A 56,959-nucleotide genomic window follows, 5' to 3' on the forward strand; every position below is an offset into this window, starting at 1 on the left:
AACTCATGGGGCCGAACAATGGGTAGTTCATGGGCCTGTTAAAGGATCTTCAAGACCATGCGACGCAGACGTTCCGTGAGCAATGGTCAACGCGTGACGGCCAGGTTGTGCCCTCTCCGACTGACCTGAAGCTATCCAATGACGCCGTGCAATTCGATCGCGCCACGGTGCTCTACGCGGATCTGACCGGCTCCACCAATATGGTCGATACGCTAGGTTGGCAAAAAGCCGCCGAGATCTATAAGTCCTTCCTTTTTTGCGCCGGCAAGATCATTCGCGAGGGGAACGGGGTAATCACCTCATATGACGGGGATCGCGTCATGGGCGTGTTTATCGGAAACAGGCAGACCACCAATGCGGCGATCTGCGGCCTAAAAATTAACTGGGCAGTCCAGAGCATCATTAACCCAGCACTCACTAAGCAATATTCCGGGAATACCTTCGCGGTCAGCCAAGTGGTGGGTATCGACACAAGCACAGTGTGCGCAGCGCGCACTGGTGTCCGCGGTGACAACGATATCGTTTGGGTCGGCCGCGCGGCAAACTATGCTGCAAAACTGACGGAAATTAAGTTGGCCGAGAGGACATGGCTCACAGAATACGCATACACGAATCTCGCTGATGAGGCGAAATTCGGAGGCAATCCCAAACAGGATATGTGGAAGCGTTTCACTTGGACGCAGCACGGCAATATCCCTGTCTACGGCTCGACCTATTGGTGGCCCATTTCCAACTAACTCTGCAAACACTGGCGCACGAAGCCCCGTGTTTGTGCTGCCAATTTTTGAACCCGGTCTTTAGGCGATAGTCTCGGCAGGCACGCGAAACAGCCGGTAGATCGCCGCTCTCAAATTATCATCGCAGGCTGAAAACTCATCGGCGGCCCTAACGATGAAGTCTACCTGTTCGCGTGAACTTTGCGGCAACAGTCGGACCGCTTCAAGCTCATGGGGCGTAAGATAACGTTCAAGATACGCGTATGGATCGATGTTCCGCTTAAGGAACTCGTTAATTAGTAAGTTCCAGGTCATCCTGGCGCTGCGTTGTCGATGAAAGGTCCAGCAATGGCGATAGTCGGCGACTGCCGGTGGCGGGTCTGTATCCGCTTCACCGAGCAGGTGGTCGTAAAAGTCATGCACCCGCCTATGGTAGAGGGACGCCACCGTGCCGACATCGATCACATCGCCGGCGCTTGCAAGGTACCGCCGTGCTGAGCTGTTCCAGTCAGCATCGGTGTCCATTAGTTCGCTGCGTTTAAATAGGTAGTGCGAGGTCGCCTCCGGGCCAGAACCTCGGATTTCCCAGTCTGCGTCAACCATCAGCTTGTGATGAAGGGCTGTGCGCAGGCCGCATATGAAGTCATGCAGTCCATCCTCCCGGAAGCACAACGGAATGCGCTGTGCGATCGACGGGTTTTCCCACCGTGATCTGATGCGGCGGCAATGATCCTGCAAACTATGGGCAAGTTCGGAAAACGCGAAGACCTCTTTCCTGATCCGCCTCTCAATCGCCTCATGCTCCGCGCGGTGGGAACGGTACGAAAATTCAGGCCGTCGGCTGAATGTGTCAAACGCAGCAAGAGCCTCAGTCAGATCCGCGGCTGCCTGATCAAAAAGCTGCAACGTCGTACGGATTGAGCGGATCTTGTCTTCGAGATCAAACCCCGGATGGAAGCGCAGTACCTCAAGCGCGTCGGTGATAAACAGGTTCGCAATGGCGTCACGGATCTCACCAGAAACAGGAATGGCGCCGGCGGCCAACGCGTCCAGGATCGCTTGTTTTCGCTCTTGCTTTCGCTGTGCATCGCGGCCGAGCAGCCTGCTTACGTCTTGATCGCGCACGTCTCACTCCGTTGACGAATGTAGTTGAAAGGCAGTCCGAAACCCAAGCAAATGGGCAACGTGGCGACCGCATCCATCGTCAACCTCGCGGGCCAGAAAAAATTCGACTATAAAGTGCAAATGAAACCGATCACAGGATTATTTCTTGGCGCTGGTGCTTCATACGAAGCCGGGATGCCGCTTGTTTGGGAACTTACGAACGAACTAAAGATCTGGCTTACCCCCGAAAAGCTGCGGGAATTTGCCATGGGTTGGCGTTCCCAGGGCGCCGCATTTTCCGATGCCGTGATTGAAGACTTCATCTCGGTGCTGGTGCGGCCGGATATGCACTACGAGGCGCTGCTCGGCCATCTGGAAACGCAGTTCATGCGCCATAATCACGTAGGTGCGCGAGGCAACGAGTATCATGGTCTCTATTCGTGGCTAATCGAGATGGTCTACTATCTGCTGTATTATCGGCAGATCAACAACCGTGCCTTTCTCGATACGCATCTTCCCCTCTTCGACGGCATCGGCGCGCTGATGAATGACTCGACGCCGCTATGGGTGTTCTCCCTAAACCACGACGTTATGATCGAAACGATTGCTGCTCGACTCTCGATTCCCCTCCACACTGGTTTTGGTTCTTCCACTATACGTCTGCCGAGACGCGACCAAACAGGACGAGCGATTGGAGAGCTGAGGGCAGAAACGCTGACCTGGGACCAGCTCGACAACAAAGCCATGTCTTATCCAAATCCATTGCAGCCGGGCATCTATTTGATGAAGATTCATGGCGCGCTTGATGTTTTCACCTTCAATGATGGTAAAGACCTGTTGAAATTTCTGCCGGAAGGCTCAAGCACCTACGGCTATATCGATGCGCTGCGTGCTGCAAATGAGGAGCTATTCTACCTACTCCCGGGCGCTCCCAATGGCAGGGTCAAGGCTACAAACGAAATCGCCTATACCGACAGTATGGGAGAAATGCAGTTTCTCCGACGGAGTCTCCTGTCGGGCGCGTTCAAATTTGGCGCGCGGAGCCAGCAGGTTCTGCCCAAAAGCATGCTGAAGCATTTTCGGGCGCATCTCAATTTTGTGACGAACCTTATCTGCATCGGGTATGGGCTCGGCGATCTTCATATCAACACTGTCATCCGGGAATGGCTGGAATTCACACCCGACCGTCAACTCGAAATCGTCGACCCGTTCATTGACAACGTTCCCGCGTTCCTACTGCATCTCAGCCCGCAGGTAACGCTTACGAAGAGCGACACGACTGATTTCCTGGACCAGAGAGCTGGCATAGCGCGATCACGGTTCGAAAGGCTCGAAAAGCGTTTGGCGGCGACGTTGCGCCGAAGGGGAAAGCAGCGAGCTGCGAAGGACCTTGAGGCATTTGCAAGGAAAAATCAGGATAGGGTGACTGAGCTTCTCGTTAAGAAACTCAGCGAGCTGCCACATATCAATGGTCAGCCTGATCTAAGCAGCCTCGGCAATCCCGCCGAAGCCGCAATGCGTTGGGCGTCGGAAGCGAAACTGAGTGAAGAAGAACTCCTGACGGCGCTGCTTGAGCATCTTTCAGCGGTGGAATAAAGCTCTGAAAAAGTTGGGCCCACTCGACGCGATTCGAACGCACACCCTTTTTTGGAGCCGAAATAGTTCCGTTACATCAAATTTACATAAGATAGTTTTTTCCAGCAGATATACTGTAAGTATTTGAAACTAATGGTGGGTCGGGAGGGATTCGAACCCACGACCAATTGATTAAGAGCCGCAAAATGGCATTATTTCGAATGTGTCGAAATAATGTAAGATGATATAAAATAATCATTTTTCGATGTTGATCATCATCATTACTTCACTCGTCATGTAACATTTGATATAAATTCGTTACATGAAATTTACATGGAATGCCGAAGTTATATTTGACTGATACTTTTGTTTTTAGCACGAGGTGCCCCGGAGAAAAAGACCAGGAAATCTATTGGGACTACCCGAGGGGAGAGGACGGTCATATTCGCAATGGCTCGGTGTCGGGGCTAGGCCTGCGGGTGACAGCGCTGGGGAATAAGTCGTTTGTCCATTCCTACCAATTTAACGGCAAGCGCTATCGCAAGGCACTCGGGTCCACCATCGTCCTCAACGTGGCATCGGCGCGACTGGTGGTCGGCCAACGTGAACGGCAACTTGAGGCAGGAGAGAACCCGGATTTTGACCAGGCCGATTCCCGCCGCACGCATCTCCTGACGGTCCGTGAGGCCATAGATCGCTATTGGGAAAGCCATATGAGCGAACTTAGCGAAGGCCACAGAAAATCCTTTGCGCTGTTCGTGGCGAAATGGCTGAGACGTACCCCGCAGCGTACCACTCGGCGCGGCCACAATACTCGAAAGGGATATGCCGATTTCGGGACGATGTTTAGCGATCGGCCCCTGTCGTCCATCAAGCCGTTGGATATCGAGCGGTATCAAAAGCAGTTCGTCTCACCCTACATGTATAACAGCGGCTTGCGTCATATTTTGGCCTTGTTCAACTGGGCGATACGCATGCAGCTCGTGGATATGCGCAATCCTTGCGATCCGATCCGCCTCCGGAAGGTCGTCCGGAAACGCCGCGACTATTCCACCGAGCAGATACGCCAAATTGCGTCCTACATCTTCTATCCGGTCTTGGAAGCGGTGCCGGAGATCGAGGACCTGACTGGTTTTCAGAAGCGGAACGCCGCGCTTGCCAAGGCGGCGGCGCAGACTGCCAACGACCAGATGCTGGAATTGTGCAACCTGATGGGCATCTTGTTCCTGACGATGGCGCGGCCGAGCGACTTAGCTACGGCCAAGTTCAAGCACTTCGACCTCGAGAAACTGGTTTGGCACAAACACAATACCAAGGGGATCAAGCTTTCGCGCGCCGCCTATGAGTATGCCTATCGCACGGTGCCGATTCATAGCCGCGTGGCCGACATGGTAAGGGCGCAGCAGTCGCGTTGGCCAGAAAGCGAACTGGTGTTCCCATCGCACGCTGACCCGGCGCAGCCGCGCGATAACTTCCGCAAGGGGCTGGCACGCTTCAAGGCGTTACCAGACGTGCCGGATTATTTTCAACTGTATGATCTCAAGCGGATCGCGATTTCACTGATGCTGGCGGGGCAGGGCGTCTCCCACGAAGCCATATCCCACTATGTCGATCACAAGGGGAATCTTGAAACGACAATGATCTATGACCTAGGGCTCGTTGATCCCCTGCGCCCGGTTACGGAAAAGCTTGGAGACCTGCTGGGCGTATAGTTTCACGCCGCAGGTATCTCACCCGCAGTCGTATCCCCAATGCCCTCGCTGAGGGCGAAGATGGCGCCCAGGACCGCGCAGACGCTAAGAACATAGAGAAAATAGAGCGAGACGACGGCAAGCCAGTGCGACGCAGGCGGCCAAACCTGCAGCAGCGAAGAAGGCCCGAATAGGCCGAGAATATCGGCCGGATCGGTCACCTGCTGCTTCTGTGCGGCGGCTATCGCATCGGCGGAGAGCCAGAAACCACCAATGAATTCCTGGCCAGATGATGGCATAGTGAATGCCAGTGCGTCTTTCATCGGCAGATAGATTAGTAGGAGAACGAAAGCGGCAACACCGCAGGAGACCGCCACCTGCAGCCATCGCCTGCGCACGCCGTCCGTGAGCTTCTGGCCGGCGCGGGTGAAGACGATGAGTAGGAACAGGATGAGTGCGATGATGCTCGCAAAGCCGGTCGATACCGAGTGTTCCGGGGGAGAGATGTTGGTGATGAAGCCGCCGAACAGGGCAAAGATTGCCAAGATGACTTCGACACCTCTCGTAATTATTTTTCGCATCTTGAATTACTCGCGGGTTTGGTCGTGAAGGTCAGATCGACCTTGTGCTCGGGATCGAGGGCAAGGCTTTCCATGCTGCCAAAGAATGTATCGCTGACATTGCGTCCGGTCTTTGGGTCCACGGCGACGATGCACAGGGAGGCCTCAGGGACAAACGCGGTGGCGGGCGTCGTGAACGTTGGAAAATCGTCAAAGATGGTTCTAGCGACGGGGTGATAGCGAACGCGGTATCCGTCCTTTTGCGTTTTCTTTCCCTTGTCGTATGACCATAGCGACACCTCCATCCTGAAAGAGCCGTTGTTGCCCTTCGCCTGGTCGCGATCCGCGCCCAGGGGCTCGGCCAGAACGCCGAGCCGGGCGACGTTGTCCGAGGCGATCGTCTTGATGGCCGAAAGCTGCAGGTCGTCGAGCTTGTCGCCGGCCTGCAGTTTGGAGAGCGCCCCGTCGAGGAAGGTTGTTTCAGAGTCGAGCTGCTGCAGGAGAAGGATCGAGAGTGGCTTAGTTGCCTGTGAAATGACGTCCATGTAGGCACCATAAGTGGCGGCGATTTGGGGCAATTGATCCGCCAGTTCCGGTGGGGAGTTGCCGATCTCTGAAAAAGCCTTGACCCCGCTTCGAACCTCAGCGAGGCCCTTCATGACCGTTCTCTTGAGCTCGGTGTCGAGCAATATGCTCAGCTTGCCGGATAGATCGCCGTCGCGTTTGACAACCAGGCTAACCGGCTTCTCAATTCCGGCGAGACCCTGGAACGACGTCACGCTGTTGAGGCGGAACGCAAGTTCAACAGAATCTCCGTCGAACACGATGTCCTGCTGGTCCATAAGCTGCTTTAGTCCATCTCGCCACGCTTTCGGCGTTCGTTCTCCGTTTGCGGGCAACAGCGTAACCAGCGATAGGCTGACCTCCTTGGCTGTTGCTAAGACCTCGTTACCTGCCTGCAGGTTGAAGGGCACGCCTGAGAGTTCGAGCTCCTCCGCTTGAACTGCGGTGGCGCAAAGCACGGTTGAAAAGAGCAAAAGGCTGACCCGGTGCAAGGCGTTCTCCTACTGGTTGGTGATCAGGATTTTTGTCGCTTCAAGCATGATCGAGCGCGAGAGCCGTAAGAAGGCGGGGGCGCTGACCACACTGCCCGTCTTCCCGCTTCGCGCGGTCGCAATTATTGCTCCCCGATCCTCGACGTAGTTGAAGAAATCATTGAGCGTGGTCTGCTCACCATCGGCGTTTGCAGGCATCCTGCTTTTCATGGCCGCCGTCAGCGGCGTTTCGCCGATGCTCTGTGCCTCGTCCTGGGCCGCGGCCGCGGCGACCACGAGAATCGATTTATCGAACAGGACCTGCGACAAGCCGGGGCTCGAAAAAGGGCCGGGCTTAAACCCTGGATTCTTACCGACGCTCGACGAATAGCAGGTATCCAGGATGAGGATCTGCGCGCGCGCCTGTATCAGCTCGAGGGCGTCGGCGATTTCGGCTTCGGAAATCAAAGTCGCCGCCGGGCCATTAGAATAGGGAGTGATAGAAAAACGGCCATCGGTATTTTGACCATGGCCCATATAGTAGATTACGATGATATCGTCGGGATCCGCAGACAGGGCACGACCGGTCTCGTCGTGCGGCCAGGCAACGAGAGTCGGGGGCGGGGTGGCCGCGCCGGCAAGACCTGCAAGAACGGCCAAGATGTTATCGCGCGTTGGAAGTGTCGAGGAAGGCGAAAGACCGATCAGCCCGTATTTGTCGTGGGCAGAGATCAGCGGCAGTAACACAGTCTGAAGCGACCCGCTCTGGCGGAAGAGATCCTGCAGAGTCTCTTGCATGTCGAGCGCCTGGCGCGGCGGATAGGAGAGCTCGAAGCCGATGGCGCCATTGGCGCCGACGCCGATCGTAACAAGCCACAATCGCGGCGGATGAGAAGGCCCGACGCCCTCCTCAAGCGTCAACTCTTGCGTCGCGTCACTGCTCTTGATTCCCGCCTTGCTGAATGCATAGGCCTTGAATGCAAGTATCGCCCCTATCGGCGCTGTCGGCAGCGCTACCATCACGGTAACCTCATCGTTCTTATCAAGCAGACTAGGAGCCAAGCGTTGAACGAGTCGGCCGTCCAAAAAAAGCTTGATATCCTCGACCGGTTCGGGCGCGCCGGTGGCGGGTTCGATGGGTCCGGTGACGGTGAGCGTCGCTCGCGCACTGTGCCGGTCGGCTAGGCGTACATCAAGGGTGACGGTCGGTTGTGTTGCCTGGAGCGTATCGAGCGGGATCGGGGTTGATGGCTTGCCGTCGACGATATCGAAGAGCAGATGCGGAACGAAGGCCGGTTGCGCCAGCCGTTCTACGGGGAGTGGCGATCGCCGCTGTTCGGGAAAAGACCAGACGATGTCCCGTACGAGCGAGAAATCGTTGGTGTCGAAGCGCCCATCATTGGCGACTGCGAGCCACCGATCGTCAGAGAACAGAAACAGCCGGGCAACCTGCGAGAAGTCTACGGACGAAAACAGCGTCAACCCAAGCCCGGTGCCGACAACTAGGCCACCGGCGCCTGCGGCGCCCAGTTGCGTGATCGCCTCAAGCTCGGCCCTATCGCCATGGAAGGCCTCGAAGGATACGCCCTTCAACTTCAAACTGACCAGGCTGCCGTACTCGCCGCTAGCAAGAATGTTGCCGGCCTCATCCTGGAACACCGCATAGATCGACAGGGCGCTCGGCACGACGAGTGGATCGTCGACTTGCGCGAGTATCTTCAGATTGGCGCCGGTCGACCAGTCTACCTGGTAAAGGCCGCCTCGGGCGCCAAGAACCAGGCAACCGCAACCGATCGAAAATACGCCGTCCCGAGGCGCCCAAAAGTCCGTCGATGTCCACAATGGCGCCGACGTCTCGATCTTGTAGACGCTGACCCAGTCGTCATCGCAGACCAGGAAGCGATCGCCGGCAGGAGAGAATTTGAGGCAAGTCGGCAGGTTTTGGTGTCCGTCGAACGATTGGCGATGGGCCATGGACGGCCAGTCGTAGAGGTCCAGCTTCCCGTACCGGTCGGCTAGCAGCAGGTGGCTGCCCGAAGGATCAAACGCCGCTTTGGCAATGCGGTATCCGGGAAGCTCATGGGACCATGTTGGTTCCGGCGCGCCCGCGGCGAAGAGGCGGATTCGCTGGGTCTCTTCGTCGCCTGTCTTGTCGGTCGCAAACGTGACGAGGCCATCGGTAGCTGGCAGCGGGATGGCGAGATAGCCCGGCAACCGGATGAGCCGTGAGGTGATGAGATTGAGTGCGGTAATTCTATTTGGGGCAGAAAAATCGTCGGGCGGCCTGCGTACCATCACCAGCGATCGTCCGCCAGCCGTGAAGAAAGCGCCGCGGACCTGGTCCAAGCCCGGCAGCGGATTGATCTGCTTCTTCAGCGAGCCGTCATGCGTGTCAAAGATTGCGATTGTCCCGTCTTCATTGACCGAGAGAATCCTAGATGGGCCGACGAACGACAATAACAGGGTGTCGTGGTCGCCGAATGGCCCAAGGCCATTGCTGATCGGCGCGCCGGGGCGGGCGCCGTCTTTGGTGAGCAACCTGATCGTGCCAAAGCCGCCAAATGCGATAATTTTGCCGTCTGGGCTTGTGGCAATCGTGGTCGGACGTACGACGGGAATCGGCACTTTTACTCCGTCGGTCGTCGCAAAATCGGGCGAGAAAGCTTGGTAGGATGGCTTTGCCGCTGTAAATTGGAAGACATAAGATAGGTTGGCGATCGGATCGAATGCGGTAACGGGAGCCTGCATTTGCGGCATGGGTATCGGCGGGCGGATCGGCGCAAGGTCGCTGATGCGCCGGACAAGGATCCCAACGCCTTCCTCGGACTCCGCCAGGGCTTTGTCCCCGTCAATAAACCTCAGGTCGCCAGGCCGGCCAGACAGCGCGCCGGTATTCACAGCCCCTCCCGTTAGGAGATCGGTTACAACGATGCGGAAGGGATCCTCGGCCGTGGCCAGTTTTTTGCCGTCATCCGAAATCGCAGCCGTGAGGATCGCCTTTTCATTATAGGTGACGTGGTTGACCTCGGTGAAGGTGTCCGTGCTCAGCACCTTGGCGGAGCTAGTACGCTTGTCGCCATCCTTGGTGCCGACGACGACCACGACCAGCGACCCGTCGCGGTTGGTTGCAAGCCCGCCGACCTTGCCTTCCGGCATTTTCAGGCGGGCCACCGACTTGCCGTCGAGGTCGACCCGCCAGAAGGCGACCGTTCCCTGGACATCGGCGGTGAATAGCCACTTGCCGTCACCGCTAATGGTGGCCGCCTGCAGCACATTGGTATGTCCAAAAGGCAGGACAAGGTCGAAGGGATTATTGCCTGCTGCCATCGCCAAGCGTGGTGACACAGCGAATGCAAAGAGTACGCTGGCCAATGTGATGAGGACGCGGATACTAGCCATCGCCGCCCGACCTCGCTGAGGAATAAGCAAGTCCGTTTCCCCTCCCACCGTGAGCGCGAATGGCTACCGTCCCCTAAGGTGCTCTGATAAGACGATACCACAGTATAAGCATTGTCTCGAACTATTGTTGAGGATTTTATCTTGAACAATGAGTAGCATCTGGCGTGGCTTTAGAAATGACTGGTCTCATTGCCGGTCGTCCGAGCGCGACGGACACGCAGCTTACTGACGTAACGCCTAGGTCTCCGTCTGAAGCAAACGCCGCATGACTTCGCCGCATTTGCGACTACTTCCCTGTAGCATTGACGTCATTTTTCGGCTGTGAGTCAATGGGCGTGCGGTGATCTCCAGTCGCACCACTCCCACCAACGAAAGTCATTGCTCATGGAAGCCTTGCAGGCGGTTGTCCTAACTGACGCTCAACTGCGCGAGATGCTGACTGAGGCCGCCAGACGCGGAGCAGCCATGGCCGTCGACGAGCTGCGGGCGCAACTCCATCAGGCGCCGGAGGATGCGACCTTGCAGAAGCTTCGTGCCTATCTGGTCGACCCTGACTCGCTTGCCAATCCGCACGATCATTGGGCTCACAGCGGGATCATCTGCAAGATCGCGGTCACGGCGCGCGGCAAACCTAAATCCGCCCCGTGGTTCATGAAATTTCAGCGCGAAACGAATCTGAATGAGTGCTTCAATCGGCCGAGCCCGGCCTACGGGCGTCGCCGGGAGTGGACGTTCTTCGACATCAGACTGGCGTGGGACGCCTATTACCGCCGGCGGTAGGACAACCGCCGTCTATCAACGGACGATACGAACGTATCGCTGATGGCTGTGACTAACCTTGAACAAGGTGTCCGGCCTTCGAAACCACGGAATGCCGGGTACGCGGCGGGCAAGTGCGATATCCGATATTTCATGGGCGTTGTGCCAAATGTGCTCATCTGCCATGATTCATGTGTCCGTTAAGGATCCGCGCCGCAACAGCGCGGGACATCGCGATTATCTCTGAGACCTTTTATGTCCTCATCCGCCAACGGTCGTTCCGCCGGGGGCGTCTCTGCAATAGTCAGTGATGCCGAAGACCTGAACATCGCTCGCTTCAAGCTGCGTTATAAAGGCAGTCCAAACGGCGTCGCTCGCCTGCCCAAAGGCGTTTGAGAGCTTTGTGCCGGGAGCATGAATATGCAAATCCCACTTACGCCAGATGGAGCCACGCTGCGTATCCTTTTTCGTGGTGAGATGGGGTTGCGCGTCTGGCATGGACAATCTCCGCTTCGTTTCACATGGTCGCCGCAGCGCATTCAAGCGCCAGCGACACGTCGTATCGTCCGCCGCCTACGCGAGTGGAAGCCTTGCATGCGCTTGTCTTAACCGAGATGCAACTGCGCGAAATGCTGGCCGAGGCCGCCAAACAAGGCGCGGTCCTGGCCGTCGACGAGCTTCGTGCGCAACTTCACCAGGCGCCGGACGACGCCGCCCTGCAGAAGCTTCGGGCCTACCTGGCCGACCCGGCCTCGCTCGCCAACCCGCATGATCACTGGGCCCACAGCGGCATCATCCGTCAGATCACGGCTGCCTCGAACGGGTAAGCCTAAATCCACCGCGTGGTTCATGAAGTTCCAGCGCGAGAGCACTTTGAACGAGTGCTCCAGCCGTCCGAGCCCAGCCTACGGACGTCGCCGGGAATGGACGTTCTTCGATATCAAACTGGCATGGGATGCCTATTATCGTCGGCGGTAGAAGAACCGACGTTTATCAATAGACGATACGAGCGTATCACCCGCGGCCGTGACCAAGCTTGAACAAGGTGTCCGGCCCTGGACAAAACCACGGAACGCCGCGCACGCGGCGGGCAGGTGCGATAGTCCGATCATTCCGATAGCTCCGTAGGAATTGCTCCTGATGCGTGCATCTGTCATGATTTACACGCCTATCAAAGGATCCGTGCCGTAAGGGCGCGGGCATCGCGATATCTCCACGACCTTTTATTTCTTAATCCGCCACTGGCGTCATTGCTTTCGTAATAGCCAAGGCGAGCGGCGGGGCATCGAATCCAAAAAGACCTACCCTCCGCCTCAAACCTAAGCCCCTGTTTGAATGATAACGCGGAGACGTTGGTTGCGCCGATCTCCGCCTTCAGGATGAAGGAGATCCTATGACTTCCGATGACTGCCTGATGCTCTACGCCAAACTTGCCGGCTTCCGGCTCGCCGTCCTCGCAAGCCGCTCTTGCTGCGACGGTGATTTCTCCCGCGAACTGCATGATCGCCTGATTGACGGGCTCGAGGCCGCCATCGATCGTATCTGGATCATTCTGGCATGGGAGCGGCGACCTCTCGACGGTAGCGATGAATGCACCGGCTATCAGTTCGCGGCCGAGATCGAGATTTTCGGGCGCATCACCATCGACTTGCTGGATGAGCTCGACATCGACCAAGACACCCGTGAATACCGCATCAACGACGGCCGCTGGACCAGCGCCGTGATGGTCGATGATACGGGTGTCCATGTCGATTATCCCCATCTGGTGCCCTTGGGATGCGACGAACTCGGGCCACTGCGCCGATTATCCGGGCCATTCGAACGGAGACCGGCCTGGCGATCCGGGCCGCTCGCATCGATGAGGGCCAAATTCGGTGTCTTCATCCGAATTCTACCACGCACGGCCTTCGCCGCGCGTAAGCAGCACAAGTTGAGGGGTGGCATGTCCACCACCCCTCAACTGATTGCTTGTCCGTTGCCGCTTACATCGGAAACGCAAAGTTCTTGGCGGGGGTGTCAGACGGTGGTAATAATTCCTACCATAAGTGCATGGAGGTGAATTATGGCCAATGTTGAAAAGATCAGCGTCTCGATGACGCCGCAACAAGCCGACTTGTTGCGTGACGCGGTCCAGAGCGGAGCCTATGCCAGCAGCAGCGAAGTTATCCGCGAAGCCATGCGCGACTGGTCGGCGAAATGGCAGCAACGTCGCGGCGATATCCAAAAGATGCGCGAGATGTGGGCCGAGGGCAAGGCAAGCGGCGCCGCGTCGCCGGTCGATTTCGATGAAGTGCTTGAGGAAGCGCGGCAAGAACTGAAGGCCGATCGCGGACATGGCGGTTAAGCTTCTATGGACGCCGAAGGCGCGGGCCGACGTTAAGCAAATCTTCGTTGAAATAGGTAGAGAGCAGCCGCAGGCGGCCGAGCGGTATTTTCAGCAATTCCGGTACAAAGCCGGCTTGCTTGTCGACCATCCGCGTCTTGGCGAGCGCCATCCGGAGATTTTCCGTACCGCGCGGATGCTGGTCGAAGCGCCGTATGTGATCCTGTACGAGACCCGCCCCGATACGGATGACGGCGAGGTCCATGCGGTCGAGATTGTCCGCGTGGTCGATGGCCGGCGCGACCTGACAGCGCTTTTCTAAAAGACTTTCCGCGAACGATAGGTGCTTGAGAGTAGCGGCCTGCCTACATCATTTGCGATGCATTTTAATAGATGGCGCAGACGAGGATTAACTACCGATTCAGCCAAGGCTTGCAGTAGCGCCTAAGATTCGCACTTGATGGCGCATGCCAACCCATCGTTCATTCTCGCCGAAATATCGGACCAAGAAACAATCCCGCCCGCGGTTCACGATGGAGGCGTTCTATCTCGCCATCATCGGGGCAGGGGTGGTCGGATACTTCGGCGTTGAAGTTGCAGATATGTCGGCTCCAGTCCCTGCCTTCGCCGTCGGCTGCACTATCAAAGGCAATGTGAGCATCAACAGCGGTGAGCGCATCTACCACGTGCCGGGCCAGGAGTATTACGACGCGACCAGGATTTCCCCGCAGTACGGCGAGAAATGGTTTTGCTCGGAAGCTGAAGCCCGTGCTGCCGGTTGGCGTCGTGCTAGAAGGTAAATGCGCCGATCGATGGTCGGCTGTCGGAGACAAAGTTTTGTGCCGCTAGCCCGATCTGCCGTGCAATCGTACCGCGCCGAGCGCAGCCCTACTCGCGCCAATGATGACCCCCGTGCTCAGCGCCTCTTTCCTAATTAAATTTGTCGTCGGACACCTCGAAAGTGGCCGATTTTCGTCACTTACGCACACACACTTTTGCGCACAGTGTAAATAGCGATTAAAATAACAATGTCATGTCAACAACATAATGCATGCCTACACTGACTTGTCGTTGGAGGCCCCGCCGCTGCGATCATCAGGCCGAGCAGCCTCCGGCTAGCAACGGTTTAGATTTGCACGTATCTCCACCTGGCAATTTCTGGCAAGCCTCTCGCGTTCGCCGCGCCGGGTATGATGACAGACGGATCCTCTGCGCGTCGAGCGTTCGTGACCAACCGAAGGGCTCCAATCATGAACCCATATGACGAATTTGAAGACGTGCCCGAAGATCACCCGGATCGGCTGGAAAACAGCGGCATGCCAAAATCCGTCATTGAACGCCTGTTGCGCAATACGGCTTACCGGCGGCTCAAGACTTCGATGATTTGAGCGATGGCGAAATCTTGAGTGAACCGAATGTTTCTCTCCGCGTGGTCAGAGCCATTCGCGAAGCGCGCGGTCGGCTCGAGCCTCCCAAAACCAACAGGTGAGTTTATTTGCTCACCACTAGCGCCCCCGGGCACGTGATTGAGTGACGTTTCAGGTTGCCCGCACGACAAGCAAGACTTGCCAGGTCGCAGCCGTCGTCGTTGAGGCATCACCCCGCCCGATACTCAATCAGGGACTGTGGGGCGCCGCCTATGTGATCAGCCAGTTTCGTAACGCCGGGAGCTTGGGAGCGATGCGTACTCCGCTTGATTGACGACATAGGAGGCACGCTTCGAAGCAACCGCAATCGCGGGGGAAAAGCCGCAGCAAGCGGCACGTTTTTGACCGGCGAGTGCTGTGACGGGCTTTGCCGGGCGTGAACAACTCGGACGCAAAACCCTTTCTCGATTTATCATCTTTTTAGAGTGAAGGGGCTTGAAAGCTTGCTTTTTGTGGGTAGTGCTACCCTGCATGGCAAGTTGAAACCGCTTCGCAGCAATCCATCACCTTGGGTTGCGTGCAAATTGTCATTTGGCAAATGGCAGCCAAGCCCTCGTGGCAAAGTGGCAAAACTCAAATCCAGCGTCTCGATCACTTGAGCCGGGATCGATTCGCAGGTCGAGGAGATAGGAGAGACGTCCGTGGATGAAGAATTTCGCTCACTCGTTGACATGCTGGAAGCCGCGCAAGACGAGTTCATGATCAAAGGAGCCTTGAAGCGGTTCGCACGTTTTTGCGGATACGAACGGTTTGCCTATCTCCAAAAAGAAGGCGCCCAGATCAACACATTCAACTCCTACCCGAAGCCTTGGGAGGGCGTCTATCTCTCCGCCGACTATTCCGACATCGATCCCGTGATAACAGAGGCGAAGCGCCGATGGGATGTTTTCACCTGGTCCGCTGAAGACTGGCCTGCACGCGGGTCTTCACCAGTCAGAAGGTTTCGCGATGAGGCGATCGATCACGGCATCCGTTGCGGCATGACGATCCCTGTTGAAGGCGGTTACGGCGCCTCGATGATGCTGACGTTCGCGTCTTCGCAAAGAAAAGTGGACGTTCCCGCTCCATTCGACCAGAAGAGAGCAATCCAACTCGTCATGACGGTTCATTACCAGTTGAAGATCATTGCTGCCAAAACCGCAATCAACCCAAAGCAGGTTCTATCGCCGCGCGAGACGTATTGCATGACGTGGGCGGCAAAAGGAAAGAGCACCCTGGCGATAGCTGCTATAGCCGGCATTAGCGCCAGGACCGTGCAATGCAATCTTGATAAAGCCCGCAACAAGCTCGGTGCGGAATCGGTGCCGCACCTTATCGCCATCGCTAAAGATCGCGGTCTGCTGGACCTTTAGCGTACATCATCTTCCAAGGGCACCTCGGGCACGAAGCCCAGCGCATCAAGGATGTCCGAGAGTACCTCCTGCTGAACCTCGGACCTCCTGTGGCGGGCAACGTGTTCATCCTGGAGCGTTTGCAGCACTGAACTGGCGGTCGAGGGATCGTCGCTTGCACGCACCCACTCCTCATAAACGACCTGATCGGCCGCGAGGAGACGACGATGCTCGCGAATGGCTGAAACCGCCAGCGCCTCCAGTTCCGTCTTGTCCATCAGATCGTATTGAGGTTTCCTCTGGTCTTCATGGCCTTCCGAGGAACCTGCGTCTTTCATTTCTTTTCCTTCCCAATCCGATGCGTCGAACTCGGCTCTGTCGCAGTATTCGACGCGCGTTCAACGGTCCATGTCAAAACGATCATCTTCGATGAGTAATCTACAGACTGGCACGCAATAGCACACGCCGGGATGAATCGGAACTATCGTTCCTGGAACGATTTTTCCTATTCAGGCTCGGCTCACGTCATGGATCTCAAGGAGGTCATGGCGATCAACCTGCGTCGGATCCGTCATGCCAAGCAAATGACGCAGGAAGAGTTGGCTCACCGTGCCGGGCTGAGCACGCGCTATATCGGCAAGATCGAACGTGCCAACGTGTCCGCGAGCGTTACCGTACTCGGGCAAATCTGCACGGCTCTCGGCATCGAACCGGCTGAGTTGCTGGCAAAGTGACAATGGCGGGGAAGTTCCGGTACCGGACGGCGTTGCTACGAGCAAACGCCTGCTGAACCCTCAAGCGTTGCGGATCCGTTCGGCGAACCTTTGTATCTTCTCGAACGCGGATGCGAATTCCGGTCTCTCACCATAGACAAGGTCGCCGAGCAGCTTCGTGTAATTCTCCGCGAACTTTTCGTCCTTGGACATGAGCTCGTAGGCGCGCAGCGTTTCCGTTTTCGGGTCAGCTTTATACGCAGGATAGTCCTCAGCGCGGCTTTCCGCTTCAGCCTTCATCGTTTCCAAGGCAATCGCGGCCGCCTCGTCCGCATCATAGTGCCCGTCCATGCGCGACAAGTCATAGACGTGACGGACAAGCGTGTGGTCGAGATCTCCAAGCCCCGATAAGGCAAAACCGGCACGGCGCCCAAGCGCAACGAACTTGTCCGCTGCGGTTTCGACCAGTCTCACGCACGCGACATCCGTCGCCTCGGCGTCAGCGCCACTGGCCTCGTTGACAAAGGACGAGACCGAGCGCTTTTCGGGCGCCGTGCAAATCGGAAACGCGGAGATTTCGATCTTGATCTCCGGGCGCAAGACGCCCTCTCCTTTTGCGATGGGGACATAGGGTAGATCGTACCGGACATACCTGTCGTTTTGTTTGACGACGTAATGGCCTTCCACCGCGAAACCTGCTGCGTGAAGCCTCTCGTTGACCTCGCCTCGCAGACGCTTGAGAGCGCCGCGGGAGTTCGCCTTTTCGCCCACGATGCGCAGGTCGATATCCTCCGACATGCGTTCGACCAGGCGATAGGCGCGTCCAAGCGCCGTTCCACCGCCAAACGCGAGCGTCAGTCCATCGACCTTAACATCATGGATGGCGGTGAGCGCCCGAACGACAAACCAGTCCTTCTCGACCAGAGCCGGCGAAGGAAGGCCGAAAAATTCCTGCACTTCCAGAAGTGTCTTCTGGTCTGGCTTATCGTTCAACGCGAAGCTCCGTGCGGCCATCGGACAGCCGCCGGTTGAACCGCGCCTTGACCTTGACGGTCGGGTTTACGGGAATCTGGGTGGAGCGGCCTTCATTATAGGCTTTGGTGCTCTCGCTCTGTTCCCAAGGCACACCGAGCTTGTTGAGCGCTTGAAGTGCCGCGCTGTGAAAGCCGTTGGAACTGGACACTATGAGCCGGCCAGACAGGCGCGATCGCATGGCGCGGGCGTAGACACCATAACCCAGCCGCATGAGCGTGCCATCGTGGACCAGGGACCGAAGAGCGCGCAGAACCTGGTCCTCGCCACTGAGGTCAGCAAAATCCCGCGGAAGAAAGACGTCGGTCTTCTTCGTTCTTGCGACGCGGGTTTTGATTTTCTGCTTCAGTGTCTTCGGCTGGTGCATGGTCAACTTCTTTCTGCAAACACCCGACACGCAATATATACAAAAACCCGACACCGTGCAAGGGACTGGACACGTCGGGATGCCCTCAACGCCGCCTGGTTCAGACGGACTTCATGCACCATTTCTCCCCTTTGGATCCTTGGTCGAGCACAGGAAGGTGGCCTTGCACACTAGGCAGTTTGCGTCCCGTTCCACGAGATCACTTTCCGCCAATCCTCGACAGATCGATCCGCATTTCCGCCGCGCCGACGCTCTCGCTTTTCTCGCCGCTGTCGGCATTTTTATCCGCAGGAAGAGGCATGTCGCTGTTCGCCTCGCCGTCTTCCGCAGGCAGCGTGTTGTCGACCGTCACGTCTGTTCCGGGATCTTCCACCTGGAATACACTCACGCCTTCGAACTCTCCGGTTTTCCAGGCATAGACCGCATCCTCGAATATCTGCGGGAAGACGTCATCGCTCTTGGGATTGCCGTACCACTTGGCAACGGCCCTGAGCACTTTGGCAAACATCGCCGTCCCCTTGCGCAGGTTTTGGCAGGCATCGACAAGATCGGGTTTCAGATCAGCGGCATCCGTGATGCCGATGCCGGCTGGAAACTGCGTCAGGCCGACGCGAACCATTGCCTGACCGACATATTGCCGGACGATTGCCATCGCTTGTTCGGCCGACGTCGCCTTTGGAACGAGGATCAATCGGCCGCCGGATTTGACAGTGATCGCAAGCGGATCGTTCGAGCCGGCGGCGCTCACGAACCGCTCGACGATCGCGGGCTTCAATGAAGGGTCGCCACAGTGTCGGATCAGGTCTGCGTCGAGCATGAGGTCTCCATGGGGCTCAGGTATTGAAGGAAATCACCAAGGGCTTGCCGAACAGACGGGCCCAGGCTTGCGCGCTGGCGCGTTGGATGGCGACGATGGATGTCCCCTTGGTCCACCAGCCGTTGCCCACAGCGAGGATGAGGTCCGGGTCATCAAGCATTGATTGCAGTACCGGCCAGACGACCAGTTGCTCGTAACAGATCAGGGGCGCAACTCGCTCGCCGGTTAGGTCGACGACCGGATTGGCGAAGAAGTGCGCCCGCGCGCCACCGCTTTGACCGAGAAGGGGGCGCCACGGCTGCCACATCGAGCCGGGAACCGGCATGCGCTCCCGATACAGCATCCGGGCGCCGCCACCCGAAAGAGCAACCAGAACATTGTCGTATCCGCGCGCATCGACGATCGCCGCGCCGGCGACAACGGTCAGGTCCGTCTCCTGCAGCGCCTGCACCCATAACCGTTCGACGGTGGGGGTCCAGAATCCAAGAGCGCTTTCGGGAAGCACGATGGTGCGTGCGCCGCGGGATGCTTGAGCCATCACCGTGGCAATCAGATCACGGTGCCTGATCATGCTGATGTCGCGGCCGAGTGAAGCGCCCAATTCGAGATCGACGCCGCGCCACGTTTCCGGTAGCGTCGGGTCGGTCCAGAATGCGGCGGACCACAGCCAAAAGCCTGAAAGCATCATCGCGACAGCTGGCCACATGCGGGTTACGAGGCCCATGAAGCCGGCTGTCGTGGCAAGAAGCCCCCACCATCCCCATCCGGGAAACAACACGCCCGCGGCGGTGATCGGATGCGCCCAGCCGATGATGCCGAATGGCGGAATGGCCATGAGCGAGGCAGCGGCGAGATAACGAAGCGCTCGAGCGCGTTCGCATCTCGTCCACAGCATTGTATGAACGCCGACAAAGCCAAGCGAGGCGCATAGCCATAGAGCCAGGCCCGGCCGAAGATCTGATGCATAGAAGGTGGCAACGCCCTGCGGCAGCCCCCGGGATGCCGCCAGGAAATAACCGGCCGAGACACATGCGGTCGTCAGTCTCGTTCGCGCAAGCGCCCAGAGAACCGGAAACATCAGCGCGATCGGAAGAGAGAGGGCGTTGCCGCTCCAAGCCACTGTTCCGGCGACGATGGACGCGGCAAGCAACAGGACTGGCTGACGGTACTTACGGTGCATTGGTGAGCACCTGCTTTGCCAGCCCGAGGATGCCCGACACGGGTAGGGGACCGAAATAGCGGGAGTCAAAGGAACCGCTAAACGGCGAATGGAGAAAGACCTGTGCCGCCGGCACGACGCCGCCGGAATCGGGCGCCATCGGCCGTCCGCTTCCATCTCGCGTCGCGACATCGGAGAATGGAACCCTCACCCCATCGACCGACACGTGAGCGCCGATTTCGACATGCTGCCCAGCAAGGGCGATAATCGTCTTGATGAGTGGCGCAACCCCGCCCGGGCAGGTCCCAAAGCGCAGATAGCCACGCTCCCTCGCCACGCGCATTGCCGGCGTCTGCGGAGGGCAGATGAAGACGAGATCGCCTGCCGCCGGTGGACGATCAAGCGCGACGATGCGCCAGAGACCAAGCGGTTCGCTCGGTGTCAGGTTGATGCGGTATCCGGCGGTGAATGCGGCGACAGCACCGCCACCAAGGACGCATGCCGCCATCAACAGGAGCGCGGCCGCATTCGCTCCTTGAGTATTTCTCAGCCGACGCATAGACATTGTTTCCGTCATTTGAGTGAGAGCCCCTGGCTCTTTGTCTGACGCAAGGTTTCCGCCTGTTTCAGCGCCACTGTCGTGCGCTCATGCGCGGCCAGCTGCTGCACCGTTCGCATCGAATTCCACGCTGATTGCACCTCGGCCTTCTGACCTGCAGTCATTCCCGTGGTGACGGCATTGAAGGTCTGGCCGTTGGCGTCTTTTGCAGCAAGGGACAAGAAGGTGCGCTCACCAAATCGCTCCGATACGGCTTTGGCAAATCCCTCCAGCTGAGCCTTGACAATCTTGTCGGCGAGCGCGAATTCAAGGCCGGCTGGCAGGTCGTTGCGGTCGATCGCGTCGCGAACCCGTTCGAGCGTCTGTTTCGCGTTCGTCGAAAGCGCCGGGATATCGACCGACACTTTCAAACGGACGGCGCGCTCTTCGACCTCGAATTTGCGCTCGGCTTCCGCCCGCTGGCGCAGATAGCGTTCAAGATTGCGCGCAAGTGCCGGGGCATTGGTCAGAGCCTTCTCGCGCTCTCGGCTGTCGGAACGGCTGGCGAAGATCCCCATCTTGCCCTTGAGCGCGCCGAACTGTTCGGGCTCCGATCCGATCTTCTGCAAGGTGGTCTTTGCGACGCTCCCATCCTTGACCATCGCGTCGACATTGACAGCCTTGAAGGCGCGCTCAGGCTCTGCGTAGATAAGATGGAAGCGACTTGAGACTTCCTCCCATTGCTTCTTCAATCCGGGATCCGCGGCGACCTTGTCCTCGATCGCCTGATCGATTGATTTGGCAAAGGTGGTGATGCCTGTGACCATCGGTCTTGCCTCCTTGATATTTGGTCGGTCGGGAGTATGCAGGGTCGCGCGGATGAGCCGGAGCTTGCCGGCAACGGCGGCAAGCCGGGCGCCGAGTTCAGCAATCCTGGTCTTCTGCCGGATGGTCCAGTCCAGCCGGTCGCGAACCAGCGTTCGGGCAACTGTAACGAGATGCATGCCGCGCGCTTCGGCGAAGGCAAGTGCCTGGCGGTAGAACGTGCCCTTGTCGTAATCGAGCGTTGTTTCCTTGGCATTTAACCGGGACAGGATCGGGATCAGCCCGCCGGCCTTGAAGAAGGATCGCCGTCCGTAATAGACACCGAGATCCTCGCGGTGACGGGTCATCGCCACGTAAGCGAGATGCCGGTCGAGCGAGAGCGATGCGAGCACCTTGACCCGGTCGACGGTCGCGCCCTGGGATTTGTGGATGGTCGTGGCATAGCCATGATCGAGGTTGTTGTAGAAGCGCTGTTCGACCGTGATCTGGCGGCGGTGTTCACCTTCGCCGATCGCTGCGACAATACGGCCGGGCGCGGCCTCGACGACCCTCGCGAGCATGCCGTTCTTGACGCCGAGCGAACCCTCGTTTTTCAGGAATACGAGCTGGTCGCCGGCGGCAAATTTCCGTTCTCCTTCTTCGGTCCTGAAGGCAAAACCCTCGGCAACAATCCCGCGCTCGACGAGTTTTGATCGCGCCAACGCGTTGAGCATGCGCACGTCACGACGAAGGTGCGCGAGGATCAGCGACGACCTGGCCGGATCATAGTCGCGGTTCCAGTCGGTGATGAGGTTTGAGACCGCGTCGGCCTTCAGCTCGGCGCCGATCAGCTTTCCGTTCGCCCGATAGGCATCGACGGCCTTGCCGACATTGCCACGGGCAAGATCGAGCGAAGCGTCGCGCATCCACTGCTCGCGCTGACGATAGATGGTTTCGAGTTCCGCATAACCGATGCGATCGGCAATGGCGCGGAAGGCGGCACCCGCCTCGATTGGCTGCAATTGTTCCGGATCGCCGATGAGAACCAGCTTGGCGCCGGCCTTCGTCACTGCTTCGACGATGAGTGCCATCTGCCGCGACGACACCATGCCGGCCTCGTCCAGCACAAAGATCGTCCTGTCATCAAACTGGTTGCGTCCCTCGTTCCAGCGAAGCTCCCAGGACGACAGCGTGCGTGAGACGATGCCCGCTTCCTTTTCGAGACCCTCGGCCGCCTTGCCCGCAAGTGCGCCGCCGACGACGCGGTAGCCTGCCAGTTCCCACGCCTCGCGCGCAGCCTTCATCATCGTCGTCTTGCCGGCGCCGGCCCGGCCGATCACGGCGGCAATCCGCTCGGCTCCCGCCACATGTTCGATCGCCGCTCTCTGCTCGTCCGACAGACGCTCGTGACGCTGGAATATCACCGCCAGCGCCGGGTTTCGAACGCCATGCGACGAACGCTCAGACAGCCAGATGGCGCGGTGAGCCATATCAGCTTCCAGGCGGATCATGTCCCGCGTCGTGTATTTGGCCGGCAATCGGGCGCCGGTGGCAAAGTCGATCCGCTCGCGCTCCAGACGGAGGGTCTGCGGGCTGTGCAGGATGCGGGCCATGAGACTCTGAAACAGGGCCGCATCGTCGATGTAACGGTGCAGGATCTTGGCGACATCCCGTTCATCGAAGACGCTTCTCTCGCGCACGATCAGGTCGAGGACGAGCTCCGGATTTCGCTGGATGCGCCGGGCGTTCTCGGCCCTGCGTGTCTCCTGCAATTCAAGACGCTCCAGTTCCGCCGGCTTCGACGCGCCGTCGCATTTCCGCTCGATCGCCTTGGTCCCGACGCCGAGATGGACGGTCGGCTCCAGAGCGAGCCCCTGCTTCTCGAACGAGCGGCCATCGACGCGAATGTCGAGACCGGCGAGCGCCAGATGCCGGTTCTGGCAGGCAAACCACCCATCGCGAAACGCGTTGAAATCATCGATGCCGCCGGCCCAGAGTTCGTAGACGATCTTGCCGGCGTCGTTGCGGACCGGTTTGCCGTCCGGCCCCAGTACCGCCACCTTCTTGGCGCCGAAACCGCCCGCTGTCAGCGGCCGCAGGGTGGTCATCAGGTGCACATGCGGATTGCCCGGCGCGTCGTGGTAGACCCAGTCGGCGACCATCCCGTTGGCCGTGATGTGCCGCGCGACGAAATCTCTCACCAGGGCGATGTTCTGTTCGGCGGTCAGTTCGAGCGGCAGGGCGATAGTCACGTCCTTGGCGAGCTGCGCATCGGACCGCTTCTCGAAATCTTCAACCCTGTTCCAGAAGGCTTCGGAGGCGCCTGACACCGAGCGATCGGCGATCATCATGCGTAGCCATTCCGGCGCGTCGGCGGGGATCACGAACTCCTCATGCAGCAGGCCCTGCTTGCGGGTGTAATCTATGGTTCGGGCTTCGCGCTCGTACTCCATCCTGGCGCAATGTCTGTACGCCGCCGACAAGACGGCGCTGCGGCCGGAGCCGCGGGCGACGACGCTGACGGAGAAATGGGGGACGGCCACGACAGAATTCTTTCCCGATTGCGAACAAAATCAAAAAGTTCGTCGGAAGCGGCCGGCCCCGCCAGGGCCCAAAGCCAAGATGTCGCGCCAGCGACGTATAATTGCGCCCTTGGAAGCCGCTCCTTTGGAACGGCCGGGATGATCCACGAAAACATTGCCGCTGGCGATTGCAGGATTCACAGTGGTGCGTTGCGCACTCCGATCGGAAAGACTGGGCTTGAAAGACACGCTTTCTCGCCAAGGAGACGAACGGACATGAAGAAACCATCCTCAAAAATCCGCGACGAAATCGCCAAGCTGCAGGAGCAGCTCAAGGCTGCCGAGACCCGTGAGGCCGAGCGCATTGGCCGGATCGCGCTCAAGGCTGGTCTCGGTGAGATCGAGCTCGACGAGACAGAGTTGCAAGCGGCTTTCGAGGAACTGGCCACGTGGTTTCGCGGCGGCCAAGGATCGCGAAAGACAGGCTCGAGCGGGAAGGAGAGGGCAGGAGCAGGTGGCGCCACGAGCGGCCAGGCCGTGGCGGTCCCGCCTGGCGCGGCTGAGAGCAGCGCTGGCGAGGCTTGAGCGAATGGCCCGCACGACCACATCCGACGCCCGCAAAAAAGACACGCGGGAAAAGATCGAGCTTGGCGGACTAATCGTCAAAGCCGGTCTTCGCTATGAGAAGCGCGCGCTGCTCTTGGGCGCATTGATTGAGCTTGGCCACCGCATCAGGGGCGACGAGACGGAACGATCTCGCCTCATTGCCATCGGCGCGGAGGCCTTCGGGAAAGCCGATGACTAGATTGATCCTCCTCATCACGCCGGCGCTGCTGATGATGTTTTCTGCCATCGGCATGACCGGGATCGAGCATTGGCTGTCCGCCTTTGGAAAGACGGAAGCCGCACGCCAGATGCTCGGCCGCGCCGGCATCGCCTCGCCGTATCTCACGGCAGCGCTCATCGGCATTGTCTTCCTGTTCGCAAGTGCCGGCGCGATCAGGATCAAGTCAGCGGGATGGGGTGTCGTCGCCGGCGGTCTTGGCGTGATCCTGATCGCCACGCTTCGCGAGACCCTGCGCTTGTTGGCATTCGTGCACCATGTGCCACGGGCCAGGTCCATTCTCACCTATGTCGATCCGGCGACGCTGATCGGAGCGGGGGCGGCGTTGATGGCGACCTGCTTTGCATGCCGCGTCGCGCTCATCGGCAACGCGGCCTTCGCCAGTTCCGAGCCCAGACGCATTCGCGGCAAGCGGGCGCTCCATGGCGAGTCCGACTGGATGAAACTGGCGGAGGCGGAAAAGCTGTTTGCAGAAGCGGGTGGTATCGTGATCGGCGAGCGATATCGTGTCGACAAGGACAGCGTCGGCTCGCAAGCGTTTCGTACCGACGATCCGGAAACATGGGGTGCCGGCGGCAAGTCACCGCTCATCTGCTTCGACGGCTCCTTCGGCTCGTCGCATGGCATCGTGTTTGCCGGCTCCGGCGGCTTCAAGACGACATCGGTGACGATCCCGACGGCGCTGAAGTGGGGCGGCTCGCTCATCGTTCTCGATCCGTCGAACGAGGTGGCGCCGATGGTAACTGCCCACCGCGCGAGCGCCGACCGCGACGTCTTCGTGCTCGACCCCAAAAACCCGGAGACCGGCTTCAACGCGCTCGACTGGATCGGGCAATTCGGCGGGACGAAGGAAGAGGATATCGCCTCGGTCGCCTCATGGATCATGAGCGATAGCGGCGGCGCGCGTGGCGTGCGCGACGACTTCTTTCGGGCATCGGCCTTGCAATTGTTGACCGCATTGATTGCCGATGTTTGCCTCTCCGGTCATACGGCCGAGAGCGAACAGACGCTGCGGCAGGTTCGCAAGAATCTCTCCGAGCCCGAGCCGCAGCTGCGCCAGCGCCTGCAGGAGATCTACGACAATTCGAACTCGGATTTCGTCAAGGAGAATGTCGCGGCCTTCGTCAACATGACGCCCGAAACCTTCTCCGGCGTCTACGCCAATGCGGTGAAGGAGACGCACTGGCTTTCCTATCCGAACTATGCAGCGCTGGTTTCGGGCACGACGTTTTCGACGAGCGATCTTGCCGCGGGCAACACCGACATTTTCATCAACATCGACCTCAAGGCGCTGGAGACGCACGCGGGCCTTGCGCGCGTCATCATTGGCGCCTTCCTCAACGCGATCTACAATCGCGATGGTGTGATGAAGGGCAGGGCGCTCTTTCTCCTCGATGAGGTGGCGCGGCTCGGCTACATGCGCATCCTGGAGACGGCACGCGACGCCGGGCGCAAATACGGCATCACGCTCGTCATGATCTATCAGTCGATCGGCCAGATGCGTGAAACCTATGGCGGTCGCGACGCCGCCAGCAAATGGTTCGAGAGCGCGAGCTGGATCAGTTTCGCGGCTATCAACGATCCCGAAACCGCAGATTACATCTCGCGTCGCTGCGGCATGACGACGGTCGAGATCGACCAGGTCAGTCGCAGTTCCCAAGCGAAAGGTTCGTCGCGCACGCGGTCGAAACAGCTCGCCGCGCGGCCGCTGATCCAGCCGCACGAAGTGCTTCGCCTGCGCGCCGACGAGCAGATCGTCTTTACCGCTGGAAACGCGCCGCTTCGGTGCGGCCGGGCGATCTGGTTCCGGCGCGACGATATGAAGGCATGCGTCGGCACGAACCGGTTTCATGCAGCCGGGAACAACGCCGCTGCCCGTGTGAACGAGCCGGCGCGGAGCGCCGCGAGCAGGGCCGGCCAGGAACAATGAAGAGTATCGGAGAAATCAGCGTGAGCGACGCCCGACGGGCGGGATTTCGGGAATTCTCGTCGTGCGAGGAGCGGGAAAAGCGCAGCCGCAGGAGCCTCAACAAAGTGGCTCGAAGAGGAGGCGGGATCGACTGCGCCCGCTCCTCACACACCGTTTTGACGGCCTGACACGTGAGCGCATCCGTAAAGGCGGATGAAACCGAGGCGAGGATAGGCTGAGGTATACGAAAGAGAGGATTGGCGAGTGGCGAAATCGAAAGTGGTTCCGATCGGAAGAACGCGGAAGTCAGGAAACGACGATCGACCTGGCGCCGCCGGCAAACCATCCCGATCGGGCCAGAGCAGCCGCCGCAGGCGACTGGCGGGACTGTTTGCGGCCGTCATCATTGCTGTCGGCGGTTGGCTTGCCTATACCGGCGCCGGCAATCTTTCCGGGTTCCTCGCACTTGCCGGGACACCGAGACCGGACCCACTGTCGGCGGCATTCTCGATCTGCAGTGAGAGCCGTCGCGTGAATTGTGTCGTCGATGGGGACACGTTCTGGTTCGAAGGGCGGAAAATTCGCATTGCCGATATCGATACGCCCGAACTCAGCCCGCCGCGCTGCGAGGCCGAAAGGATCAAAGGTGAAGCGGCAAAATTCCGCCTGCTGGCGCTGCTCAACGCCGGAAAGTTCTCGCTGTTGGCCGGGTTTCGAGACGAGGACAAATATGGACGCAAACTTCGGACCGTCACGCGAGCCGGCAAGTCGCTCGGCGGCGTTTTGGTCCAGGAGGGCCTCGCGCGGTCGTGGGATGGCGCCCGGCACGGATGGTGTCAAAGCCAGTGACGACCAATCTTCCTTTTTCCCCTGCACGGGAGAGGGATTGGGGTTTGGGGAAAGGGAGGAGGGAACCGTCCCCTTTCCCCATGGGAGGAAGTTTGAAGGAGGGGCTTGCCCTTCCTTCATGGGGTGAGATTGAGAGGGGCGGCACAGCCCCCCTTTCATAGCCGTGCCGGCCGGTCGATCCGGCTGGAACGGCTCAGACGCATGGCAAAGACCAGAGGCGGCCGGCCGCCTCTGGTCTCAACCTCAATCACCGGGGTCGAAGAACTCTTTATCCTCAAGGCCGATGTGCCATCGTTTGTCGGACCACTGGGATGGCAGGTAGATCTCGTCACCCCCGAAATGCGCAATGATGATCCTGCCTGCCTCATGGAACAAACCGAAATCGACCTTGTTCTCGATGACGAAGAGCAGCGCCGCAGACAGGAACTCTTGCGAGATGTCGCTGGGCAGATGAACTTCCGCATCGAATTGTCGACGCAAAGCTTCAAGCCAGCCCGGCTGTTGGTCGGGCGCCTCCTGGTTTTCGCCAACCGGCTGTGTGATTTGATGCTTTGTCATCAGAGTCTCCTTTTCGTTTTCTGACGAAAGGGATCCGCACCGTAGCCGTGAGGGGTCAGGGATCGCGGAACGCGGCCGCTCTGCGGCGAGCGGAGGAACCGATTTTGTCTGTGCCGCTTGCGGTGCAGGGAAAATTGGAGGGGCCGCGATGTCCTTGACGCCGGAACGGCGGGTGCAAAATGGGAGGTCAGAGAGAGATAAAACCGCGTCCTGAAAGGACGCGACCGCTTGCCAGCTTTGCGGGCCATAGGACGTACCGGCAATCTCGCTACGACGATATCTGGCATCGTCACGCTTCTTCTTGCGAGAGGATCGTAACCCGACTGGGCGGGGACCGCGTGCGGGCTCCGGTCGCAACGCGATGAGAGCCTTGCGCCTTTGGCGCCTCGCCCAGGCACCATTCTTCACGAAAATGAATCGGTCGCACCTGTAGGATTCACATATGTCGTTGGACGTGGCGGCGTGCTGTCACGATGATGATGACATGGTCAAGCAACCCTACCGTCTCTATGTCGAACGCATGGATCCGGCGAAAAACATGGCGCGTTACTACGCCATGGAGATCGGCAGGACGATGTTCGGCGAAGCGTGCCTGACCCGAAGATGGGGGCGGATCGGCAAGCGCGGGCAGGAGAAACAGCACGTGTTCGAACGGGAGGAGGAAGCGGTGCGGCTGTTCCTCGACCTGTTGAAACAAAAGCGCGCTCGCGGTTATCGGCCAAAAGCAACGTTCCGGCATTCGTTGCGTTGAGCTTCTGCACCCCTCGGTTTTTTCAAGTCGCCGAAAAGGGGCCGCCGACGCGGCCGCCCGGCGCGCGTCATGTGCGGTGATCCCAGTCGGTCTCAAAAGAAGCCTCGATCTCGACAAAGAACGGGATCTTGATCGCGAGCTTCAGGCCGAGTTTTCCCTTGCGGAAGAAATGGCAGATCACCCCGCCGAGAGCGTGGGGGCCGGCGACCGGTGGCGGCGAGGAATTGAGCGAGCTGTTGCACGATGTTTCTCCTTTCGATTTGCGGTCATCGCGGGGTGAGACCGCAGACGGATAAGGAGCGACGCACTCGAAGAGCCGAAACGAAGTGGAGGACGTGGCCGGCGGCCGAATTTTGGTCCGCGGGGAGACGCGAAAGCGTCGGGGAAAATTCTGACGCTGGCAGGTTGCGTCGCGACGATCGGGCTGCAACATCCACGATGAGAGATGACAGCAGTGTCAAAAGGAGGAAGGGGACCGGTCGCTATCGATGGTTCGTTCGCGCCTCGATCGAGTGACGCTCTTACCGACTGGACCGCGACCGCAGGAGCCACCAGGCTGAAGGCGAGGGATGAAATCCCTCATAGCCGGGACAACGGTCGATCCGGCCGACCGGCTTACATGGCAACAGATAGAACCCGCCTCAGAAGGGCGGCTCGGCTTCGACGGTTCCGTCCTGTTCGGCAAGCATCAGAGCGAGATCAGCCTGCGCGAGTTGCAGCTCCGCCTCGATCTGCCGGCGCTCGGCGGCATCAAACGCATTGTTCAGTTCAGCGCGCAATTCGGCAATTTGCTCTTCGATGGTCATCGTCTCATCTCCTTGAGTTCGTGAAAGACGACGACACTGGGCGTGCCGGAGTGGTGGGGTCAGGGATCGCGGGACGCGACCGCCAGCGGCGGCGAGGGGGAGCCGATTTTGTTGGAGCGGAGGGAACCGGAGAGGAAGCAAAATTGGGGGGACCCTCGTCCTTGAGGCCGCCGATCCGGCACGGCACAATAGGCTGATCTGAGCAGACCCTTACGGTCCGTATGGCACCGGATAAGCCGGAAGCGGGCTCAACGCCCGTTTCCGGCTTCTGAGGAAGAGCTTGGCCCCGCTCTGACGCGCGGGGCCTGCCGCATCAATCCCGGTTCGGGCGTGACCAGATCAGCTGGTAGCCGTCCTCGCCCTCGACTTCCGTCAGGGTCGCGTAGATCGGGGCCGGGAAGCTCGGGTCGTCGAGCTTGATCGAGAGGTAGTCGCGGTCAGTCTCGGTCGAGCGCTTCTGCCAGGCGGCACCCAGCTCCACGGCGCCTGCGTAGATGCGGAAGTGCGGGCCCTTGTCGGAGGGGTTTTCGACGCGGGCGATGCGTGCCTTGACATTGAGGGCGAGCGTGCGGATCGAGCCGTTAAAGCCGTTTTCAGATGCGGTGAAGATGCCGATAGTTGCCATTGCCGTAGTCCCTTTTGCTGTTTCGGGCCGCGCCCATCGCGGCCTCGATGGCAGTCGCAAAGACAGGTGACGATCGGACCGCACCCCCGGGGTCCCCGTTGCGCCTGCGCAATGGGGTGGCTTGCCGGGCCGCAATGGAATGGAGGGCGGCCGGCAGCAGCTTTGTTGATCCGCGAGGAATGAGCGCCTGGCGCTCAGGGGAAGAAAGTTGCGAAGGCCGTTGCGGGAAAACGATCGAGGCGGAGCCGCTCTCCTGTCAGACATGCCTCATCGAGCCCGCAGAGGGAGCGCCGGTGACAGGAGTAAAGGGGTTGGCAATGGCGATCCGCACATCGTCGACGACATCCCGGATATCGGCTCACAGGTGCGCCCCGTACATCACATTGCTGTTCAGCTCAGGCCGTACCACGTACCGCGGCCGGCTCCGTGAAGAGTGAGGTGTCCCTGCTCGGTCAACGCCCGGAGATGATCCTTGACCGTATTGCGGCTTGCGCCCGTGGAATTGGCCGCGTCCATAACGGTCACTCTTCCACGTTCGCGCGCCAGTTCGAGGATCGCAACGGAAAGCTCCGGCAATTCGCCCAGCAGAATGCGCTCGCGTTCGATCTTGCGTTCCAGGCGTTGTTTCTGTCGCTGCAGGCTTTTCAGGAAGAACTCGACCCATGGGTTCCAATCCTGATGATCGGTGCGGATCGTGCCTTGTGTGCGACGCAGCGCCAGATAGTAGGCCTCCTTGTTCTGCTCGACGACGCTTTCGAGAGAGCTGTAGGACACATAGGCGTAGCCGGCCCTGAGGAGAAGCAATGTGGTCAGGGCGCGGGACAGCCGGCCGTTGCCGTCCTGGAACGGATGTATCTCAAGAAAGACGACCACGAAGACGGCGATTATGAGCAAAGGATGAAAGGTCTTGTCCGTTTCGTGTTTGTGCAGCCAGGCCACGAGGTCGGCCATCCGGCCCGGGGTGTCGAAAGGAGATGCGGTTTCGAAAACAACGCCCAGGCTTCGGCCGTCTTCATCAAAGGCCTCGACATTATTGGACAATGTCTTCCAGTTTCCACGATGTCGCTCGTCCTTGGTCGAGTGGGCGAGGAGGTCTCGATGGAGTTGGCGGATGTGATTCTCATTGAGCGGGATCGTGTCGAAAGCCGAGAAGATCGTCTCCATCACGTCGGCGTAGCCTGCGACTTCCTGCTCGTCGCGGCTGCTGAACGAGCCGATGCGCAGGTTCGACAGCAACCGTTCGACTTCGCGATCGGTCAGCCTTGCCCCTTCGATGCGGGTTGACGAACCGATGCTCTCGATTGTCGCGACATGCCGCAGACTGGACAGCCGGTCGGGGGCGATACGGCCCAGCGCCCGCCAGGCACCTTTGAACTCATCGATCTCGGCGATCAGCGACAGGATCTCGGGTGTGATCCGGAGTTTCAAGAGGTCTAGTACCGGCATCCATTAAATCATCCGTTTCCATCCAAAACGGGTATGGCAGGACGGCATCCATTAATCCATCCATTTTCATCCAATAACCGAAACTTTATTGCCGGGATAAATTAGTCCAGCGCGCGCGCTCCACAGGTTTTCGCGGCATTACGGAGGGCCAGCGACACACCGCTTCCTGCTGAGGAGCGGCCCCGCTCTGACGAGCGGGGCCTGCCGGATCAATCCCGGTTCGGGCGTGACCAGATCAGCTGGTAGCCGTCCTCGCCCTCGACTTCTGTCAGGGTCGCGTAGATCGGGGCCGGGAAGCTCGGGTCGTCGAGCTTGATCGAGAGGTAGTCGCGGTCAGTCTCGGTCGAGCGCTTCTGCCAGGCGGCACCCAGCTCCACGGCGCCTGCGTAGATGCGGAAGTGCGGGCCCTTGTCGGAGGGGTTTTCGACGCGGGCGATGCGTGCCTTGACATTGAGGGCGAGCGTGCGGATCGAGCCGTTAAAGCCGTTTTCAGATGCGGTGAAGATGCCGATAGTTGCCATTGCCGTAGTCCCTTTTGCTGTTTCGGGCCGCGCCCATCGCGGCCTCGATGGCAGTCGCAAAGACAGGTGACGATCGGACCGCACCCCCGGGGTCCCCGTTGCGCCTGCGCAATGGGGTGGCTTGCCGGGCCGCAATGGAATGGAGGGCGGCCGGCAGCAGCTTTGTTGATCCGCGAGGAATGAGCGCCTGGCGCTCAGGGGAAGAAAGGTGCGAAGGCCGTTGCGGGAAAACGATCGAGGCGGAGCCGCTCTCCTGTCAGACATGCCTCATCGAGCCCGCAGAGGGAGCGGCCAGTGGCAGGGAGTAAAGGGGTTGGCGATGGCGAGCCGCACATCGTCGACGACATCCCGGATATCGGCTCACAGGTGCGCGCATTCTCCACAGCCAGTCCGGCATGCTGCTGACCTGATGCTTCGATTCCAGGACAATGGCCTGGTTGCCTCAGCCACGCGGTCGAAATATCGTTCCGCATCGTTCTGCCCAAGAGGATGCACGCCCAGAGAGGCAAAGCCGTTCATCGTTGAGATCAAGCCATCACGAGAGGCCGAAGTCCGGCCCAGAGAAGACGTCGATCTGGGCAAGGCAGACCTGAGGGCCGACAGCGACCGCTCCGTCACGCCCACCAGGATGAACCGGCCGCCCTGGACTGAGCGGCCGGCCCTGATTGATACTTGCAGCTCTCAAGCCGCCTGTCGCTCCTCGCCGTTTGCCGGCTGCAGGTCATGGAGATAGTTGACCGCGCGCTGTGCATGGGCCGCGGCGGCGAAGATGAACCGCTTCTCATGTCTGAGAATCTCGAGCCAGCTGGCAAGGTAGCTTGCGTGGTCGGGTCTCGGCTCGAGCTCCGGGACGATGCCGAGATCGGCCGCCAGAAAGCAACCGCCGAGGTCGGCGATAAGCTCTTCGTGGGCCCGAGACGCGCGATCCTTGTGATAGCGGGAGAGGTTACGATCAAGCCGCTTTTCCACGCCAACCCAATGGGTTAGCTCGTGCCCGAGCGTCGCGTAGTAACTCGGCGCATCGCGGAAACTTTCGAGCGGCGGCATTTGCACGATATCAAGAGCCGGATTGAAATAGGCCTGGTTGCCGCCGTGCCGGATCACGGCGCCGGTATTGGCAAAGAAGCTGTCCGCATGGGCGATCCGCTCCACCGGATTGATCGCCGGGGCCGGGTCGAGATAATACTGCTCGGGAAGCCCTTCGATCTGGTCGGCGCAGAACACCGTATAAGCCTTGAGGAAGGGAATTCCGCGTTCCACTTCCTCACCATGGGCATCGGTCTCCGTGCGCGTGAAGCGGCTGGCATAGACGACCGTTGCACCGCTCTCACCCTTACGCACATGGCCGCCGAGCTCGATGCTCTGCTTGAAGGTCATCCAGGTCGGCGAGACGAAGCCTCTCGAGACGGATTCCGACCACAGAAGCAGGGTATTGATGCCCTGATATGGCAGGCCGTTGTGGCGCAACGGCCGTGTGATGCGTCCCGCGGTGTTTGCCGCACTCCACGGCCTGACCCAGGGGCGCACACCAGTCTCCAGATCCGCGACGATCCGGTCGGTGATTTTTGCATAGATGTCCACGCGGGACCCGTTTTCTTTCCTGCTCATGTCCTGACCTCCATTTGAGGCCGCGCCTATCGCGGCCGTCACGCGGGGTCCGGAGCCGGGGCACCAGGCAAGCGAGCGCACCGAAGGCCGAAACGGCAGTGGAGGACAGCAAAGCCGTTGCGGCTCGGTTGCGGCCCCGGCAGGACCGACACCCGCGGCGGCCGCGATGGGAGGCCCCTGCCTTCTTCTGTCTCCTCCCCTTCCTTCCCCATCGCCGGGCGAGTGCGGCGCCGACATGGCAAAAGGCCGCCCCCGGCGGAGGCGGCCTTGATCATGGGAGGGATAGGCGAGGCCGAAGCCTCGCCTGAAGGGCTCATTCGAAGGCCGACAACTGCGCTGCGGCCGCCTTGCGATCGAGATTGTGGCCCGGGTTTTCGACCGGCCGGTCGAAGGGTTTCCAGGTCTCGCCGACGATCCCAGCGTAGGCGGCCACCGCGCCCTCGGCAGCCATCCTGAGCGCATGGGCCTGCACGCCCATGTCGGCGGCGAACTCGCGCCTGCGCTGTGCCGCACTGTCGTAACCGACGGGGCCGTCGAGGTCTTCGTCGCGGCTGTCGTTGGCGGCCTTGGCGGTGGCGTCGCGCGCCTCGGTGACGGCGCGGCTATAGAACTGGCCGGCGCCATGGGCGGAACCGACGAAAGCGCCGACGATCCGCTGCAGGTGGATCTGCATGGCCTTTTCGCCGAGGCCGTCGCTCAGAGCATTGGCCGTCTCGCCGAGGAGCCGCTCATGCAGATCGCGGATCCCGTCGCTGTCGACGATCGCGGTCCCAAAGCTCTCGGCGATCTTCAGCGCCTGGGCGCTGTCGGGGCATGTGAGGCGGACCATTTCGAGTGTGGCGCCCTTGCGGAGCTGAACGACCCGGGCGGATTGGCGATTGGTTGCGGGCTTGGCCATTTGTGTTCCTTTCAACATCCGAAGCGGTTCCGGCCCCGTGCCGGCTTGCCCTTCGGTGCGGTCGAGCCGAACCGGCGGAAGACGGACGCTTCAGGGCCCGGGCCAGCCAGGACAAGCGGAGCCGATCTGCGGGCAAGCCAGCGCGATCGCGCTTGCGAAGACGCGGCAGATCTGCTCTGCGATGAACGGCGGGCTCCGGCCGCCCCCCGGCGCGATAGCGGCCTTGAAGCGGATGGCCGCTGGTTCAGACCGCAGCAGAACCGAAGGACAAACCGGCATGGACAGGCTCAGCCCTGCTCATTGAAAGGGGACTGGCCCACGAGAAACGCTACACCTCGTCATCCACGGCGTCGGGCTTGCTTTGCGCCCGCGCCGCGGTCGCCCGCTCCGCCGAACCAGCGCTCGCCAGCCGGTACGATTGCAGCCAGGTCGGGCCATGGGAATTGCGCAGACGGCGTAGGATCCCGCCATCGTCATGGGGCGCCCCGCCCATCCAGACGTTGTTCAGAATGCTCTTCCGGCCCGAAGGTGCGATGGAGGGTCACGAGGATGGTCGACTTGCCGCCGATGTCCTCCTGATGAAGGGTAAAATATCCCGGCGACGTGTAGCTGCCGAGCTTGCGCGGCCCTTCTTTGCGGATGAGCCGGCCCTGACTGTTTCTGGTATGCCAGGCAGCGAGCTTCTTATGGAATCGCTCGGATGGGCGGGGGCTCCCGTCCGACCAAGAAACGAGTGAGCCGATCGGGGCGAGATCGAAGATCAGGGACGCAGACATGAAAGAGCTCCCGTTCTGGTTCTGCGGTTGATGGAAACGAAAGCGCCGCCGGGGCGGCCGGCGGCGTGATCTTTCGGGAAGAAGCAAAAAGGCGGCTGTTATTCCGCCGCGATGCCGTAGGCGGCCTCAAGCTCCTCTTCCGGCGCGTTGTCCGGCGCTTCGTCGACCGCGGCGTCCGTGTCAGCGCTGGCAGCGTCACCTTCGGCGGCGGCATCATCGGCGTCCGGTTCATCGGCATGGCCGATCAGATCGGCGATCTCGCGCGGGTCGGGTGCGAAGAGCGCGGCAGGGTGGATGAAAGTCACTTCGCCCTTGAAGTGCTCGACGAGTGCTGCCCGCGTGTCGCGCACACGCGGCTGCGGCTGCAGGCTGACCTCCCTGGCCGCGGTCTCCAGCGCCTGGCGCGACAGGCACAGGAGAAAGTCTTCCGTGCCCATGTTCGGAAGAAATCCGTCCGCACCGATCGCCTCGCCGGCAATGCGCGAGACGACGCCGCTGTTCGACATGCCGCGCCGGCACGACAGCACGTCGACCAGTATGGAGCGGGCCGCGACCCGCACCGTCTCCAGGTCGAAGGACAGCCGACCATCCTCGGCGAAGAGCCTTGCCCCATGACGCTTGAAGCGCTTGCGCCCGAACACGTGGTCACTGGCGCCGGAATCGACCCGGACATTCAGGCTGGCGAAGGCGAGTACGAGCAGCGCCATCAGCGTGTCGTCCTCGATCGACGCCCGGCCGAGCGCCTCGTGCAGCGCGTCGGTGCGGAAGTCGCCGATCATGTCCTGGCCCTTCTGGGTAACATCGGGGCGTGGCTTGGCGCCAGTCGCTGCGTCAGCGTCGGCGTCCGCCGACGAATTGCCGACCGAGCCTGTCCTGTCTGCGGCAGCCTTCGGTTCCGGCATACGGTAGTGGACGGTCTGCACCTTGCCCTCACGGTCGAGATACATAGCGGTGTGGTCGCCCTTGCCCGGCTTGCCATAGACACGTTCCGCCTTCTTCGGCAGTTCCGGCTGGCCCCAGCTGTTGGCCTCGATAATCGCGCCCTTCTTCGGCAGGTTCACCGTCATCCATTCCTGCTGGGCGCCGAGAAAGGCCTCGACATTGGTGGTGTAGCGGTTGTCCTCGTCGGCAGGACCGAAGAGATCCTCGGCCCATTCGATGCCATAGGCCTCACGCAGATCGTCGCCGAAACTGGCATCGCGGGCGTACATGCGGGTTTTGCTGAGCGCATTGGCGATCTGCCACCAGGCTGCGGTGTCGCCCTTCTTCGGTTTGTTGGCCTTCCAGACTTCCTTTTGCTCATCGAGCGCGGCAGCCGCGATCGTGCGCAACTGCTGTTCGTTGGGCATGTCGCCCCTGGCCATCTGCTCGAGCATGGCGGGCAGCACATTGGCGAGCAGCCTGAGCTTCCTGATCTGGCGGACCGGCAGCGCCAGCGCCACGGCAATCGCCTCCTCGGTCCAGCCGAGCGCCACCAGACGTTCGATGCCCCGCCACTGGTCGACGGGATTGAGCGGTTCGAAAGCGACATTCTCGATCATCGAGCGCATGGCGCCATTGTCATTGGCGGCGTCCGCGACCAGAACCTCGATCTCCTCGAGGCCGGCCGCGATCGCCTGGCGCACCCGCCGGTGGCCGGCCTGGATGACGAAGCCGTTGCCGCCCTCGATTTCGGGCGAGACGACGGGCGGCTGGATGATGCCGACGGACTTGACCGTCGCCAGCAACAGCGCGTCGGCCTGGGGGGAGGATTTCGAGCGGCGGGCGCCATCGGGATTGTCCTTGAGCGCGCGGGGATCGAGTTTCAGGATCTGCATGGGAAAGCTCCTCTGGTCGGTGCGGAGCGGCACGCTTGCCGCTCCTTCCTGTCTTCACTTCATTGCGAAGACACTTCCCGGACCGCGAAAGCGGGCTTTCCGGCGCAACTGCGCGCGAGCGTCCCTGCCGCGACGCGCAAGCGGGGCTATCAGCCCTGCGCGGCGCGAGCGGCCGGGATGCGGAGGGGGCGGTAGAGCGGTTACGCGTCGGCGGGAACACCGCTTTGCGACCTTCCTTCTTCCCTTCATGAATTTCTGTTTCTCCCCTCCCAATCTCTGCTACTCAGCAACAGGGCCCAAAGACCTCGTGAAAGGACCGCCTGCCTTTGAAGAACGCGCTTGCCCATGCCGAACTGATTGCCGTGCTCACTGCGGTCACGAGCGAGGCGCCGCGGGTGATGACCGTGCGCAAGGGAGAGGCGCTTGCCTCCGGGCCGCTCGAAGTGGAGCACCGCAGCCTGCAATCGGGACTTCGCGAATGGGTGGGTGAGCAGACCGGTCATCCCGTTGGCTATCTCGAACAGCTCTACGCTTTTGCCGACCGCGACCGTTCGCCGCGTGACAATGCCAGACGGACGATCTCGATCAGCTATCTCGGACTGGTGCGCGAGCAAGCCGCACCCGGCGCGGGCGCACCTGGTTGGCATGGCTGGTACGAGTATTTTCCCTGGGAAGACCACCGCGCGGGAAGACCCGGACACCTGAAAGAGATCATCGAAGGATTTGAAGGCTGGATCTCATCCGATGTCTCCCGAAGTGACCACCGGCGCAAGCGGATGAGTCTACTTTCGGCCTTAGCGGCGCATCCTGGAACGAGGAGCTTGCGCTGCAGCGCTACGAGCTCATGTACGAGGCGGGCCTGGTGGCGGAGGCGGGGCGCGGCCGGGCTCGACTGGACCTGAATAGCATGGCCCGAATAGCCCAGCTCATGCCTACTTCGTTCCCGTTCGGGATCAACGGCCCCACTAGTAAGCAACTGAACGCGACGCGCTCCCGTACGGTAACGACATTTTGGCTTCGCCCCCGTTCGGGAGCAACGCCTATTGCAATCACGCTTCGGCTCAGCTATGTTCCCGTACAGAAGCAGACATGAGCGATCCAGGCGATAAAATTCCATCTGTGACGAAGGCGACTGACGTTGCCAGGCTGCTGGCGCAATCGCCTCTGTCCGAGGCTTTGCGCGACCAGATGAAGCTGGCGGATCTTCATGCGGGAACGAAAGCTCTTCGCGACATCTCGGCCATGTCCAAAACTCTGACGGACACGCTGAAAAGCGTCGATATTCCATCGGTCAAACTGGCAACGGAGGCTTTGAAGGCCGCGACCGCCTTCAAGCTTCCAGCAGTCGAGATCCCAGACCTCGGTGTGGACACCCGGCATTTCGGGCTTCCCAAACCTCTCGCTCCCTTGCCTGGTGAACAAGAGACTGAAAGAACGAAGGCGAAGGCCGACGACAGACGGCATCATGCAACGGAAATCGTCTCGTCCGCCGACTTGGGCCATATCGTCAAAAAAGCGCGGGAAGCGCAAAAGCTTTCGCAACAGGAGTTTGCCGATCTAGCGGGCGTGGGCCGGCGTTTCATATCCGAGCTTGAGAACGGCAAGGCGACGCTTGAGTTTCAGAAGGTTCTCAAAGTCGCGCAAGCCGCCGGCATCTCGATATTCGCTGAGCCGCGATAGCCGCATGAATATGATCGCGCTCGACGTCAGGCTGGACGGGTTTGCCAATCCCATCGGCAACCTCGTGAGGGATGAAGACGGTGGATTGGCGTTCGCCTACGCGGCCAGTTATCTCGACGATCCCAATGCCTTCCCGCTTTCGCTCTCCTTTCCCCTCGGAGACGACGCTTTCGACGACAACAGGGCCCGGCCCTTTTTCGACAACCTTCTTCAGGAGCGGGACGGCGTCCTGCAGCGCGTCATGGATCGCGAGGGGCTGGCCCGCAGCGATGTCGCAGGCCTTCTCTTCTATCTCGGTAAGGATTGCGCAGGCGCGATCTCGGTGCTGCCTCTCGGAGCCCCGCCCGTCAAGGTGCCTGGCAACTACGACGTCGACTACAGGAGAATCGATGGGGATCGGCTGAACGCCATCATTGGCTCGCTGCACAGGCGTCAGCGCCTTCCGGAAGGCACCGAAGATCCGTCACCGCTCGCCGGCGTTCAAAGCAAGATCGCGGTCACGATCCTTCCCAACGGAAGCTATGCCGAACCCTTACCTGGCTCGGGCGCTCCCACTACCCACATCATCAAGGTCCCGGACCAGGAGCATCTGCAGGACCCGAGGCTGGAATTCGAAACGCTTCTGCTTTCGAGAGAGCTCGGCTTCGAGACCGCGCAGGCAAATGTCGTCAACTTCAACGGGGTAGACGCCCTGGTGATCGAGCGCTTCGACAGGCGGCTGAACGCCGAGAACAAGATCGTCAGGATCCATCAGGAAGATTTCGCCCAGGCGCTTGGCCTTCCGCCGTCTCTGAAATACGAGCGTCATGGGCGGGAAGGCCGGCGTTTTGACGCCCACGCCATAAACAGGATCCTCGATGCGACGGTCGATCCCGCTAGCGAAAAACAGCGCTTCATCGGAGCGGTCCTGTTCGACCTCATGACCGGCAATGTCGATGGTCACGCCAAGAACTTTGCGCTCCTCTACGATAGGGGGGGCCGGATCCGCGTTTCTCCGCGCTATGATCTGCTGCCGACGAGGCTCGATCCCAATCTCACCGATCTCTTTGCCTTCACAATCGGCGATGCCACAAAACTGGATGATCTCGGCTTCGGCGATTTTGCGGCATTCTTGAATGCACTGGGAATAACATCACCTGGCGCGCAAACCCGCCTCACAAAAAGCTTGACGGGAAGACTATCAAAAGGGCTCGCGGCAGAGCTGCCCCGGCTCGATCGCCTTGGCATGAAGCGCTTTGCCGACCTGATCGCGCACAATATCGATGAGCTGCTGTCTGCTTTCGAAATCCCGCCTCCCGACGGGATCAAGACGCGAGACGACTATATCGAGCGCGGTGGCGGTTGGCTGCTCGGCTCTTGAGGATTATAGCCAAACCGGAAGCGCTATCGGACTCAAGCGGCCGGAGCATGTCGCACCGCCAGCTGAGCTGACCGGGCATGCGCTGTGACGCAGAGGACAAAAAAAGAGGGCCAGCGGAGACCGCGGCCCTTGAAGTGTGAAGGTAATTAAAACCTCCAGAGGGGAACAGCTGGCGCGGCGGCACTGGGAGGAAAACCGCCATGTGCATCAGCTGCAGGCACATTGCCCGTTTTTTGATCAAAGGCAAACCAGTTATTGTGCAATGCAGCTATGCACATGCTGCACCGCATTCAAGAATGGCGAGCCGTGGTTTTCTCTCAAGCGGCCTTCACCACCGGGGCGGTATCGCCGCGCGCATCAGAGGCGAGCGCGTCTTCGATTTCCCGCAGCTGTCGGTGCTTGTCCGCCAGTTCCTCCGCAAAACCAAACGCCCCATCCTGACGCGATCGGTAGGATGCCAATCGGCGCTCGAATTCTTTCAGGCGTTGGCGATAGCGCTCCCGCTCTTGCCGGAACGCGTCGAGCACGCGCTCGAGCCGTGAAACCGCGCCAAGGGGGGTGACGGTTACCGCCAGATCGATCTCGTGGCCGGCGCCGGTGCGCTGGAGCAGGGTCTGATAGTGGTAGTGCTCGCCCCGACCGAAGCTTTCGCCACGATAGACGAGATCGAAGCCGCCGATGGCGGCGATAGGAACCTCGCCTTCTTGCTGCAGTTGCACGAGGGTGAGGATCTCCTTCATCAGCTCCCGGCCGGCATCCTTGCGCTCCGAATACGGCTTGCCCGTCACGGTCATGGTGAAGACATCTCCACTGGTCGGAACCAGCCGCTCGAGGTCCTTGCCGATCTCACCGATCCGCCGCGTCGCTGTCTCGATCTCGCGCTCGGCGTCGCGGATCTGCCGCCGCACGGCGTGGAGATCGTCCGCATGAGCGGCGCGCAGACGTTCCAGGCGGGCGATATCGGCCTCCAGACCTGCCTTCTGCATCAGCCGCTGATCGCCCGATGCAATCGCCTTGGCCATGGCGAACTGGTTGGCCTGTCCCTCGCCCAAATCGTCCAGCCGGCGGATCGAGGTGTCGCCGGAAAGCGCTGCGGCAATGAAGCGGGCCTTGCGCTCGTTGTTCTGCCACATCGTCGCGTCGAGCGAGCCTTCGGTGGCGTAGGCGAAGATATCGACCTCGTCATGCTGGTTGCCCTGGCGCACGATCCGGCCCTCGCGCTGCTCAATCTGCGACGGCAACCACGGCACGTCGAGGTGATGCAGCGCCTTCAGCCTGAGTTGCGCGTTGACCCCGGTGCCCATCGTATCGGAAGAGCCGATCAGGAAACGCACCTTGCCGGCGCGCACGTCGCCGAACAGCCGCTGCTTGGCCTCCGCCTTCCTGTAATCCTGCATGAAGGCGATTTCAGAAGCCGGCACGCCTAGGCGGACAAGCTCGCTCCTGATCCAGCGATAGGCGGAGAAACCCCTGGTCTTCTCCACGCTGATCGTGCCGAGATCGGAAAAGATCATCTGCGCCGCTCCAGGAAGCTCGAACAACATGCCGTCCGCGCGGACGTAAGTTCGCCCGGCCGTCTCTTTCCAGATGCGCAAGGCATTGGCGATCAGGCTGTTGAGCTTGTTTTGAGGCTCATTGTCATTGTCGGCGTCGACCAGCCGCAGGTCGATAGCCGCGTGCCGTCCATCGGTGATCACCGAGAGCAGGATGTCGTCGCCCGGCTTCGGCGGCCGGTCGCGTTCCTCAATCGCCTTGATGCGGGCGTCTAGCACCGTCTGAAAGCACTTGAAGGCCACGGTCGGCTTGGAAGTGACGATCTGGCGCTTGCCGGTCGAGATGTCGGGCACCTTCACGTAGCGGCGCAGGTCCTCCGGCATCACCACGTCCGCGAATGAGCGGAACATCGCAATCAGTTCCGGCACATTGACGAAGCTTGCGAAGCGCGAGACCGGCTTGTATTTGCCCGACGGTTGCAGTTCGAGCTCCGTCGTGGTGTCGCCGAAGGTCGAGGCCCAGGCATCGAATTCGTGCAGGCCCCGTTCCATCAACGCGGACTGGTCCATCAGCCTCTGCACGGTGAACATCTCGCCGAGCGTATTGGTGATCGGCGTGCCGGAGGCCAGCACCAGTGCGCGGCCGGGGTTCTTCGTCTCGATGAAGCGCGACTTCACATAGAGATCCCAGGCGCGCTGCGAGCCGTTCGGATCAACGCCCTTCAGCGTCGACATGTTGGTGGCAAATGAGAGTTTTCTGAACTCCTGCGCCTCGTCGACGATGATCTGGTCGACGCCGATTTCGGCAATCGTCAACAGATCGTCCTTGCGGGTCGAGAGTGCCTCGAGCCGCTCCTGCAGGCCCTCCTTCAGCCGTTCGAGACGCTTGCGCGAGACCCGATCGTCGCTCTCCACCTTGGTAAGCAGGGTTTCGTAAAGCTCGAGCTCGTCATGGATCATCTGCTGCTCGAAGGCGGAGGGAATGCCTATGAAGCCGAAGGCCGAGTGCGTGATGATGATCGCATCCCAGGTCGCGGTCGCCGCCCGCGACAGCAACCGCCGGCGCTTGTCCTTCGAAAAATTGGTATCGTCGGCAACCAGGATACGAGCGTTCGGATAAAGCGCCAGGAATTCGCGGGCGGCCTGCGCCAGGCAATGGCCGGGCACGACCAGCATCGCCTTGGCAACCAGCCCGAGACGGCGCTGTTCCATGACGCTGGCCGCTATACTCATCGTCTTGCCGGCGCCGACGGCATGGGCGAGATAGGTCGAACCGGCGGCGATGATCCGCCAGATGCCGCGCTTCTGGTGCGGGAAGAGGGCGAAGGCTCCGGATGCGCCCGGCAGTTTCAGATGCCCGCCGTCGAATTTGCGCGGGGCGATATTGTTGAAGCGGTCGTTATAGCCTCTTGCCAACCGGTCGGTGCGGTCGGGATCGGACCAGACCCAGCTCTGGAAGGCGGTCTTGATCTTCGTGAGCTTCTCCTTCGCTGCTTCCGTATCGATGACATTGAGCACCCGGCGTTCACTATCGCCGTCCCTCACCGTGTCGAAGATCTGCGGCACACGGCTGTTCAGCGCGTCGGCGATGAGTTCGCCGGCGTGGCGGCGATCGGTGCCCCATTCCGACGTGCCGGCCGCCATATAGCCGAGCTGCCGTGCTTCCACCGTCCATGATGCAAGCTCCGGCATGTGATGGATGCGGATCTCGACCCCCATCGTCTCGTGCACGAAGGCTGCCACGTCGGACGCGGGGATCCACGGGCTGCCGAGACGCGCGGTGATTTCCGAGGGACGGAGATCGGTGGGCTGCACTTCGGTCAGCGCCCCGACATTGCGCTCGTAGGCGGGGTCGAGCGCGGCCGCTGCCTCGGCCACCTTCAGCTTGTCGCGGACATGACCGGAGAGATAGGCGTCCGCTGTCTGCCAGGCGCCATCGGCCGGATTCTGGAAGATCGCTTGGCCGAGTTCCGAGATCACGTCATCGACGTCGCGATGGACGAACTCGGCGATATGATCGAGATCGACATACCCACGCTCGTTGAGCACCACGGCGAGCGCATCGGCAGCGGAGGTGATGACCGGCGCCGCAGGCGGCGCGATGACGCGCTCGGAAAAGATCGGGCCGGGCCTTGCGGTGTCGGTTTCCAGATCGTAGTCCTCGATCGAGGCGACGAGCCAGCAATCGGGGTCATCAAGGAACGGCTGGAGATTGGGGCGGCGATGGGCTTCGCGCACCTCTCCGGTTTCCGGGTCTTCCGCGATCGAGACCCTGGTGTGGTTGATCGGCCCGAAATCGCGCACGAAGCTCGACCAGGCGATCCGCAGGCGCACCTGCGCCTCCTTCCATGGTCGACCGAGCTCCTGGGCCTTCAGCACGTCGCGCACCGCATCGCGGATCGGGATCAGCTTGTGGATGATGCGGACATGCTTTTCCGGAAATCCATCGGCGCTGCGTCCCTTGCGCAGCTTGATCTCAGCGGCTTCGCCGTCGACCATTTGCATCAGACCATGCCTGACATCGATGAAGAAGCTGCCTTCGCGGACCTGCTCGGATCGGGGGCAGAGATCGACGGTCTCGCTGAGTTCATGCTCAAGATCGATGTCGATTTCGGCCGGCTCGCCGTCGTAGCGGTCTTCCGGAAGACGGGAGATGGCTGCGTTCAGGGCCGTTTCAAGATCGACACCGTCACGGGGATGGCAGGTATAGGTCTCGCCGAACGGCCCCGCAGTCAGGGCGTGGTCGCCGAGCACGAAGTCGGGATGGCTCGCGAACCAGCGATTCACGCGGATCGCGCCCTCGTCCTCGGTTACCCCCCGCACTTCCTCAAGGTCGAGCCATGACAAGTCACCCTCGGCTTCTCCAACCTTGCGCTTGCGGAAGAACAGGATGTCGACCACGACGTCCGTGCCGGCGTCGCGGCGGAAGCTGCCTTCGGGCAGGCGTATCGCCGCGATCAGGTCGGCGGATCCGGCGATATGCGCGCGGGCGGTTGGGTCCGCCTTGTCCATCGTGCCGGAACTGGTGACGAAAGCCGCAAAGGCGCCGGGCTTCAGCAGGTCGATCGACCGGGCGATGAAATAGTCGTGCAGACGAAGACCGAGCGCGCGATAGGCGCGGTCCGAACGCACGGTACGATCAGAAAACGGCGGATTGCCGACGGCCAAGTCGAAGCTTGCGGGCAAGTCGGTGCGGCCGAAATCGCCGGTGACGATCCGCGCGTACGGCTGCAACAGCCGGGCAATGCGTGCGGTCACCGGATCGAGCTCGATGCCGGTGACATGCGACGCGCCACGCAAGCTCTCCGGCATCAACGCCGGAAACAGGCCCGTGCCGACGCCGGGTTCCAGAACGCGGCCACCGCGCCAGCCCATGCGTTGCAGGCCGCTCCAGCTCGACCGGACGATGAATTCCGGCGTGAAATGTGCATACTGCGTGCAGCGCGCAAGAGAGGCATGGTCGGCCTCGCCGACGGCGTCTTCCAGATCCACAGCAATGTCGCTCCAGCCCTCGCGGAACGCGGTTTCGCCGGGGCGGCGGAAGAGGCTATTGGCGAGATCGGAGGCGCCGAACCCTGTGAACCGGATCAATCGCTCCTGCTCGTCGCGCGTGGCCGGGCGGTTGTCCGCCTCGATTTCGCCGGCGAGTCGGATCGCGGCGATATTGTCCCGGGCGCGATCCTTCCAGCCATGTGCGAGACCACGGTCGCCTTCGAGATAGAAGTTGGAGGGCTTTTGCTGATCTCGAACGCATGGCCGTTTTGACGGTGCGGGAAGGGCAGGGGACGGTGCCGGCGGGGTCGGCGGGGTCGGCTCCGGATCGTCGTCATTGGCGACCGGTTTCATGCTGTCGGAAGCGGTAAAGCCGATTCCGAAGCCTGCGGACAAGGTGGTGCCGCCAAACATGTCGAGGGTGAAAGCATCGTTGCTCATGGAGAGATTCCTTTGCTGTAGATCGCAGTCCGGTTGCGGACGATCGACCCCGCGGGAAAGAGGGGAAGGGTTGGAATTGCCGCGAAGCCGGAAGCCGGCTCAGGCGGCGATGGTCGAGGGCAGGTGGCGCAGATGCACGGGCAGCTCGGCGGCGATCTCGTGGTCGGAGAGCTTGTCCAGGCGCTTCCAGAAAGCCTCGCCGGCGCCGCTATAGAGGACAACGACGCGACGGCCGCAGCAGGAGTCCGGCCAGTCCTTGCCGGCGTACCCGCGATAGGCGTCTGCCGTGCTGCTCCAGATATGATCCAGACGTTCCTCACGCGTCATCGCCCGCGCGGGTCCCGCCTCGCGCTCCATGATGGCGCGGCGCATTTCCTCGGTCGACGCACGGTCCGACAGATCGCAGTAGCCGTGGAAATAGCGAATTCGGCCGTCGATCCTCAGCGCGAAGAAGACTGAGGTCACGGAGCCGGTCAGGTATTCGCGCATGGCAAACATCGCGCCACGGATCCAGAGCGGCGGAAGGATCTCGAACATGTAGTCGTGATCTGTCTCGCTGATCTGAAACCATTCGCCGGCGTAGAGAGCTGCGGCGTCGTCGTCCCATCGGCTCGGGCGCTGCGCGTGGCGATCAAACATGCGGAACATCTGCTGGCGCGTCGCCACACCCTCAAAGACTTTGCGGATTTTTGCGGAACCGGGCATTCTTGAACTCCTTCGGTGCTGTCGTCCGACCGAAGTGCCGCGGGATCCTCACGATCTCGCCATCCTCTTCAGGCCTTCATGACAGCTCCCCGGCCGCCGCGATCGCGCATCGGTGGGTCAAGGGCCGGCTTGCCGGGCGAAGCTTCACCCTTGATGCGCCGATCGGGCATGCGGCACGTCTCCTTCTTTTTTCTTCATCCTGCTTTCCCGCTTTGTCGAAGTTTGAGGACGTCGTTCCAGTCGTCTGCCGGCGGCCGCAATCGCAGCCATGTGCAGCCAAGCTCTTCCGCGAGGCTTCGAAGGCGTTGAGCATAGGCCTCGCCCTGCGGATTGGCGTCCGTCGCTGCGACAAGCTGGACCTCCGGCTGGATAGCGAGGGCCCGCAGGGCAGCTTCTGTAGCCGGCGACCAGCCGCCGCCGGTACTGAGGTAGAGCGTGCGCTCCCGCATGCCTTCGACCGCAGCAAGGCTCATTGCGTCGATTGCCGCCTCGGTCACGCAGAGCCGTGGGGCAGGGGCGGAACCGAGGCGGAACAGAACCTTGGCGCCGCCGGTTGCAAAGCCGCGCCAACCGGAGCCACGTTCTTCCCATCCGCTCACCGCGCCGGCGCTATCACTATGCGCGGCCCACATGCTGCCGTAGGGGCCCTCGCGCAGCACGCCATACCCGATCGCCTTCCTGACGATCGCGGCCGGCAAAAGGCGTTCTTTGCGCAGGTAGCGCCACGCGCCCGAGCCAGGCGCGACCATTCTGCGCAATCGCCAGCGTTCGGCCACCGTACCGCTCGGCGCATCGGCTTTGGCGGGTTTTCGCCAGGTGGGTTGGGACGGTTGAAAGCCGACAAGTGCTGTGACCCGTTCGAGCGCCTCGCTGAAGCCGACTCCATCGAGATGTGAAACGAGTGAAAATATATCACCCTTGCCATCACCGAGCGGATCGAACCAGCCGCGGCCCTCATGCGTCACGATAATGATCTCGGCACCGCGGCGAAACTTCATCGCGCGGCGCGTGCTCTCCTTTCGATCGAGCGCGAAGCCAGCGGTCTCCAGTACCGCGTGGCAACCAACCCGCTGCCGCATGTCTTCTATCTCTTCTCTGTTCATCTTAATCCGGCCGCTCCCGCGGCCGCCCTCCTGCTCTTTGTTTTCCGCATTTGCGGCACCACTGTCCGGCCCGCCAGCGAAGAGCAAAGGCTGCAAGGGCGTGGGCGGGCAATTGTCGGATTGAACAAGCCGGCATTCCGCCCACGGCAAAGCCTCCCTTGCGGCCGCCGGCTCGCAAGCGGCAACCGTCAGGCAGAGGGCGGCTCAATGGGCCGCCCAGGGAAAGAACTCATGCAGAACCTCGAGGTCGTCGTCGGCGTCGATCTCGTCCGAAGGCAGCACCAGGAACTCGTCACCGGATTTAAAGACTGTGACCGGGACCATGAGGTCGCGGGAAAGCTGGAAGGCGTGTGCGAGGGAAAGGTCTTGGGACATCTGAGAGGCTCCTTCGGAGCGGGCCAATTCCCGCTCGATGGCTCCTCAAAAGGCCCGGAAGCGGGCGCGATCACCGCGAAGGCGAAGACGAAGCGGCCGCAGCTTCGCTAGCGGACCTTTTATGGGTTGATCGTGGAAGATCCGCAGCCGGGCCAGGACGCCATCACATGAGCGGGAATTGGGCTGCTTCGATGAGCTTGTTGCGAGACCTGAACCTTGGGCGGATCACTCGGCAATCAGCACTACCACCTCTGGCGGCAAGGAGTTCAACGCCAGACATTGACGGGAGCATGCCGCATGCTCGGACGCGGCGTCATCGACCCGCTGTCTGTACGAGCGACCCGGTTGCCTTAATTGCCGGGCGCGGAAGACTGGCCAGTTGCCAGGGAGGCGGGAAATCCATAGTCGTTGTCGACGACCTCGCTGTTGACCGCCAAGTCGAGTGAGCCATCGGGGCGGCGAAACACCTCATATGTAATCCGGTCGAGGATCTCGTTTTGCGGACCGAACACGAGGACACGCGGCCTGAGGTTGATGATCTCGTCGATCTCGCAGAAGACGCTCGACGCGATGATGATCTCGTCTCCCTGCTGGCAGGTGCGCGCCGCGGCGCCATTCAGGATACAGCATCTGGAACCCGCATCGCCATAGAGCACGTAGGTGCTGATCCTGGCGCCGGACATCTTGTTCCAGATATCGACATATTCGAGCGGCTTCAGCCCGACGGCGCGGCAAAAATCCGCGTCGATCGTGATCGAGCCCTGGTAGTTCAGCTTGGCATCCGTCACCCGGATCCCATGGAGTTTGGCGCCGACATACTTTTCCAAATCGCTACTTCCTTTCTGCTTCAGCAACGGGCGAGGGCGCCAGGTGGTTGCACACCAACAGGCACTGGATACGGAATGCCACATCGATACATGGGCTCAGATGGCCCGCCGATAAGTCCAGAGCTGTGCTGGCGGGATGTTGCGGACGACGAAGTCATAATGCGAAACCACATAGCGGTCCGGCATCCTGGTCACCGGCGAAAGCGGCCCGTAGGTGATCTGGATGACCGGCCGGCCGACCGGAACTCGGACAAGGAGATCCTCGAGCAGGGCAACGCGTTTTTCCATCGGAAAGTTCAGCATCGGCACGGCGCTGATGACACAGTCGAACTGTTCACCCCGGCGATCGCCCAGCACCTCATCGAGCTGAAATGCATCGCCCAACCGGAAGTCCACGCCTGGAAAGCGTTGCGTCAGGCCGCCATAGAAACTGCTCGAATATTCGACAGAGACCAGCTGCCGCGGCTCGATGCCGCGCGCCAGTATCGCCTTTGTGATCACCCCGGTACCGGCGCCGAGTTCCAATACCGGCAATCCGGACCCTGGGTTGACGACACTCGCCATCCGCCGCGCGGTATGGACTGACGTTGGGATGACGGCGCCGACGCCTTTCCTGTCCTTCTGCCAGCCCTTGAAGAACTGCACCTCTTCCTCAAACCTCTTGCCGAGGCGCTCCTTCAGGCGGAAAACCATATCTTCTCCCTACGACGGTCATTTACGGGTCTAATGGCGAGGGCGTTCAGTCGAATTGTTCGACATTTGGAAAGCCCCCAAAAGCATATCCTCAGCTGCTCGCACGTCTATTGATCAGGGGCCGAAATGCCGGCCTTACGCAGCGCATCCTCAATCGTCACAGCTTCCAGCGAGACCATCGCGCTCGCGAGGCAATCCTCTATCTCGCTGACGCTTCTTGCCTCAAGCCGAGCGATGTCCTTCAGGCTCCGACCTTTGGACAGCCAGCGTAGGCATGATTTTTGAAGCGGCGAGAGCATGTCAAGGCCCTTTCGTCTCGGCACGAGAAGCATGTGGATTGATAGGATGCCATGGGGCTATTTCTGAGAAACGCGGCACGTGCGGCCCATCGCCCAGCGTGGACTTGCCAGCTGCATCTTGACGCCCAATGCCGACCATGCGCTCAAGCGCCACCATTACGTCCAATGTGGCGATTGTGACCATCAGCCACCTGAGCGCCACCGTCTGCATCAGCCGGCCGAGGCTCGACAGCTGGCAGGCGAGGAAGATCGACCGGAACGTTGGGTTCTTCTGTGGTGCCAGTAGCCCGGACTTGTCTTCTTTAGTCGCCGCGTTCATTGCCTTAGTCGCTCTGCTTCCACGCGTTCAAGTTATGAGACCGTCACCACATGGCAGGGCCGCGGGCAGAGGGAATTGCCGATCGTCATGCCAGCCTCCGGATTTGTCCGCCATGCTCCCGGCTCCGCATGAGCAGCACGTGGATCAAAGTGAACAGTCGGCGCGCGGTGTCGATGTCGATGGTGACCTTCGACAAGAGACGGGCCTGCAACAGTTCGGCTGCTTCGTTGTGAATGCCGCGGCGCCCCATATCGATGGCCTCGATTTTCTCGGGCGTTAGGCTGCCGACGGCGTCATAGAAGCTATCGCATACGAGCGTGTAGTCCTTGAGCAACCGGCGAAACGGTGTCAGCGACAGATGATGGCTGACGACATGTTCGCCTCTGTCCAGCGAAATGGTCATCACCAGGCGGCGATCGACCAATGCAAGCTCAAGGCGATAGGGGCCGCCGTCGTGGCCGACTGGTGCGAAGGTATTCTCGTTCAAAAGATCGAACATCGCGATCGCCTGCTCTCGCTTGAGGTGGGCATCGTCCTGAACCCTCAAGGAGCCATCGAGCGAGACGGCGCAAATCCGTGCGCCGGGCGGTGAGGCTGTCAAGACCGTTGCTGCCTTCACGTCACGCCTCCGTCGTTTGAAGTAACGCGTGCCAAACCCGGCTGGGAAAGAGATGGCTGCCGTCGGGACATACCCGACGACAGCCCGGCCACCTTGGGAGGTTGGGCGGAGGAAACGCTGTCGTGAAACGCTGCAAAGGGGAAAAGAAAAAAGCGGCTACCGCTGAAGCGGGCTTAACGGTACCCGAGTGACCCTGCCACGCCAGGCAAACGGACGCCGTTGGGGTTGAAGCATGCCTGGGATCTAGCGAACGTCTGCGCGTCGTTAACGAGGCGCTCCCGGTCTCTCGGGTCGGTGTTGCCAGTGTCGCCATCATGGGGTCCAGGCCCTTGTTCCCAGAAACGCGTGATGGCGACGATGATCCGATTCATGCAGCAATTTCGATGGGGCATTCATATCCGCCGGTGAGACTGGAACCGCGACATTGTCGATCAGGCGCGTCTCGCCGAGCCAGGCTGCGGCAAGCAGGCGGGCCGGCCGGTCAGGTCGGTCGAGCAGGAGCAGATCCTCTTCCGCGCGCAGTTCGAGATATTCGACCTTCGAGAAGCCTGCAGCGACAAGCTCGTGCTTTGCGGTCTCGATCAGATCCTGCGATGAGCTGCATCCCTTCAAACGCGCGGCAGTGTCGAAAAGAACATGGGCGAGATACGGCGCAATTTTGTGCTCCTCCGGTGACAGAAGGGCATTGCGCGATGACATTGCCAGGCCGTGGATTTCGCGAACCGTCGGGTGGGCGACGATCTCGATCGGGATGTCGAGATCACGCACCAGCCGACGCACCACCTGCAACTGCTGGAAATCCTTCGCCCCTAAATAGGCGACATCCGCGCCGGACTGCAGGAAGAGCTTGGTGACGACGGTGGCCACACCGTCGAAATGTCCGGGACGGTGGGCGCCGCAGAGTCCCTCCGATATCCCGCTGACGGACACCGTCGTGGCAAAACCGTCCGGATACATTTCCTCTAAAGCCGGGACATAGAGCATATCGACACCAAGCGCAGCCAGCCTGGCAGCGTCCGCTTCCTCGGAGCGAGGATATGCGGCGAGATCTTCGGTGCTGTTGAATTGCTTGGGATTGACAAAAACGGTGACGATGACCCACCAGGCCTGGTCAAGGGCCGCTCGAACCAGGCCCAAATGACCTTCGTGCAAAGCGCCCATCGTCGGGACGATCGCGATGCGGCTGCCATCGCGGCGCCAGTGCCTCACGGTCTCGCGCAATTCCTCGACGGTTCGTACAATCGGCATCGTCATCGCTGCGGCTCCTGTTGTGCGGCTTTGGGAGAATCACCAAACTCGTGCTCTGTCGCCGGAAACCGTCGCTCGATGACGTCCTGGGCGTAGGTCTCGATCGCGATGTCCGCGGTTGCGGCGAACTCGGCGTAGCGCTTGACGAATGTCGGGCGGAATGAGGAAAACAGCCCCAGCATGTCGTCAACGACCAGGATCTGGCCATCGCAGGCAACTGAGGCGCTGATCCCGATCGTCGGTATGGAAAGCTCGGACGTGATCTCTCGGGCGAGCGGCTCGGGGATCTTTTCCAGAACGATGGGAAATACCCCTGCAGCTGCAACGGCGCGGGCATCCATCACCCGTTCGCCAGAGCTGTTCGTGTTCGCGCGCCCGAGCCTGTCCGCAGAACCAAAAGACGTGGCTGCCGCCGGAACACGTTCGACGACAGCCACGGCGCCCTGGGAGGGTCGGGGAAAAAATAATCTGCTCGAGGCACACGATCCCGGAATCCGACGCGGTAACCGGCGACGACCCTTGGTACCGCGCATTCGCTTCCAACCATCACCGCCGCGGGGGCTTATGTCCTGGCGAAGCCCAGCAGGGTTTCGCGCAGATGACCGGGCGGTGGCACGCACTCCATCGCAAACCAGAGGAAAAGCGGCTGCCGTTGCAACAGGTGCAGCGGCAGCCGAGTAGCCCTGCGCGGCTGGGGTTGATGCCATACGCAGGTCAGGAGCTCGTTCAATTAGACGACGATGCAGGTCGGTCGTCGACGGTAGGGCGACGGCGCTGTTGCACACATGGCGCAAGCATTGCTGATGTTCGATCCTCAGTCTCATCTCCAGCGCTCCTCAGGGACGCGAGACGCGCGTTATCGGCTGGCTTCGTGAGCGTGCCTGGGTTGTCGTGCGCTCGATGGCCAGCACGATCTGAGGAGCGCCAGGCCCATCATGAAACGCGGCAAGTCGCTTGCTGAGCTCCTGATCGGCCGCCGAGAGCCGATGGTTCAGACGAAGATAGTCCGTCCATGTCGGCGTCCGGAACGTCTCCGTCCAAAGGGTGGGAGTCAGAAGGTTGCGTTGGAGCGTCCAGTTCCTTGCACCCGCCTGGCTCTGGATGCGCCGGCGCTTGCGCATGCACGCGATAAACGCCTCGTGATCCTGTTCGGCGATGACGTAGTCGATCTTGACGACGATAGGCCCGCTTCTCGGCTGCAAGTCGAGCGCGAGCGACGGCGGTTCGAAGTCCGAGGCCTCTTGCTCGGCTTCGTCCCACAACTCTATCGGCAGCACGAAGGCAGCGGCGGCCACCAGCAGCAGAACCGCGGCCGCCCCCTCGAATGCGACGGTCAGGGAATAGGTCTGCGCGACGTAGCCCCAGATCCAACTACCTGCGGCCATGCCGCCATAGGAGAGGGCGTAGTAGATCGAGAGCGTCCGGCCGACGACCCATCGCGGGCTCGACAGCTGGATCGCAACGTCGACACCGGTCCAGGTCAAAAGCCAGCCCGCGCCGCCGATGGCCAGCGCAAGGGCCGCAACCGGGATCGACGTCGTGAGGGGAAGCAGAAAGCAGCATGCGGCACAGGCGATCGACGCAAGTGCGATCAGCCGGTCCTGCGGCACGACCCGTCGGAGGAAACTGCTGCTGAGACCGGCGGTAAAGGCACCGATGCCGAAAGCAGCCAGCAACGCGCCATAGACGATCGGCCCGCCCGCCAGATGATCCCGGACGATCAGCGGCAGCAGCGCGAGGGTGCAAATGCTCGCCACGCCGAACAAGGTCCCACGCACGATGGCCGCCCGGATTTCCGAAGACATCGCGGTGAAGCGCAATCCATCATGGACGGCAGTTGCAACGCGCTCACGCGGCAGCGACGACGAGCGTACGTGCCATTTCGAGCGGGAGATGGCGGCAAGTGGCACCAGATCGCTCAGCGCTGCCAGGACGAAAGCGGCAAGGGGACCGTAGAAGGCCAAGATTGCGCCGCCGATGGCAGGGCCTGTGCTTCGAACGATGTTGTAGCCGACGGACATCAAGGTGACCGCCGCCGGAATATCGCGCTTTTCCAGGATGTCGCCGACGGAGGCATGCCAGGCCGGATCGTTCAGGGCAAAGCCGCATCCGGCCAGGAAGCCCAATCCGAGGATCAGCCACGGACTGACAAGGCCCAGTGCAACGGTGACCGCCAGCGTTAGCGAAGCCAGAGCGATCAGGAAGTGACCGGCGAGCATCACGCCCCGCCGGCTGAAACTGTCGGCGATGGCGCCGGCGAGGATGGACAGGAAGAAGGCCGGCAGCGTCGACGAGGCCTGAACCAGCGCGACCATCAGATCGGAGGCCGAGATCGTCGCCATCAGCCAGCTGATTGCCGTCGTCTGGATGAGCCATCCGAGGCTGGAGATCTGCGTCGCCGTCCAGATCGCACGAAACGCCCGGTTCCTGAGGGGAGCCAGGGTCGTCGAAACGGCCGGATGCGGATCGTCAGGCTGCATATTGTTGTCTTTCTCAATCTCCCAACGCGTCGCTGCGATGCAGCAGACTATCCACTACCGGAAGGCGAATTTCGGCGTTATGCGGCTGGCCGATGCAGGATACCGGCCTTAACCGACCGCATTTTGGCACTATACCATGATAATGTTATAACATGTCACATAAGATAGCTTATGGAACACAGCGGTCGGAAAACGGAAACGGTAGATCGAAATTTTCGTTTACACATCTTCTTTCTCCCTCATTGGTGTCAAATCCCTATCGCCTCATATGCATCGGCTATCTGCCGGATTGAGGCGACATAGGCGGCGGTGCGATAGTCACCAAGTTCGGGCTGCGCCTCGAGAAGATCGCCGATGCGGGCCCAAGTGCTGCGCATGACGTCTTCAAGACCGGAGCGCACGAGGTCGATCTCGGCGCCGCCTTCGAGGAATTCGTCGCGCATGTCGGCTGGAAAGTCTTTGCCGGTCATCCGTTCCAGCGCCGTGGCGATCGTCTGGTTGCGCCGCTCTCGCCGCCGCCGCTCCATTAGCCCGAACGGGATGTGTGTCAGGTTCTTCACCCACTCGAAATAGCTGACGACAACACCCCCGGCATTCACATAGAGATCAGGAAGGATTGTGACGCCGCGCGAGCGCAAGATCTTGTCCGCCTCGAAGGTGACGGGACCGTTGGCGGCTTCGACGATTAGCTGCGCCTTAATGCGCTCGGCGTTCTCCGCGTGAATGGCATTTTCCATCGCGGCAGGAACGAGAACGTCACAGGGCAGTTCAATGCCCGTCATATCGCCGGCAAAGGACTTGGCGCTGTCGAAGCCGAGTATGCTGCCGGTTTTGATCTGATGCTGTTTAAGCGCCCCGATGGAAAGGCCTTCGGGATTGGCGACGTAACCATCACGTTCAGCAACAGCGATGACGCGTGCGCCATCCTCTTCCGACAAGAACTTGGCCGCGTGATAGCCGACATTGCCGAAGCCTTGTACGACGACCGATGCCCCCTTCAGATCGCGCCGGTCGTTAAGACCTCGCGTGCGGGTATCGCGAAGATAGCTCTGGATGGCGAACTGCACGCCCCGGCCCGTAGCCTCCGTCCGCCCGGCGATACCGCCCTTCGACAAGGGCTTGCCTGTGACGCAGGCGCGCGCATTGACGACGTCTGTCGGATTGGCGCGGCGGAACTCGTCGACCATCCAGGCCATTTCGCGCTCACCCGTTCCGATGTCTGGAGCGGGAACGTTGACGCCTGGCCCGATCAGGCCGCGCTTGTTGAGTTCCTGGGTAAAGCGGCGGGTGATACGCTCGAGTTCCTGCGGCGTCCATTCGCGTGGATCGATCTTCAGCGCGCCCTTGGAGCCACCGAACGGCACATCGACGAGCGAGCATTTGAGCGTCATCAGTGCCGCAAGCGCCTCGACTTCTTCTGCGTCCGCATTTGACGCGTAGCGAATGCCGCCCTTGACCGGTTCACAATGCTCGCTGTGCACAGACCGCCAGCCAATGAAGCTGTACATGCGACCGCGCAGGCGCACGCCGAAGCGAACCGTGTATGTCGAGTTGCACTGGATGATCCGCTCTGCCAGTCCCTCCGGCAGATCAAGAAACGACATGGCATGACGAAAGTTCTGATCGACGCTGTCGAGGAAGCCTGCGGAGCCAACCTGCATCACTCACCTCTCTCAGATTGGCGAGCGCGGCTTCGAGACTGACCTTTGCCGATCTGCATCGACGACCTTGATCTTGCAAGCACTTTACTTCCTCCAAGTAATTGAGATCCGGTGCTACCACCGAACGCTCATTGGGTAATCGGTTGTCTGTTCAACTGAGTAGATGGGATGATCGGCGTTGCGTGCGAATAGCGCGCCGCTTCGGATCAGTTGACGATCGTGGCGTCTGTGGCGGCGCGCAGTTCACTGTCCGTCACGCCATCGGCGAGTTCCACCAGTTTCAGCCCACCCTCGACGACGTCGAGCACGCCAAGATTAGTGATGATGCGGTCCACCACGCCTTTGCCGGTGAGCGGGAGGGTGCAGGCATTCAACACCTTGGATTCGCCCGCCTTGTTGGTATGGTCCATGACGACGACGATGCGCTTGACGCCGGCAACCAGGTCCATCGCGCCGCCCATGCCTTTCACGAGCTTGCCGGGGACCATCCAGTTGGCGAGGTCACCGTTTTCGGCGACTTCCATGGCGCCGAGAATAGCCATGGCAATTTTGCCGCCGCGGATCATCGCGAAGCTTTGCGCCGAGTCGAAGAAGGCCGAATGCGGCAGTGCCGTCACCGTCTGCTTGCCGGCATTGATCAGGTCAGCGTCAATCTTGTCTTCGGTCGGGAAGGGACCGATACCGAGCAGGCCATTCTCCGACTGCAGGGTCACATGGACACCGTCGGGAATATAATTGGCAACCAGCGTCGGAATGCCGATGCCGAGGTTGACATAGGTCCCGTCTTGAAGTTCGCGGGCAGCCCGTGCCGCCATCTGATTCCTGTCCCAGGCCATACGTCTTCCCCCTGCCCTCAAGCCGCCGCGCGCGTCGTGCGCTGTTCAA

Annotated in this window: 54 protein-coding genes and 3 pseudogenes (2 of these 57 cut by a window edge); 21 read left to right on the forward strand and 36 right to left on the reverse strand. The window is 60.7% G+C overall.

Annotation, left to right across the window (positions count from 1 at the left end; genetic code table 11):
- Positions 1-26 carry the 3' end of a TIR domain-containing protein gene (locus OLZ32_RS21505; protein ID WP_264422401.1) on the forward strand. The gene continues 820 nt to the left of window position 1, outside the view, so 26 of the gene's 846 nt are visible here — the last part of the coding sequence; its start codon lies off the left edge, out of view; its stop codon occupies positions 24-26.
- A gap of 3 nt (positions 27-29) precedes the next feature.
- On the forward strand, positions 30-737 hold the full coding sequence (locus tag OLZ32_RS21510) for an adenylate/guanylate cyclase domain-containing protein (RefSeq protein WP_264396626.1): 708 nt from the start codon (positions 30-32) through the stop codon (positions 735-737).
- Between the two features lie 60 nt (positions 738-797).
- On the opposite strand, the gene OLZ32_RS21515 is transcribed toward OLZ32_RS21510, so the two are convergent.
- Positions 798-1,841, reverse strand: a complete 1,044-nt coding sequence (locus OLZ32_RS21515) for a hypothetical protein (protein ID WP_264396627.1) — start codon at positions 1,839-1,841, stop codon at positions 798-800.
- A gap of 51 nt (positions 1,842-1,892) precedes the next feature.
- On the opposite strand from OLZ32_RS21515, the gene OLZ32_RS21520 reads away from it, so the two are divergent.
- Together OLZ32_RS21520 and OLZ32_RS21525 are read left to right on the forward strand one after the other, a co-directional pair.
- Entirely contained in the window at positions 1,893-3,416 is a 1,524-nt protein-coding gene (locus OLZ32_RS21520) for a hypothetical protein (RefSeq protein ID WP_264396628.1), read from the forward strand.
- Positions 3,417-3,748: 332 nt separating this feature from the next.
- The gene (locus tag OLZ32_RS21525; protein ID WP_264396629.1) at positions 3,749-5,107 is read left to right on the forward strand and encodes a tyrosine-type recombinase/integrase; all 1,359 of its coding nucleotides are present in this window, start codon (positions 3,749-3,751) and stop codon (positions 5,105-5,107) included.
- Positions 5,108-5,109: 2 nt separating this feature from the next.
- Here OLZ32_RS21525 and OLZ32_RS21530 read toward each other — a convergent pair whose 3' ends face one another.
- The 3 genes from OLZ32_RS21530 to OLZ32_RS21540 are packed head-to-tail and all read right to left on the reverse strand — an operon-like array spanning position 5,110 to position 10,007.
- Positions 5,110-5,631, reverse strand: a complete 522-nt coding sequence (locus OLZ32_RS21530) for a hypothetical protein (RefSeq protein WP_264396630.1) — start codon at positions 5,629-5,631, stop codon at positions 5,110-5,112.
- Between the two features lie 23 nt (positions 5,632-5,654).
- Positions 5,655-6,701, reverse strand: a complete 1,047-nt coding sequence (locus tag OLZ32_RS21535) for a hypothetical protein (protein WP_264396631.1) — start codon at positions 6,699-6,701, stop codon at positions 5,655-5,657.
- Positions 6,702-6,710: 9 nt separating this feature from the next.
- The gene (locus OLZ32_RS21540) at positions 6,711-10,007 is read right to left on the reverse strand and encodes a hypothetical protein (RefSeq protein ID WP_406650339.1); all 3,297 of its coding nucleotides are present in this window, start codon (positions 10,005-10,007) and stop codon (positions 6,711-6,713) included.
- 456 nt (positions 10,008-10,463) lie between these two features.
- Here OLZ32_RS21540 and OLZ32_RS21545 point away from each other — a divergent pair, with 456 nt between their 5' ends.
- Positions 10,464-10,859, forward strand: coding sequence for a hypothetical protein (locus OLZ32_RS21545; RefSeq protein ID WP_264396633.1), 396 nt, complete (start codon positions 10,464-10,466; stop codon positions 10,857-10,859).
- A gap of 279 nt (positions 10,860-11,138) precedes the next feature.
- Here OLZ32_RS21545 and OLZ32_RS21550 read toward each other — a convergent pair.
- Positions 11,139-11,336, reverse strand: a pseudogene (locus OLZ32_RS21550) (hypothetical protein); the annotation flags it as partial.
- 92 nt (positions 11,337-11,428) lie between these two features.
- On the opposite strand from OLZ32_RS21550, the gene OLZ32_RS21555 reads away from it, so the two are divergent.
- The 7 genes and pseudogenes from OLZ32_RS21555 (at position 11,429) to OLZ32_RS21585 (ending at position 15,940) form a co-directional block, all read left to right on the forward strand.
- Positions 11,429-11,665 carry a hypothetical protein gene (locus tag OLZ32_RS21555; protein WP_264396635.1) on the forward strand — a complete coding sequence of 79 codons (237 nt, stop codon included), beginning with the start codon at positions 11,429-11,431 and terminating at the stop codon, positions 11,663-11,665.
- Between the two features lie 566 nt (positions 11,666-12,231).
- Positions 12,232-12,758 (forward strand): annotated as a pseudogene (locus OLZ32_RS21560) (hypothetical protein).
- A gap of 142 nt (positions 12,759-12,900) precedes the next feature.
- Positions 12,901-13,182 (forward strand): type II toxin-antitoxin system ParD family antitoxin, encoded by a 282-nt coding sequence (locus OLZ32_RS21565; protein WP_264396636.1) that lies wholly within the window; start codon positions 12,901-12,903, stop codon positions 13,180-13,182.
- Entirely contained in the window at positions 13,172-13,483 is a 312-nt protein-coding gene (locus OLZ32_RS21570) for a type II toxin-antitoxin system RelE/ParE family toxin (RefSeq protein ID WP_264396637.1), read from the forward strand. The genes OLZ32_RS21565 and OLZ32_RS21570 overlap by 11 nt, the downstream gene beginning before the upstream one ends.
- A 145-nt stretch (positions 13,484-13,628) precedes the next feature.
- Positions 13,629-13,961 (forward strand): sunset domain-containing protein, encoded by a 333-nt coding sequence (locus OLZ32_RS21575; protein WP_264396638.1) that lies wholly within the window; start codon positions 13,629-13,631, stop codon positions 13,959-13,961.
- A gap of 450 nt (positions 13,962-14,411) precedes the next feature.
- The gene (locus tag OLZ32_RS21580; RefSeq protein ID WP_264396639.1) at positions 14,412-14,549 is read left to right on the forward strand and encodes a hypothetical protein; all 138 of its coding nucleotides are present in this window, start codon (positions 14,412-14,414) and stop codon (positions 14,547-14,549) included.
- A 680-nt stretch (positions 14,550-15,229) separates the two neighbouring features.
- Entirely contained in the window at positions 15,230-15,940 is a 711-nt protein-coding gene (locus OLZ32_RS21585) for an autoinducer binding domain-containing protein (protein WP_264396640.1), read from the forward strand.
- On the opposite strand, the gene OLZ32_RS21590 is transcribed toward OLZ32_RS21585, so the two are convergent.
- Positions 15,937-16,257 (reverse strand): transcriptional repressor TraM, encoded by a 321-nt coding sequence (locus tag OLZ32_RS21590; protein WP_264396641.1) that lies wholly within the window; start codon positions 16,255-16,257, stop codon positions 15,937-15,939. The two genes, OLZ32_RS21585 and OLZ32_RS21590, sit on opposite strands and share 4 nt — an antisense overlap.
- Positions 16,258-16,446: 189 nt before the next feature.
- On the opposite strand from OLZ32_RS21590, the gene OLZ32_RS21595 reads away from it, so the two are divergent.
- Positions 16,447-16,653: a helix-turn-helix domain-containing protein gene (locus OLZ32_RS21595; protein WP_264396642.1), complete on the forward strand. Its 207-nt coding sequence runs from the start codon at positions 16,447-16,449 to the stop codon at positions 16,651-16,653.
- A 60-nt stretch (positions 16,654-16,713) separates the two neighbouring features.
- Here the strand turns inward: OLZ32_RS21595 and OLZ32_RS21600 are convergent, their stop codons facing one another.
- The 6 genes from OLZ32_RS21600 to traA all read right to left on the reverse strand — a co-directional run bounded on the left by OLZ32_RS21600 (position 16,714) and on the right by traA (position 23,892).
- Positions 16,714-17,625, reverse strand: coding sequence for a nucleotidyl transferase AbiEii/AbiGii toxin family protein (locus OLZ32_RS21600; RefSeq protein WP_264396643.1), 912 nt, complete (start codon positions 17,623-17,625; stop codon positions 16,714-16,716).
- The gene (locus tag OLZ32_RS21605; protein WP_264396644.1) at positions 17,615-18,031 is read right to left on the reverse strand and encodes a DUF6088 family protein; all 417 of its coding nucleotides are present in this window, start codon (positions 18,029-18,031) and stop codon (positions 17,615-17,617) included. Before OLZ32_RS21605 ends, OLZ32_RS21600 begins: the two co-directional genes overlap by 11 nt.
- A 199-nt stretch (positions 18,032-18,230) precedes the next feature.
- Positions 18,231-18,848 (reverse strand): TraH family protein, encoded by a 618-nt coding sequence (locus tag OLZ32_RS21610; RefSeq protein WP_264396645.1) that lies wholly within the window; start codon positions 18,846-18,848, stop codon positions 18,231-18,233.
- A 16-nt stretch (positions 18,849-18,864) separates the two neighbouring features.
- On the reverse strand, positions 18,865-20,028 hold the full coding sequence (locus OLZ32_RS21615; RefSeq protein ID WP_264396646.1) for a conjugal transfer protein TraB: 1,164 nt from the start codon (positions 20,026-20,028) through the stop codon (positions 18,865-18,867).
- Complete coding sequence (gene traF, locus OLZ32_RS21620) at positions 20,018-20,566, reverse strand: conjugative transfer signal peptidase TraF (RefSeq protein ID WP_373694588.1); 549 nt, start codon at positions 20,564-20,566, stop codon at positions 20,018-20,020. Before traF ends, OLZ32_RS21615 begins: the two co-directional genes overlap by 11 nt.
- A 14-nt stretch (positions 20,567-20,580) precedes the next feature.
- The gene (gene traA / locus OLZ32_RS21625) at positions 20,581-23,892 is read right to left on the reverse strand and encodes a Ti-type conjugative transfer relaxase TraA (RefSeq protein WP_264396647.1); all 3,312 of its coding nucleotides are present in this window, start codon (positions 23,890-23,892) and stop codon (positions 20,581-20,583) included.
- A gap of 255 nt (positions 23,893-24,147) precedes the next feature.
- Here traA and traC point away from each other — a divergent pair, with 255 nt between their 5' ends.
- The 4 genes from traC to OLZ32_RS21645 all read left to right on the forward strand — a co-directional run bounded on the left by traC (position 24,148) and on the right by OLZ32_RS21645 (position 27,473).
- Positions 24,148-24,456: a conjugal transfer protein TraC gene (traC, locus tag OLZ32_RS21630; protein ID WP_264396648.1), complete on the forward strand. Its 309-nt coding sequence runs from the start codon at positions 24,148-24,150 to the stop codon at positions 24,454-24,456.
- A gap of 4 nt (positions 24,457-24,460) precedes the next feature.
- Positions 24,461-24,676, forward strand: a complete 216-nt coding sequence (traD, locus tag OLZ32_RS21635) for a type IV conjugative transfer system coupling protein TraD (protein WP_264396649.1) — start codon at positions 24,461-24,463, stop codon at positions 24,674-24,676.
- Entirely contained in the window at positions 24,669-26,645 is a 1,977-nt protein-coding gene (traG, locus tag OLZ32_RS21640; protein ID WP_264396650.1) for a Ti-type conjugative transfer system protein TraG, read from the forward strand. The genes traD and traG overlap by 8 nt, the downstream gene beginning before the upstream one ends.
- Before the next feature lie 366 nt (positions 26,646-27,011).
- Complete coding sequence (locus OLZ32_RS21645; protein WP_406648744.1) at positions 27,012-27,473, forward strand: thermonuclease family protein; 462 nt, start codon at positions 27,012-27,014, stop codon at positions 27,471-27,473.
- A 243-nt stretch (positions 27,474-27,716) separates the two neighbouring features.
- Here the strand turns inward: OLZ32_RS21645 and OLZ32_RS21650 are convergent, their stop codons facing one another.
- The gene (locus OLZ32_RS21650) at positions 27,717-28,031 is read right to left on the reverse strand and encodes a hypothetical protein (RefSeq protein WP_264396652.1); all 315 of its coding nucleotides are present in this window, start codon (positions 28,029-28,031) and stop codon (positions 27,717-27,719) included.
- A 442-nt stretch (positions 28,032-28,473) separates the two neighbouring features.
- On the opposite strand from OLZ32_RS21650, the gene OLZ32_RS21655 reads away from it, so the two are divergent.
- A complete protein-coding gene (locus OLZ32_RS21655) occupies positions 28,474-28,782 on the forward strand; it encodes a WGR domain-containing protein (RefSeq protein ID WP_264396653.1) in 309 nt (102 codons plus the stop codon).
- A 67-nt stretch (positions 28,783-28,849) separates the two neighbouring features.
- Here the strand turns inward: OLZ32_RS21655 and OLZ32_RS21660 are convergent, their stop codons facing one another.
- The 9 genes from OLZ32_RS21660 to OLZ32_RS21700 form a co-directional block, all read right to left on the reverse strand.
- Complete coding sequence (locus OLZ32_RS21660) at positions 28,850-29,215, reverse strand: hypothetical protein (protein ID WP_264396654.1); 366 nt, start codon at positions 29,213-29,215, stop codon at positions 28,850-28,852.
- Between the two features lie 208 nt (positions 29,216-29,423).
- Positions 29,424-29,588 carry a hypothetical protein gene (locus OLZ32_RS21665; protein ID WP_264396655.1) on the reverse strand — a complete coding sequence of 55 codons (165 nt, stop codon included), beginning with the start codon at positions 29,586-29,588 and terminating at the stop codon, positions 29,424-29,426.
- Positions 29,589-29,901: 313 nt separating this feature from the next.
- Positions 29,902-30,213 carry a DUF736 domain-containing protein gene (locus OLZ32_RS21670; RefSeq protein WP_264396658.1) on the reverse strand — a complete coding sequence of 104 codons (312 nt, stop codon included), beginning with the start codon at positions 30,211-30,213 and terminating at the stop codon, positions 29,902-29,904.
- A gap of 390 nt (positions 30,214-30,603) precedes the next feature.
- On the reverse strand, positions 30,604-31,659 hold the full coding sequence (locus OLZ32_RS21675; RefSeq protein WP_264396657.1) for a Fic family protein: 1,056 nt from the start codon (positions 31,657-31,659) through the stop codon (positions 30,604-30,606).
- 209 nt (positions 31,660-31,868) lie between these two features.
- Positions 31,869-32,180, reverse strand: coding sequence for a DUF736 domain-containing protein (locus OLZ32_RS21680; protein WP_264396658.1), 312 nt, complete (start codon positions 32,178-32,180; stop codon positions 31,869-31,871).
- 681 nt (positions 32,181-32,861) lie between these two features.
- Positions 32,862-33,788 (reverse strand): ArdC family protein, encoded by a 927-nt coding sequence (locus tag OLZ32_RS21685; RefSeq protein WP_264396659.1) that lies wholly within the window; start codon positions 33,786-33,788, stop codon positions 32,862-32,864.
- 313 nt (positions 33,789-34,101) lie between these two features.
- Entirely contained in the window at positions 34,102-34,686 is a 585-nt protein-coding gene (locus OLZ32_RS21690) for a hypothetical protein (protein ID WP_264396660.1), read from the reverse strand.
- 473 nt (positions 34,687-35,159) lie between these two features.
- Positions 35,160-35,462, reverse strand: coding sequence for a hypothetical protein (locus OLZ32_RS21695; RefSeq protein WP_319641126.1), 303 nt, complete (start codon positions 35,460-35,462; stop codon positions 35,160-35,162).
- Between the two features lie 98 nt (positions 35,463-35,560).
- A complete protein-coding gene (locus OLZ32_RS21700) occupies positions 35,561-37,279 on the reverse strand; it encodes a ParB N-terminal domain-containing protein (RefSeq protein WP_264396661.1) in 1,719 nt (572 codons plus the stop codon).
- 326 nt (positions 37,280-37,605) lie between these two features.
- On the opposite strand from OLZ32_RS21700, the pseudogene OLZ32_RS21705 reads away from it, so the two are divergent.
- From OLZ32_RS21705 to OLZ32_RS21715, 3 genes and pseudogenes are all read left to right on the forward strand, one after another.
- Positions 37,606-38,162: pseudogene (locus OLZ32_RS21705) on the forward strand (hypothetical protein); the annotation flags it as partial.
- A 305-nt stretch (positions 38,163-38,467) separates the two neighbouring features.
- Positions 38,468-38,959 carry a helix-turn-helix transcriptional regulator gene (locus tag OLZ32_RS21710; RefSeq protein ID WP_264422405.1) on the forward strand — a complete coding sequence of 164 codons (492 nt, stop codon included), beginning with the start codon at positions 38,468-38,470 and terminating at the stop codon, positions 38,957-38,959.
- Positions 38,960-38,963: 4 nt separating this feature from the next.
- On the forward strand, positions 38,964-40,319 hold the full coding sequence (locus OLZ32_RS21715; protein ID WP_264396663.1) for a HipA domain-containing protein: 1,356 nt from the start codon (positions 38,964-38,966) through the stop codon (positions 40,317-40,319).
- A gap of 317 nt (positions 40,320-40,636) precedes the next feature.
- Here OLZ32_RS21715 and OLZ32_RS21720 read toward each other — a convergent pair whose 3' ends face one another.
- The 14 genes from OLZ32_RS21720 to OLZ32_RS21785 all read right to left on the reverse strand — a co-directional run.
- On the reverse strand, positions 40,637-45,745 hold the full coding sequence (locus tag OLZ32_RS21720) for a helicase-related protein (RefSeq protein WP_264422407.1): 5,109 nt from the start codon (positions 45,743-45,745) through the stop codon (positions 40,637-40,639).
- A gap of 99 nt (positions 45,746-45,844) precedes the next feature.
- Entirely contained in the window at positions 45,845-46,450 is a 606-nt protein-coding gene (locus tag OLZ32_RS21725; RefSeq protein ID WP_264422409.1) for a DUF1419 domain-containing protein, read from the reverse strand.
- A gap of 194 nt (positions 46,451-46,644) precedes the next feature.
- The gene (locus OLZ32_RS21730; RefSeq protein WP_264422411.1) at positions 46,645-47,529 is read right to left on the reverse strand and encodes a DUF3991 and toprim domain-containing protein; all 885 of its coding nucleotides are present in this window, start codon (positions 47,527-47,529) and stop codon (positions 46,645-46,647) included.
- A gap of 228 nt (positions 47,530-47,757) precedes the next feature.
- Positions 47,758-47,928 carry a hypothetical protein gene (locus tag OLZ32_RS21735; protein ID WP_264422413.1) on the reverse strand — a complete coding sequence of 57 codons (171 nt, stop codon included), beginning with the start codon at positions 47,926-47,928 and terminating at the stop codon, positions 47,758-47,760.
- 350 nt (positions 47,929-48,278) lie between these two features.
- On the reverse strand, positions 48,279-48,755 hold the full coding sequence (panD, locus tag OLZ32_RS21740) for an aspartate 1-decarboxylase (protein WP_264422415.1): 477 nt from the start codon (positions 48,753-48,755) through the stop codon (positions 48,279-48,281).
- A 96-nt stretch (positions 48,756-48,851) separates the two neighbouring features.
- Positions 48,852-49,448: a phospholipid N-methyltransferase PmtA gene (gene pmtA, locus OLZ32_RS21745; RefSeq protein ID WP_264422417.1), complete on the reverse strand. Its 597-nt coding sequence runs from the start codon at positions 49,446-49,448 to the stop codon at positions 48,852-48,854.
- A 300-nt stretch (positions 49,449-49,748) separates the two neighbouring features.
- Positions 49,749-50,066: an MFS transporter gene (locus OLZ32_RS21750; RefSeq protein ID WP_264422419.1), complete on the reverse strand. Its 318-nt coding sequence runs from the start codon at positions 50,064-50,066 to the stop codon at positions 49,749-49,751.
- Between the two features lie 85 nt (positions 50,067-50,151).
- Positions 50,152-50,685 (reverse strand): UPF0262 family protein, encoded by a 534-nt coding sequence (locus OLZ32_RS21755; protein WP_264422421.1) that lies wholly within the window; start codon positions 50,683-50,685, stop codon positions 50,152-50,154.
- A 312-nt stretch (positions 50,686-50,997) separates the two neighbouring features.
- Positions 50,998-51,939 carry a pantoate--beta-alanine ligase gene (gene panC / locus OLZ32_RS21760; RefSeq protein WP_264422423.1) on the reverse strand — a complete coding sequence of 314 codons (942 nt, stop codon included), beginning with the start codon at positions 51,937-51,939 and terminating at the stop codon, positions 50,998-51,000.
- A complete protein-coding gene (locus OLZ32_RS39435; RefSeq protein WP_406648690.1) occupies positions 51,936-52,370 on the reverse strand; it encodes a 3-methyl-2-oxobutanoate hydroxymethyltransferase in 435 nt (144 codons plus the stop codon). Before OLZ32_RS39435 ends, panC begins: the two co-directional genes overlap by 4 nt.
- A 399-nt stretch (positions 52,371-52,769) precedes the next feature.
- On the reverse strand, positions 52,770-54,413 hold the full coding sequence (locus OLZ32_RS21770; RefSeq protein ID WP_264422428.1) for an MFS transporter: 1,644 nt from the start codon (positions 54,411-54,413) through the stop codon (positions 52,770-52,772).
- A 248-nt stretch (positions 54,414-54,661) separates the two neighbouring features.
- Entirely contained in the window at positions 54,662-56,017 is a 1,356-nt protein-coding gene (locus tag OLZ32_RS21775) for a Glu/Leu/Phe/Val family dehydrogenase (protein WP_264422462.1), read from the reverse strand.
- Positions 56,018-56,280: 263 nt separating this feature from the next.
- Complete coding sequence (locus OLZ32_RS21780; protein ID WP_264422430.1) at positions 56,281-56,910, reverse strand: CoA transferase subunit B; 630 nt, start codon at positions 56,908-56,910, stop codon at positions 56,281-56,283.
- A gap of 17 nt (positions 56,911-56,927) precedes the next feature.
- Positions 56,928-56,959, reverse strand: partial view of a CoA transferase subunit A gene (locus tag OLZ32_RS21785; RefSeq protein ID WP_264422432.1) — the final stretch only. 667 nt of this gene lie beyond the right edge of the window; 32 of the gene's 699 nt are visible here — the last part of the coding sequence; the start codon falls outside the window, past its right edge; the stop codon is at positions 56,928-56,930.

Source organism: Rhizobium acaciae, assembly GCF_025941625.1.
In the GTDB taxonomy this organism is placed as follows: Bacteria; Pseudomonadota; Alphaproteobacteria; order Rhizobiales; family Rhizobiaceae; genus Rhizobium; species Rhizobium acaciae.

What these genes read in the sequence shown, in the direction of transcription:
- OLZ32_RS21655 (WP_264396653.1), top strand. Translation starts at nt 28,474, where the DNA reads ATGTCGTTGGACGTGGCGGCGTGCTGTCACGATGATGATGACATGGTC.
- OLZ32_RS21675 (WP_264396657.1), bottom strand. Translation starts at nt 31,659, where the DNA reads ATGCCGGTACTAGACCTCTTGAAACTCCGGATCACACCCGAGATCCTG.
- OLZ32_RS21700 (WP_264396661.1), bottom strand. Translation starts at nt 37,279, where the DNA reads ATGCAGATCCTGAAACTCGATCCCCGCGCGCTCAAGGACAATCCCGAT.
- OLZ32_RS21595 (WP_264396642.1), top strand. Translation starts at nt 16,447, where the DNA reads ATGGATCTCAAGGAGGTCATGGCGATCAACCTGCGTCGGATCCGTCAT.
- panC (WP_264422423.1), bottom strand. Translation starts at nt 51,939, where the DNA reads ATGACGATGCCGATTGTACGAACCGTCGAGGAATTGCGCGAGACCGTG.
- OLZ32_RS21605 (WP_264396644.1), bottom strand. Translation starts at nt 18,031, where the DNA reads ATGCACCAGCCGAAGACACTGAAGCAGAAAATCAAAACCCGCGTCGCA.
- OLZ32_RS21690 (WP_264396660.1), bottom strand. Translation starts at nt 34,686, where the DNA reads ATGGCCAAGCCCGCAACCAATCGCCAATCCGCCCGGGTCGTTCAGCTC.
- OLZ32_RS21610 (WP_264396645.1), bottom strand. Translation starts at nt 18,848, where the DNA reads ATGCTCGACGCAGACCTGATCCGACACTGTGGCGACCCTTCATTGAAG.
- traC (WP_264396648.1), top strand. Translation starts at nt 24,148, where the DNA reads ATGAAGAAACCATCCTCAAAAATCCGCGACGAAATCGCCAAGCTGCAG.
- OLZ32_RS21580 (WP_264396639.1), top strand. Translation starts at nt 14,412, where the DNA reads ATGAACCCATATGACGAATTTGAAGACGTGCCCGAAGATCACCCGGAT.
- OLZ32_RS21780 (WP_264422430.1), bottom strand. Translation starts at nt 56,910, where the DNA reads ATGGCCTGGGACAGGAATCAGATGGCGGCACGGGCTGCCCGCGAACTT.
- OLZ32_RS21720 (WP_264422407.1), bottom strand. Translation starts at nt 45,745, where the DNA reads ATGAGCAACGATGCTTTCACCCTCGACATGTTTGGCGGCACCACCTTG.
- OLZ32_RS21735 (WP_264422413.1), bottom strand. Translation starts at nt 47,928, where the DNA reads ATGTCCCAAGACCTTTCCCTCGCACACGCCTTCCAGCTTTCCCGCGAC.
- OLZ32_RS21770 (WP_264422428.1), bottom strand. Translation starts at nt 54,413, where the DNA reads ATGCAGCCTGACGATCCGCATCCGGCCGTTTCGACGACCCTGGCTCCC.
- OLZ32_RS21665 (WP_264396655.1), bottom strand. Translation starts at nt 29,588, where the DNA reads ATGACCATCGAAGAGCAAATTGCCGAATTGCGCGCTGAACTGAACAAT.
- OLZ32_RS21510 (WP_264396626.1), top strand. Translation starts at nt 30, where the DNA reads ATGGGCCTGTTAAAGGATCTTCAAGACCATGCGACGCAGACGTTCCGT.
- traD (WP_264396649.1), top strand. Translation starts at nt 24,461, where the DNA reads ATGGCCCGCACGACCACATCCGACGCCCGCAAAAAAGACACGCGGGAA.
- OLZ32_RS21715 (WP_264396663.1), top strand. Translation starts at nt 38,964, where the DNA reads ATGAATATGATCGCGCTCGACGTCAGGCTGGACGGGTTTGCCAATCCC.
- OLZ32_RS21695 (WP_319641126.1), bottom strand. Translation starts at nt 35,462, where the DNA reads ATGTCTGCGTCCCTGATCTTCGATCTCGCCCCGATCGGCTCACTCGTT.
- OLZ32_RS21570 (WP_264396637.1), top strand. Translation starts at nt 13,172, where the DNA reads ATGGCGGTTAAGCTTCTATGGACGCCGAAGGCGCGGGCCGACGTTAAG.
- OLZ32_RS21520 (WP_264396628.1), top strand. Translation starts at nt 1,893, where the DNA reads ATGGGCAACGTGGCGACCGCATCCATCGTCAACCTCGCGGGCCAGAAA.
- OLZ32_RS21750 (WP_264422419.1), bottom strand. Translation starts at nt 50,066, where the DNA reads ATGAACGCGGCGACTAAAGAAGACAAGTCCGGGCTACTGGCACCACAG.
- OLZ32_RS21730 (WP_264422411.1), bottom strand. Translation starts at nt 47,529, where the DNA reads ATGCGGCAGCGGGTTGGTTGCCACGCGGTACTGGAGACCGCTGGCTTC.
- OLZ32_RS21590 (WP_264396641.1), bottom strand. Translation starts at nt 16,257, where the DNA reads ATGAAAGACGCAGGTTCCTCGGAAGGCCATGAAGACCAGAGGAAACCT.
- traF (WP_373694588.1), bottom strand. Translation starts at nt 20,566, where the DNA reads ATGCGTCGGCTGAGAAATACTCAAGGAGCGAATGCGGCCGCGCTCCTG.
- OLZ32_RS21615 (WP_264396646.1), bottom strand. Translation starts at nt 20,028, where the DNA reads ATGCACCGTAAGTACCGTCAGCCAGTCCTGTTGCTTGCCGCGTCCATC.
- OLZ32_RS21565 (WP_264396636.1), top strand. Translation starts at nt 12,901, where the DNA reads ATGGCCAATGTTGAAAAGATCAGCGTCTCGATGACGCCGCAACAAGCC.
- pmtA (WP_264422417.1), bottom strand. Translation starts at nt 49,448, where the DNA reads ATGGTTTTCCGCCTGAAGGAGCGCCTCGGCAAGAGGTTTGAGGAAGAG.
- OLZ32_RS21660 (WP_264396654.1), bottom strand. Translation starts at nt 29,215, where the DNA reads ATGTTGCAGCCCGATCGTCGCGACGCAACCTGCCAGCGTCAGAATTTT.
- OLZ32_RS21685 (WP_264396659.1), bottom strand. Translation starts at nt 33,788, where the DNA reads ATGAGCAGGAAAGAAAACGGGTCCCGCGTGGACATCTATGCAAAAATC.
- traG (WP_264396650.1), top strand. Translation starts at nt 24,669, where the DNA reads ATGACTAGATTGATCCTCCTCATCACGCCGGCGCTGCTGATGATGTTT.
- OLZ32_RS21540 (WP_406650339.1), bottom strand. Translation starts at nt 10,007, where the DNA reads ATGGCAGCAGGCAATAATCCCTTCGACCTTGTCCTGCCTTTTGGACAT.
- OLZ32_RS21710 (WP_264422405.1), top strand. Translation starts at nt 38,468, where the DNA reads ATGAAGCTGGCGGATCTTCATGCGGGAACGAAAGCTCTTCGCGACATC.
- OLZ32_RS21680 (WP_264396658.1), bottom strand. Translation starts at nt 32,180, where the DNA reads ATGGCAACTATCGGCATCTTCACCGCATCTGAAAACGGCTTTAACGGC.
- OLZ32_RS21650 (WP_264396652.1), bottom strand. Translation starts at nt 28,031, where the DNA reads ATGACAAAGCATCAAATCACACAGCCGGTTGGCGAAAACCAGGAGGCG.
- OLZ32_RS21575 (WP_264396638.1), top strand. Translation starts at nt 13,629, where the DNA reads ATGCCAACCCATCGTTCATTCTCGCCGAAATATCGGACCAAGAAACAA.
- OLZ32_RS21775 (WP_264422462.1), bottom strand. Translation starts at nt 56,017, where the DNA reads ATGTCGTTTCTTGATCTGCCGGAGGGACTGGCAGAGCGGATCATCCAG.
- OLZ32_RS21670 (WP_264396658.1), bottom strand. Translation starts at nt 30,213, where the DNA reads ATGGCAACTATCGGCATCTTCACCGCATCTGAAAACGGCTTTAACGGC.
- OLZ32_RS21545 (WP_264396633.1), top strand. Translation starts at nt 10,464, where the DNA reads ATGGAAGCCTTGCAGGCGGTTGTCCTAACTGACGCTCAACTGCGCGAG.
- OLZ32_RS21725 (WP_264422409.1), bottom strand. Translation starts at nt 46,450, where the DNA reads ATGCCCGGTTCCGCAAAAATCCGCAAAGTCTTTGAGGGTGTGGCGACG.